The organism is Chromobacterium aquaticum (assembly GCF_021129195.1).
Lineage (GTDB): Bacteria > Pseudomonadota > Gammaproteobacteria > Burkholderiales > Chromobacteriaceae > Chromobacterium > Chromobacterium aquaticum.
On sequence record NZ_JAJOHW010000004.1, the window covers coordinates 1 to 57671 of the forward strand.

The window sequence follows — 57671 nt, forward strand, 5'->3', positions numbered from 1 at the left end:
CTGCTGCGGCTGGCGGTGATCACGCAACAACTGGCGCTGCGGCGCCGCGACGAAGGGCAGCGCGTGCCGCGCGCCAAGCTGATCGTGCGCTGGCTGCTGGACCGCGCGGCGGAAGCCTGCGGCGGCGGCCGGCTGTGACGGCCGTCCGCGCGCCCTCCGATTCATCCCGATAAGGACATCTCATCATGAATACCGAAACTTCCACGACCGTATTCGACGTCATCGTGATCGGCGGCAGTCACGCCGGACAATCCGCCGCCTTGCAGATCGCGCGCGCGCGCCGCCGGGTGCTGGTGATCGACGCCGGCGCGCGCCGCAATCGCTTCGCCGCCCAATCCCACGGCGTGATCGGCCTGGACGGACGCTCGCCCGACGCGATCGCCGCGGACGGCAAGGCGCAATTGCTGGCCTATCCCAACGCGCAATGGCGCGCGGACACCGTGGTCCGAGCCGAGAGCGGCGAGGCCGGCTACGCATTGCGCTGCGCCTCCGGCCAAAGCTACGCGGCGCGCCAGCTGGTGCTGGCCTTCGGCGTGGTGGACGAATTGCCTGAGCTGGAGGGCCTGCGCGAGCGCTGGGGCGAAAGCGTGTTCCACTGCCCTTACTGCCACGGCTACGAACTGAAGCAGGGCCGCATCGGCGTGCTCGGCGGCGGTCCCTTGTCCTATCTGTCGGCGATGCTGATGCCGGAATGGGGCCCGACCGTCTTCCTGAGCGACGGCGGCTTCGAGCCGGACGCGGCGCAGCGCGAGGCGCTGGCGCGGCGGGGCGTCGACATCGTGCGCGAACGGATAGAGCGCATCGTCGAGCGCGCCACCGTCGAGCTGGCCGATGGACGCCGGCTGGCCTTTGACGGGCTGTTCATGATGAACCGCTTCCGCCTGTCCAGCCCGGTGGCGGAGCAGCTGGGCTGCGTGATCGAGGAGGGGCCGCTGGGGCCTTATGTGCGGACCGACGACGCAATGGAGACATCGGCGCCGGGCGTATTCGCCTGCGGCGACATCACGCAGCGGGGCGGCACCGTGGCGCTGGCCATCGGCAACGGCGCGCTGGCGGGCATCGCCGCGCATCGCAAACTGGTGTTCGGATAAGACGCGCGCGACGGAAGACTTCTTTCTCCTCATTACTGGAAAGCGATTCATGAGTTGGCAAAACCTATGTTTCTCCTGGCTGTTGCGCAGAACGGCCAAATCCCTGACCCGCAAGCCCGGCCTGACCGCCCAGGAAATGCGCGAGCGCAGCGCGAAATGGGCGCGCGGCGAAATCAAGCCGCCGCGCGGCTGGCGGGTGCGCAAGCTGGACGCGGAGGCGCTGCGCGGCGAGTGGATAGAGCCTGAAGCCGCCGCGCGGCGCGAGGCGAGCGGGCGGGTGATCCTGTATTTGCACGGCGGCGGCTATTGCTTCTGCTCGCCGCTGACGCACCGCGGCGTGGCCGCCGCGCTGGCGCGGGAGGCGGACGCGCGCGCGTTCTCGCTGGCTTACCGGCTGGCGCCGGAACATCCGTTCCCGGCCGCCGTCGACGACGCGCTGGCGGCGTATCGGGAGCTGCTGGACGAGGGCGTGGCGCCTGAGCGCATCGTGGTCGCCGGCGATTCCTCCGGCGGCGGGCTGGCGCTGGCGCTGCTGCTGTCGCTGCGCGACGCGGGCGCGCCGATGCCGGCCGGCGCGGTCTTGTTCTCGCCGTGGACGGATCTGGCGGCGACCGGGGCCTCGCTGGAAGCGAACGACGCGTCCGACGTGATGCTGAGCGCGGTGGCGGTGAGGAATTTCTCGCGCTATTACCTTGGCGACGCCGCCGCCGATCATCCCATCGCCTCGCCGCTCTACGGCGAGTACGCGGGCCTGCCGGACCTGTTCATCCAGGCCAGCGACAGCGAGGTGCTGCTGGACGACGCCGCGCGCGTGGCCAGCAAGGCGAGCGCGGCCGGCGTCGGCGTGGATTTCAAAGTGTGGCGGCGGCTGCCGCACGCCTGGGCCACCTTGACGCCGATGCTGCCGGAAGCGAGGGCGGCGATCAAAGAAGCCGGCGGCTTCATCCGCAAGGTGGCGCCATGAACCGCGGCTGGGTGGATGCCGCGCCGGCCGGCCAAGCCGCGGCCTTGCGCCTGTTCTGCTTCCCTTACGCCGGCGGCAGCGCGACGGTGTTCCGCGGCTGGGCCGAGCGCTTGCCGGCCACGGTGGATTTCCGGCCCATGCACCCGCCGGGGCGGGGGCGGCGCTTTCACGATCCGCTGCGCTACCGGCTGGATCAACTGGCCGACGAGGCGACGGACGCGATCGCGCCGCTGCTGGACCGGCCTTATGCCTTGTTCGGGCACAGCATGGGCGCGAGCCTGGCCTTCGAGGTGGCCCAGCGCGCGCGGGCGCGCGGCTTGCCGGCGCCCTGCTGCCTGATCGTGTCCGGCCGCGCCGCGCCGCATCTGCCCGCCAGGCGGCGGCCGATACATGCATTGCCCGATGATGAGTTCATCGACGAAGTGCTGCGGATGAACGGCACGCCGCCTGAGGTGCTGCAACATCCCGAGCTCGTCAACATCGTCCTGCCGGTGCTGTATGCCGATTTCGAGGCGATAGAGACTTATCGTCCCGCGCCGCGTCCTCCTTTGAGCTGCCGCATCGTCGCCCTGGGCGGCAGCGAAGAAGAGGGCGGCGTCGAGGCGGCCGCTTCCTGGCAGGGCTATGCCACCGGCGGTTTTCGCAGCGAGATCCTGCCCGGCGATCACTTCTTCCTGAACGGGAGGCCGGAAAGCCTATTCGCGATACTGCGCGAAGAACTGGAGCGTGGCGCCGGGGCGGATTGAAGCCCCGGCAAACGGGTTGAACGCCGGAAACCGTATTGAGAGTCGCCGAGAACGTGTTTACGATCTCGCGAGCCAAGGTGAGCCAAGGCGAAAACGGGCGAAAAAGCGGAATGTACAGGCGGTAGATGAGCACTGAGCTTGGTTTCAACGCCGTATCGCCGACGCGCAGCAGATCGTAAACAGGTTCTAACAAAACCGCGCAGCGTGGCTGGGCCATCGGTTTCCGGGGCTTGATGCGGCTTGGCCAAGCGTTGTTGACCGGTTCCAGTACCGCTGCGCCTTGTTTGGCCGTGGCCTGCCCAGGGCCGGCCCGAGCGCTCCCCTTATGACTACGGGCTGGCCGGCTTAAAGGTCCGCCGTGGCCTGGCAAGCGCAGGCTTGCAAAAATACAACGTTGATGCTGATGCCAGGCAGGGCCGCCGGGGGGATTCAAGCGCCGCTTTAAGTCTTGTCCCCCGGTGGCAGAGTTGGCTATCTATAGAAGATCCCGATAGCCATGCACATGCCGGAGTGGATATTGTGCAAGACCGATTTGAAGCCAAGCTGCGAGCCGTCATTACCGCTGCCATGCTGTTTGTTGCAGTGTTGTCGCTTTCCATTTGGAAGGTAGTCGACAACGCCAGCCGGGCGGCGCACTCGTTGGCGAACAGCGTCATGGTGATGGACCAGTTGGCTCATGTCCGTGGCTTTACCACGCAAGTGGAAATGAGCACCCAGAACTATCGCCTGACAGGCGATGAAGCCAATTTGACAGAGCGTGACAAGGTTATCGAGGCGCGTGAACGGATGCTGGCGCAGCTTCGAACCCGCCTCAGCAGCAACCCCGCACAGCTCGAGCGTTTGCTGGCCTTGCACCAGGTTATCACCCAGCGGCTAGAGATCTCTCGTGAAGTGGAGAATAGGTATCGACAGCAAGGCGGAGCGGCGGCCAGCGCCTATGCCGCGCGCGCGCCGATACAGGCCACCCGCGTGTTGGTGTATCGCTTGCTGGACGAAATGGACCAGGACGAGCACCGCATGCTGGAGCGAAGGCAGGGCGATTATGAGCGTTCTCAGCAGTGGCAACTATGGTGGAACGGCCTGAGCGGCATCACCCTTTACCTGCTGCTGGGCGGCACGTATTTCATGGTGCGGCGGCAATGGCGGGCGCTCAGCGCCAGCCGGGAGGCATTGGCGTTCAGCGAGGAAAACCTGGCCGCCACCCTGCATTCGATTGGGGATGCGGTGATATCCGTCAATGCCGCGGGCCTGGTGACCCGTAGCAACCGGATCGCTGAATTCCTTACCGGTTGGCTTGCCGCCGAGGCTATCGGCCTGCCCTTGTTACAGGTATTGACCGTGCGGCGGGATGAAGACGATAGAGCCATAGATCTGTTTGCCTACGGCACCGGGATGCTGGCTCAGGCTCAGCACATGCCGGAATCCTGGCATGGGGAATTGGTGGCGCGCGATGGCCAGCAGCGCCCGATCAGCTACACCGTGGCGCCTATCATTGGCAGCGGAGGCCTGCTGAACGGAGTGGTGGTGGTATTCCGCGACACCACCGCCGAGCGGGATGTCCGACAGACCATTCTTGCGCAGAATGCCCTGCTGGCCGCGAGAGTGCAGGACCGATCCTTGCGCTTGCTGGAAAGCGAGGCGCATCGGCACGCCATCCTCTGCGCGGTGCCGGTGCTGATCGCCTATGTCAATGCGGAGCGCCTCTATGTGTATGTCAATGAACAGTATCGGCTACGCTTTGCGCCTGAGCGCGCGGACATCACCGGCTGCGCGGTGGAAGAGATTCTGGGCGCGGCGCGTTATGCCGTGGCCTGTCCAAACATTGACAAGGCACTGGCCGGCGAGCCGCTGAACTATGACTGGCAGCCTTTCCCGGGGGTTTGGCAGAACATCCGCTATGTGCCCAAGCGTAATGAACAGGAGGAGGTGATCGGTTATTACGTGCTGGGCATCGACGTCACCGAACGGAAGGCGGCGGAGGAGCATATCCAGGCGCTCAACGGCGAGCTGTCGCAGCAAGTGCGCGAGCTAGAGCATGTTTCGCGCGCCCTGCGTACGCTCAGCGCCGGAAATCGGGCCATGCTGCGGGCCAGGGATGAGCAGCAATTGCTGAACAGCAGCTGCCGGGCCATCGTCGAGGCCGGCGGCTATAGCACGGCGGTGATCTGGTATGGCGATGCCGATGCGCAAGAACTGCAGCCGATGGCTCAATGCGGTTTTGCCGGCGGGCTGACCGAACTGAAGGGCATTGTTTTGGGCAGGGCCGATGCCGCCGGCGGCATCAGCATCACGCCAACCGCGGTGCGTACCGGCAAGGTGCAGCTGGCGCGCGACATGCAGAGCGATAGCCGGTACGCGGTACTGCGGGCCTTGCTGTATGGGGCGGCATCCGGCCTGGCCTGCCCGTTGCAGGTGGATGGCCGCGTCATTGGCGCGCTGACCATTTACGACAGGCAGGCGGATACCTTCGATGACGACGAGATCGATTTGCTGATCGAAGCCAGCGCCGACCTGGCATTCGGCATCGGCTCCTTGCGGGCGCAGAAGGAACGTGAGCAGGCCCGCGTCGCCATGCAGCAAATGCTGCGCCATGATCAACTGACCGGCCTGCCCAATATGTTGCAGTTTGAAGAGGCATTGACGCTGGCGGTCGTGCACGCAAGCCAGGAGGGCCGCATGCTGGCCGTGCTGCAGTTCAATATCGAGCGCCTGGGGGAAATCAATGAGGTGCTCGGCTTTGCCCAGGGCGATCAGGTGTTGCGTGAATTTGGCGCGCGTCTGACGGAGTGCCTGCCGGCAGCCGCCCTGGCCGCGCGGGTGCGCGGTGACGAGTTCGCGGTCTTGCTTCCCGGCGCCGATGCACAGGAGGCATTGCTGCTGGTCACAGCGGTCGCCTGGACGATGGCCACGGCTTTCGAGGTGGCGGGGCTGACGCTGGATGTCACGGCAAGGGTAGGGATCGCGCTATTCCCACAGCACGGCGGCAATGTGCACGATTTGTTGCGCCACATGGGCAAGGCCGCGCAGCAGGCCAAGCAGCGCGGGATCGCTTATTACGTGTTTGAGCCGGGCAAGGGGGAGACGCAGGCCGAGCGGCTGATGCTGGCCAGAGAGCTGCGCCGTGCCATAGCGCAGGGCGAACTGCGGCTATACCTGCAGCCCAAGGTCAGCCTGGCCGATGGCCGGGTTTGTGGCGCCGAGGCCTTGGTGCGCTGGCAGCATCCGCAACATGGCTTGCTGGCGCCCAGTGCCTTCATTGATATCGCCGAGCGGTCCGGGCTAATCCATTCTTTGACCGAGTGGGTGATCACCGCTGCGCTGGAGCTATTGCAAGCCTGGCAGCGGCAGCAACTGATGCTGCCCATTGCTGTCAATCTGTCGGCACGTAATCTGCAGGATGAAACCTTGCCGGACAAGCTGCGGCTTTGGCAGGAGCAGCGTTCGATTCCCAGCGGCTTGCTGGAGCTGGAAATCACGGAAAGCTCGGTGATGTTGGACCCGGAGTTGGCGCTGGCCTTGCTGCACGAACTACGCCACGCCGGTGTCGCGCTGTATGTGGATGATTTTGGCACCGGCTATTCGTCGCTGAGCTATCTGCAAAAACTGCCGGTGGATTACATCAAGATTGATCAGTCCTTTGTGATGAATATGTCGCAGGACAAAGACTCCGCCATGATCGTGAAATCCACCATCGAGCTTGTCCACCACCTGGGGCGGCTGGTGGTCGCGGAGGGAGTGGAATCCGCTGCCGCCTGGCAGAGCCTGCGCGAACTGGGCTGCGACTATGCCCAGGGGTATTTCATTGCCGCGCCGATGCCGGCCGAGCAGTTCGCCGCCTGGAACACCGCTTTCGCGGCGCCATAGTGTCGGAAGGGCCGGGTACGGACAAAATGGCCTGGCTCCTGGAGGGAGGGTGGGCCAACTGCCGTATTGGGTCTGGCCATGTTGCGGCGCGCAATGCGGATTGCCTGAGAGCCTGTTCAAAGTCTCGCGAGCAAGGGCGAGACAAGGCGAAAACGAGCGAAAAAGCGGAATGTACTCGACATGAGCATTGCGCGGACGTTTTCAACGCCCTGGTCTAAAATCCTGCCACGCGCAGCAGATCGTAAACAGGTGCTGAGAACTTATAGGGGGAGGCATGCTGATCAGGCGTGGTTCAGTATTGCTATTGCTGCCGGCCTTGAGCCAGGCCGCCGAGGTGTTTGATGGATATGAGGCGTATTACCGCAGCTTGCCGAATCGCTTATTCCAGTCTCAAGGTGTCGAGCTGGAAGCTGTCAGCCTGAAGGGCGAGCAGGAGCCGCGATATGTTTGGCGGGGCGTGGCGGCGGGCCGTCGCCATCAGCTAGAGCTGAAAAGCGGCAAGATCACCCTGGATGGCCTGACATGGCAGGCCGGCTCTATCCAGGCCTTCCCTGGCGAAGCGCTCCACGCCGGGGATTTGGGCAGAGGCGCTGTGGCCTATTTCGCCGTCGGCTGGGCCTGCGTGGAGAATACGCCGGCATCGGCCTCTGGCACGGCGGTGAGGCATCAGTCGGTCTATCTGTTGCGCCTGGGCCTGTCCAAGACCCAGGGATGGAAACTACCCAGCCTGTTTGCGTCCTGTCAGGGCCTTAGCTTATTGAACGGCCAGGTGCGGTTCGACAAGCTTGAGTATCGCTATCAGCCTGGCAAGGCTGAACCGGACGGGGTGTTGTTCAATGAATATGCAATTGAGTCCGGCCGATTTGTGTCCTTGGCAGGAAAACGTTCTGCCTCCTTTGTGGAAGAGGGAAATGTGTATCGGTTTTTGTTTGATTGATCGCTGTGGATGAGCAAGCGCCAATCAGTCACGCGTCAGGTTTTCTATCACACCGATGCGCGCCGGCCCCAGCCAAGGCGCGCCTGGTCGCTCCAGTTGCATGATCTTCATTGCTAGTTCCAGCAAGCGCTGGCCATAGCGCAGGATTGGCCATGGGGGCTGCTGTGGTTTTGCCAAGCAATGACCCGCTAATAGCGGCCCGATCCTGCGTTGCGCCTCCTTGTCCTGCTACGGCTACTGTAGCTTCGCAGAAACTTCGTTTTAGCTGCGCTGATGGGAGAGGGAGGCTGTACGCACAATCGTCCGGGAGGGCGATATCACTTCCACGGTGCTTGGGTTTCGGTTTTAGCGTCCCGATGACCGCATTCTCTTCACAGATGGTTTCTCAGAAAATTGCATCTAATCTAGATGTTCTATATTCGTAATAAAATAATCAATAGAATTTGACTTGACATTGTCATGTCGAGTGCTAGGATTTTTGTATGGCGGAATTTGCTTTATTTCATGGCTGGAGATTTGCAGAATATTTCAGTCATGCAAATACAAATTTTGCTAGAAAACCAGTCTTTCATTCACGTGTTTTATTTGTACAGCAAGTCCCGTAAAGCTGGCACGGCTTATATTGATTTTATCGTCTTTTCGCTGCACCGCCCTTTATCAAAATGCATGATCATGCGAGGTGTGTATGCCTGAAAACAATGTGGTTCAAACGCCGGCTCCGCCCTATCCGGAATATTCGGATAAAGTACTGGAACAGCCGGCTGATTATGGTGTGCTGAAGCAGCTGGAAGGCACATGGGTTAACTACAATCCGGACAAGACGAATCTGGGCTGGGGCTTGCATACCACCTGTATGCCGTCGCCGGGGACGAATTCTGAAACCATTTTCGGCATATTCCACTTCCTCTGTGAAAACTATACCGAAGAACTCACGTTTTCCCTGGTTGATGGCGGGGTGCGGAATCGGGGCGGCACCAACGAGCAGTTCGCGGGCGCGGTGAAATACAATCAAAGCATACAACGGGTCAGTGACGGCGTGGGCATTCACGAAGAAGATGGCATGTATTTGTGGATGAATCCGATGTACAACCATGCGGCTACCGAGGAGTCCGTTATTTCAGATAACGGCTTCCCTGGGATTGCCATTGGCGCCGGCGCCAACGGGCCAAATTACGTGCCTCCATACTCCATTGCGCGTAGCGGGACCATACCCCATGGCAGCGCGATGATGATCACCGGCGGATTTCAGGCGGACATTCCCGGCAAACCGGAATATCCCACCGGCACCGACTGTTGGACTCAGCCTTTTACCAACTCGTGGCCAACGACTCCGCAGCCGCAAGACAATAATACGGTGCCGGCTGCCGTTGCTGCCAACCCCGTGCCCTTGGCTGGGTCTCCGCTCGCCATTTCACCCAGCATGGGTGCGGCCGCACTGCTGTCGGTTCAGGAGGGGACGCCGGCCGCGCCGCTTAATCTGGATGAACCCGCGCCGGCTTGGGCGTTTGACAAGTCATTGCCGGCCACCCAGCCGGACAGCAATCTGACTTATTTCCAACGGATTGTCGCTGACCCAAACTACCCGTATTCCGTGCGTCCGGATTTGCGGCTGCGTGATGTGATCAAAGACCAGCGCATCAAAAAATACACGTTGATTCAGCTCAGCAGCAAACACAATGGCGGGCCGCAAGGCGGGATTCTAAATACCCCCTTTGTGAGCACCTTTGCCAATGTTACCGAGATGAATCTGAACTTATGGATACAGACGGTGATAGACAGCGACGGCTGTGAGGTGTTGCAGCTTCAATATGAACAAGTGCTGTTTTTTGAGTTCATGTTCGGCTCCAACGGCCAGGTGACGCGTTGTCCGCATATCCAAGTCAATACTTTGAGAAAGAAGTCGACTGGTAGGTCGCATGTAAACTACTAGGACTCTTTTGACAAAAGCACCGCTTCACAGCGTTGAAGCGGTGTTTCTTATTGCGATGCGGGATTAGCGGCCTAACCGTCTATTCTCTCCGACAAGCGCAGCTGGCGGACGGTGGCCAGCTTGAGCAACTCCGTGTGGGTGAGCGGCGTCTTGCCGGGTGGAGCAATCAGCTCTGAGCCTGGAGACGCTGCTGTTCAAGCCACTCAGCGCTGCCGCGCGCCTGGCTTCTTGATGCGGCGGAACGCCTCGTCCAGCTCGCCTTGGCTAGTCACAATACCGGCTCCGCCTCATCCGCCAGCCACGCCCCAGCGGCTTGCCCGGCGCCTTCTGCAAATCCTTCAGCTCCAGCATCATGGCCGCAGCTACGGATGTCAGGCGGCTCTGGTAAAATGATCAGGCTTTAAGAGTTGTATAGGAAGCCCATGACAATGAAGAAGCATAAGAGCGCTGCGCGCTTGCCGAGCGGGCTCTATTTTTAGAACTTAATAGGATGACTGGAGATAAAATGCATTTTTGCCGTGTGTTTATTGTTACGCTTTTGGCTGGTATGGCTGGATGCGCGACCACGCCAAATTATAAAGGAATGAGCTTGGATAGCTTTGTCAATAAAATAGAGGGCAGGGAAGCATGGGCGCCAGGCATATTCTCGGCTTCTCGTGTGAAAAAGCAAACCAGCATCTCTCCCGACGCGGCGGCAAAGTCTTTCCTTGATTGGTGCGGCGCTAATGGCTTGCATGGCCAGGATGGTTTTGAGAAAGATATTCGGGTGTTGGGGAAAAAATCGATAAACGCTATGACTTGTGCTGGCATGGACGGGAAGCCTGTTGCCGGATTCGCCGCTTTTGAGGGTGGGACTTTGGCATTTTATATGCCTCGCGATATGTCGGAGCTGCACAAGCTTGCACAAGATCAACTCGGGAAGAGCAACTGATATTGTCGTGAGAGCGTGCAATTAATCTTTGCCTGATTAAAGCATGATGCCCGGAATATAAGGGGGAGCCTCCATGCCGATGCTCATCATCGCTCGATAGTCATCTGCGCTGCGAATTTCATGCATTGGATTGAGGCCGGTTTGAGACATGTGCTGCTGCAGCCAGCTCGGACTCGCTTCAAAACCCGCGGCGTCAATCAAGACCAGCGATGCGACGAGGTGGGGCATGGTGGCTGCCAAATGGGCGGCGATGGTCCCGCCCATGGAATTGCCTATCAGACGAACGCGCCTGACATTCAGCGTGGCAAACCACTCCTTGAGTCTTTCCGCCTGGGCCTGGATGCGGTAGTCCAAATTCAGGTCTCGCCATGCCCGGGCAGGTCTGGAATCAACAATGGAAATGGCTTGCCCAAATGCTTGGCAAAGCGCGCCCATGAACTTTTATCCGCGGCGGCGCCATGCAGCAGCACGGCATCTTCTGTGCCGCGGCCAGCTTGCTTGGTCAGATAGTGAATGCGGCCGAAAGAGAGCGGGGTCGATTCGCCAGCCAGTCCAGCGCGCCTGCACTCGGATGCGAGGCCTTTGCCTATTCACCTTGTCTCGCCCTGGCTCGCGAGACTTGGAACAGGCTCTTAAACCCGCTAACAAAACCCCTGATCCCGCGTTGCGCCTGCTTGTCGTACGACTGGTACTGCCTGCGTCGGCGCGCCTTGGCTCAGCTTCTCTGCGAGGTTTTGTTAGCGGCTCTTAGTGAAAGAGGCGCTGGTCCAGCACAATCCACGCCAGCTGGTTTGCCATCTAGGTGCGTGATATCCGGGTTCCACTGGCCCCCAAACCACGCCTACCGGTCCATGAGTGATTTCACCAATAAGTATAAATGCATATTCATTTGTCTTTTAATATCTCTTATATAAATTTAGATGATGACGGCATTTCGCCGCCGAACAAGCCACGGGCGTCAACCTAAGCGCGCATGCCGAGTGACGCGCCGGAAACCGCTTGACCATGCAAAGGAGTGTCGCAATGAAGCAAGTCCCCACGCGCGGCGACAAGTCGCTGATCTTGAGCGACAAGCAAGGCTTTGACCGGCGCTGGTTTGCGCCGGAGCTGCAAGCGGTTTACGTGCCGGCTCGCTATGAGCAGGTGGAAGAATATGTTGGCGCCGCGCTGAGCGAATTCGGCCGCAATGTGAAAATCGCTTCCGGCCGCCACTGTTACGAGAACTTTGTCTACAACGACAGCACCCGCGCCATCATCGACATGTCCGCGCTCAATCAGGTGGGTTTCGATGCGGAGCGCAATGCCTATTTTGTCGATGCCGGTTGCGAGAACTGGGGCGTGTACCGCGCCTTGCTCAATGGCTACGGCAAAACCCTGCCGGCCGGCTCCTGCTATTCGGTGGGGGCGGGCGGCCATATCACCGGCGGCGGTTATGGCCTGCTGTCGCGCCTGCATGGTTTGACGGTTGACCATCTCTCCGGCGTAGACATCGTCACCAGGGACGCGGCGCTGGGCCAGGTGAAACTGCGCCATGTTTCCGAACAAAGCAGCGATCAAGCGGAGCGCGATTTGTTCTGGGCCTTGCGCGGCGCCGGCTGCGGCAATTTCGGCGTGATCGTGCGTTATTATTTTGCCAAGCTGCCCAATGCGCCGGCCTATGCCACGCAATGGTCTTTTGCCTGGGACTGGAAGAATATCAATCAACAAGTCTTTGGCGATTTGCTGGATCTGTATGCGGAAATCTGCGAGAGCATGCCCAATACCGATTTCAGCCTGCTGAAACTCAATCATGTTTCCAATGGGCAGATCGGCCTGCTGGTGCAATTCGCGTCCTTGCCAAGCATGGACTTTCACCTGCATTGCCAGCAGGTGGAGACGCGGGTGCAGTATTGGCAAAATCGCTTAGTCGCCATCGCGCCAGCCGTCGTCGCGCCGCAGCCCATGGGCGGCCACCCGGGCTGGATGCAAACCACGCACAGCCACTTAAGCCCACAGCACTTAACCTATCTGGAGGCGCTGCAAACGGTAAACGGCTCCGGCCCCAACCAGTTTGGCAAATACAAATCAGCCTATATGAACAAGGCATTTCCGTCTTGCCAAAAGGATCAGATTTACAGCTGGCTGCACCAGCAGCCGGAAGGGCTGAGTGCCGATGCGTTGAAGCAAAGCCTGCTGCAGGTGGACAGTTACGGCGGCGTGATCAACGAATACGCCAGCACGGCCACGCCAGTGCCGCAGCGCGGCTCCACCATGAAGCTGCAGTATCAAACCTATTGGAACAACGACTCCCTGCCTGGGAAGCGCCATGGCGAAAATGGCGGGGAACAGGCCCAGGCGCACCTGGGCTGGATCAATGGCTTCTACCAGTCGGTGTATGCCGATTACGGCGGCACGCCCAACCCGAAAAACGACAAGGACGGCGTAGTGGACGGCTGCTATTACAACTACCCCGATTGCGATTTGGGCTCTCACGAAAACGGCAAGATCGATCAGGCCATGGAACTGTATTTCCAGGAAAACTACCGCCGCGCGCCGCGCAATCTGGTGCAGGTGAAGCAGCGGTGGGACCCGCAAAACTATTTCCATCATGCGCAATCTATACCCGTCAAATAAGGGGCGGTACTCGGCCGCTATTAAGCATATGAAGCCCATCGGGCGGCCGGGCGCCACGCCGATTTGCGTGTCGTCTTGGGGCGGCGCGGAGGGGCATAGGGTGCGCTACCCGGCATGAGCCATCCGGCGAAACCCAGCTCACCGCCGGGCATCGCACCGCCCAGCGATACCCGGCCAATCGACACTTCGCATGGGGCGGCGTGACGCGAGGCGGGCGGGACAGCGGGCGCGTCCGGGCTGCTGAGCGAGAGTAGCGCCTGAGGCCCGCCAGAGGCTCCATGAACTAGACCAGGCTGTTGATGCGGCTTAAGCCCTGACTCAGGCGCTGTTGCGCCGGCTCCAGCAGCGCTGCGGCTTCCTCGCTGTTCAACAGCAAGGGCTCGTCGCGGCGTTGCAGCAGGGTCAGGATGGCCTGCAGGCCGAGATGGGCGGCGCGGATGTCGATCAAGCCTTGCATCAGGCGGGCGTCCATCTCTTCGCATTGCCGGGCCAGTTGGCGGCCAAGCTGGGGCAATGCGGTTGGGTCCTGAGCGTTGCACAGTTTTTGGTTCAAGCGTCTTAATTGCTCCATGGCGGGCAAGTCAGTACTCATCGTGGCATTCCTTTGTTTTTACCCATTTGGAAAGCCCTGCAAGGGGCGTAGTTCTTTGGGTTCCACATTAGAAGTTGATGGCGGTTTTTAGGCCGACAACCCAAGCGTCGGAAGTTTGGGCAATGCCGCCGGGACGCCCCCAATACTGGATCAAGGGCTGCAACTCCAGCCATGGGGTTGCTTTGAAGCGGTAATACAATTCGGCATTCACGGAAGACTCCGGCAGCGGCGCATAACGTGGATCGCTATGGTCCTCGACGCCGCCTTGCTGATTCAGGAAGTTCTGGCTGCGGCGAAAATTGGCGCTGCCTTGCATTTTGGCGACGCCCAGCGCCAGCCAGTCGTTTGGCCGGGCGTCAAACAGGCCGCGATAGCGCAAGGCCAGCGAGGTGGAATAGCGCGACTTATTGCTGCGCTGGTCCGCCAAACCCAGGCTCCAGGCCAGGCTCAAACCCCGGTTGGCGTTATCGGCGTGGCGGTTCAGTTGCTGGTTGAAGCCGGTATATAGGAACCAAGTGTCGCGGTAGTGGCGATAACCCCCGGGGTCCAGCGCGCCGGGGCCGCCGGACTGGCCGAGATAGAGATCGGCTTGCTTGGCATTGGTGTACAGCAGGCCCAGGCTGTAAATGCCGGGCAGGCCGAAGCGGCGGGTGCGCCACTCGGCTTCCAATGGCAGCAGCAAGCCCCGGCTGCCGTCGGTGGACACGCTCCAGGCGTGGCCGCGCGTCGGCGCTTGCGAGTTTTGCTCCAGCACGCCGGCCAAGAGGGTCAGTTCCGGCGTGAGCCGATACTGCACGGTGCTGCCCCAGTAATGCACGTTCCAGTTATACCAAGTGCCGGAATCCGCCGACTTGCCGCCGCACAGGCTGAGCATCTGGAAGTCGCAGGGAATGATCTGATCGAAGTCCTGCACCTTGTTCATCAAGCCTATCCGCCACTGCAAGCGGCCGTCGAGCCAGCTGTTCCGGAAATTCAGCCAACCCAGCCGGGTAATGGACTGGCCGCCCCAGCTTTCCTGCGCCAGATCGTTGAAGCCGACGCGGAGGTCTTGCAGCCGCGAACTGGTCAGGTTGTTGTCATGGTTGCGGTTGACGATATTGCCCTCGATCGCGGCATTGGGCATGCCGGTCAGCGCCGCCAGGCTTTGGCTGAAAGTCAGCGAAAACTGGTCGATGTATTCGGCTTTCTTGTCCGTGTTGTAACCGCCTTTGGCGTTGTAGGCGGTTTGGATGACATGGGCCAGCTGGTATTCGAAGCCATGGGCTTGCAAGGCCTGGCGCAGCCCGAGGCGGCTGCTGAACAGATCGCCGGCCGGCGCTTCGAAACCCAGCACTGCGCCGTTCCAGCGGCTATTTTCCGCGAGGGCAGCGGTGTACAGCAAAGCGCCAAAGATCAGACTCAAAATCCGTGGCGAAGACCACATGGCAGTGAAAAAAGCGAAGCGCATGATTCTCTCCCAATGATTCCGGCGGCTGCCCAGGCGCGGGCAAGGCCCGCCCCTGGCCTATGGCAGCGCCCTTGGTGCTTCGGCCTGCCGTCGGCAGGCCGCGACTGTTCCCGTTTCTGCGATTAGCCGGCCGGCTTCAGCGTCTGTCCCCGGCTGCGGATCACGTCGCGGTACCAGTAAAAGCTGTCCTTGCGCCGCCGCTCCAGGCTGCCTTGGCCCTGATCATCGCGGTCGACATGGATGAAACCGTAGCGCTTGGACATCTCCGCCTTGGAAGCGCTGACCAGATCGATGGGCCCCCAACTGGTGTAGCCGAGGAGGGGCACGCCATCGTCCAGCGCTTCGGCTACCTGCAGCAGATGATCGTTGAGGTACTGGATGCGGTAGGGATCGTGGACGCGGCCGTCCGCCGTGACTTCGTCGCGCGCGCCCAGGCCGTTCTCCACGATGAACAGCGGTTTCTGGTAGCGGTCGTACAGCAGGTTGAGCAGATAGCGCAGGCCCTGCGGGTCGATCTGCCAGCCCCAGTCGGAACTGGGCAGGTGAGGATTGGGCACCATGCCCAGCACGCCGCCGGCCTGTGCCGCCAAGGCCGGGGCGGCCGAGGCGCAGCCGGACATGTAATAGCTGAAGGAAATGAAGTCCACCGTGGCGAGCAGGTCTTCATGGTCAGAGGCGCGGATGTCCAGCGCGATGCCCTCGTCGCGGAAGAAGCGCCGCATATAGGCCGGGTAAGCGCCGCGCGCCTGCACATCGCCAAAAAACAGCCAGCCGCGGTTTTGTTTCTGGCTGGCCAATTGGTCATCCGGCCGGCAACTGAGCGGATAAACGATGTCGCCCAGCAGCATATTGCCGATCCGGGCATCCGGCACCAGTTCATGGCAGGCTTTCACCGCGCGCGCGCTGGCCACCAATTGATGATGGATGGCTTGGTAAATGGCTTGCTTGCCGCTATCCGGCGGCAAGCCGACGCCGGTGAACGGCGCGTGCAGCGCCATATTGATTTCATTGAAGGTCAGCCAGTATTTGACCTGGTCGCGATAGCGGGCGAACACCGTGCGCGCGTAATGCTCGAAAAAGGCGATGGTCCGGCGGCTGCCCCAGCCGCCGTGGCGCTGGGTCAGCGCATAAGGCATTTCATAATGCGATAGCGTGACCAGCGGCTGAATGCCGTGCTTGGCCATCTCGCCGAACAGGCGATCATAAAACGCCAGCCCGGCCTCGTTGGGCGCGTGCTCATCGCCTTGGGGGAAGATGCGGCTCCAAGCGATGGATACCCGCAGGCAGCCAAAGCCCATCTCCGCGAACAGGGCGATATCCTCCGGATAGCGATGATAAAAGTCTATCGCCTGATCCTTGAGGCTGCTGTCGCCGGCAGCGCGCTTGACGATGGGGCCAAAAATCCCCTGCGGCTGCAGGTCCGATGTGGACAAGCCCTTGCCGTCGGCCAGATAAGCGCCTTCGGCCTGATTGGCGGCCAAGGCGCCGCCCCAAAGAAAATCAGCGGGAAACAAGGTCATCTCTACTCTCCTGATGCGATGGTTAAGGACTGACGGCCAGCAGCGGCGCCAACTCCGCCACCGTGTCCGAGGGAATGGGCCGCGCTTGGGCGCCGCCGGGATTGCAGATCAGCACAAGGCAGGTGGTATCGAAGCCGGCCCCGGCCATGGCGGCGTGGTCGAACTCCAGCAGCACATCGCCGGCCGCGATCAAGTCGCCGCTTTGCACCTGCGCGCGGAAGTGGCTGCCATCGAGCTTGGCGGTATGGATGCCGACATGGATCAGCATTTCAGTGCCATCGTCGGCGACGAGGACCAGGACGTGGCCAGAGGGGGACAGGGATTCGACCCGACCGGCGAACGGCGCCACCACCCGGCCGCTTAGCGGCAGAATGGCCACGCCCTGGCCCAAGATGCCGCTGGCGAAGGCCGGGTCCGCCACGCTGCCGAGCGGCCGCACCTGGCCGTGAATCGGGGACAGCACTTGATAGGGCGCTGTGTCCGCGGCGGCGGCCTCATCCGCTGCCGCGGCGGCAACGGCGGCTTTGGGCAGGCCAAACAGGAAGGTGAGCAGCGCGGCTAGGCCCGCCGCCAGCAGGCTGCCGGCAATCGCACCCCAGACGGAGAAATCGACACCAGTGGGAGGAATCACCTGGGAAAAGGTGAAAACGCTGGGCAGATTGGGCGAATAGACGCTGCTGCGCGCGTAACCCAGCATCAAGCCGCCCAAGGCGCCGCTGATGCAGCCAAACAGGAAGGGCCGCTTGGCCGGCAAGGTCACCCCGTAGATGGCGGGTTCGGTAATGCCGAACAGCCCCGAGGTGGCCGCCGAACCGGCCAAGGACTTCATGCGCGCATCGCGGGTGCGCAGGAAAACCCCCAGCGTAGCGCCCACTTGCCCCATCACCGCTGGCAGCAAGAGCGCGCCCATGGTGTCATAGCCCAGCAGGCTCAAGTTGTTGTACATCAGCGGCACCAGGCCCCAGTGCAGGCCAAAGATCACCAACACCTGCCACAAGCCGCCCAGCGCCGCGCCGGCCAACATCGGCGCCAGGCCGTAGAGGGTTTGAAACCCCTCCGCCAGCAAGCGGCCCAGCCAGGTGGCGACCGGGCCGATCAGCAGGAAAGTCATGGGCGCGATCAGGCACAAGCACAGCAGCGGGGTCAGGAAATTCTTGACCGCCGCGGGCAGGAGGCGGTTGCAGCGGCGCTCAAGATGGCTGCTGACCCAGGCGGCAAGAATGATGGGAATCACCGACGAACTGTAATTGATGAACACGATGGGAATGCCGATAAAATCCAGCGGCAAGGCGCCGGCCTGCTGCGCGGCATTGAACGCGCCGATGGACAGCGGATGAGTGAGCGCGCCGCCCAGGGCCATCGCGGTGAAAGGGTTGCCGCCAAATTTCTTGCCGGCGGTATAAGCCAAGGCCAAGGGGAAGAAAAAAAACAAGGCATCGCTGGCCACGAACAACAATAAATAAGTGCCGCTGGTTTCGCTGATCCATTCATTCACCAGCGCCAGCGACAGCAAGCCTTTCAGGATGCCGGAAGCGGCCAGGATGCCCAAGGTGGGCGTGAAAATGGCGGACACCACATCAATGAAACGGCTGAGCGCGCCTTCCTTCACCGCGGTGCCGGCCGGCGGAATCTCGTCATCCAGCCCGGTGACTTGGCAGATGGCTTGATAGACCTCGGCGACACGGTTGCCGATCACCACCTGGAATTGTCCGCCGCTTTCCTGAGCCATGAGCACATCGGGCAGGCGGTTCAGGGTTTTGGCGTCCACCCGCCCGGAATCGCGCAACTTGAAGCGCAGACGGGTGGCGCAATGCACCAGGCTCAGAATATTGTCCTTGCCGCCAACCCCGGTGACGATTTGCTTGGCGAGTGTGTCCATTGCTTCCCTCCATGTGGCGAGCGAACGCTCAAAAAAAAACCTGGCCGCGCCACCCGCAATGGGGAGGCGTGGCCAGGTTTTGCCTGTTCTAGACAGTAACAATCCTGATGATGCTTCGGCTGCTCAAGCCAGCCGGCGAGTAAAGCTCTGCTTTATAAACGGCTGATGTGGATGGCGAGGAACATCAGCTCGTCCGGTTCCAGCGCCCTCTGGTACTGCTCCCAAATAAAGCCGCCAACACACTCCGCGTTGAGCCATGCCCGCGGATAACTGGCTTTCACCGCCGCGTGCAGGCTGGGGTCTCCCGCTTGTAGCTGCTGTTGCGACAACACGCGCTGCGCAAAAAATTTCAGGTGGGCGATGAAGCGGTGGTAGTTCAGCGCCTGCTCGTCCAGCTCCAGCCCTTGCTGGTCTTTGACGATGCGCAGAATCTGCCGCATCAGCTGGTTAATGGCCTGCATTTCCGAAGCCTCGCTGTTCAATTGCGCATTCGCCAAATGCCAGGCGATGAAGCCCGCCTCATCCTCCGGCAGGCTCAGTCCCAGTTGTTGCTCGATCAGCGCCAGCGCTTGCAAGCCAAGGGCGAATTCCGTCGGGTAGAGCCTGCGCATCTCCCATTGCAGCGCATTGTGCAGGGCAATGCCCTGGCGCTGGCGTTCAATCGCGAAATGGCAATGATCCAGCAAGGCCAGGTAGACCTCGTCGGGCAATCGGCCCAATTGTTTCTTCGCCAGTTTGAGGATGTCGTTGCAGACCGCCATCTCCTCGGCGGGAATGCCGCTCAAGACCTCGCTCAAGCGAGACATCAGCTCGTGGTTTTGCAAGGCGAAGATTTTTTCGACCAGCGCCGGATCCAGCGCGTCTCCCGGCCGTTTTTGAAACCCCACGCCGCGGCCCATGGCCACCAGTTCCTGATGCTGTTCGGTCAATACGAGGGCCGCATTGTTATTCAAGATTTTGCTGATTTTCATATCGCGTATCCAGAAAGCAAAAAACCTGACGGCTGGGCTGAAGCCAAGTCATCAGGTTTTGCCTGCCTGCGCAGTAACAATCCTTGAGCACAAACATCTGGTTTGACGACGCGGGAGTCAAGCCGCGGCGTTGACCCAGGGAGCCGTCAACGCATAAAAGCACAGGGCGATGAAAAAAACAACTTAATTTATTAAAAATAAGACGTTTCGATGCCGGCGGATACGGCGGCCAAGCAGGGTGGGCAGCCGGGCGATTTTGCTGCAGTGGCGAAAGCGTGGTGAAGCGTCATCCGGCGTTGGAAATCTGTTTGGCGAGGCGCGGGCAGGCGGGTGACAAGGTGGCAAGACCGGAGACCTTTCTGATGCGGCCGCTGGTGAAGGCTCCCTGCCACGGCCTGTCCAGGAGTGGAGGCATGTGTGGCTCCAGAGGGCCGCGATTTTTTGGACTTGAGCTATCTGGGGAATGGCTTGCCAATCTTGCGCGGCATATTAGGCATAGCGCGAGGCACAGAGGGCTGAGATGGGGGCGAGACGCCAAGAAGGGGGCTTTCTGATGGAAGCGCTTGGCTAGATGGCCATGGATTTGATATTAGTCGTGTGACATTGCTAGTTGAATGGCATATGATTTTGGTTTGATATGTTTTTGCAAAACTGCCGAGGACTCCATGCACCAGGATTTCAGGTCTTACTTCCATTTCTCAGGTCGTTCACTGCTAGACAAGTCGATCAACTGTCTGGACTGCCCACGCTTCTGTAGGCAATCGTGCCCGATGATTTGAGCATAGGAGGATGTCTATGAGCACACAGCGTTTCACGCCTGAATTCAAAGAAGAAACTGTCAAACAGGTAACTGAGCGTGATTACTCTGTTGCTGAAGTTTCCGTCTGATTTGGGGTTTCCAGCCACAGCCTGCCTTGTGCAGGCGAAGATTGGAAGAGTCTAAAAAGCTAAGCGGAATATTGCCATGGGGTTCGGGGATTTATCTGTGTACATTACTCACTCATAAAACGCACGTGGTAGTTCGCGCGGCTACGGCACAATTTTAATATTATTAAAAGCGTGGGTACACGTTATAGCAATAATGTTCCGCTGTGGTGTTGGCTAACAAGGAGGTATGCCTAGTCTGGGTGCTGAGAAGTGAGAGATGGATTTCGAATCTGATTAGATTGTGAGTAGGCAAAGGTTGCTGCAATCTGTACATTCAGACTGGCTAGGACCTCGGCGGCGAAATGATTAACGTTTTCCCCGTCATCATTATGGTGCGGCATGAAGCAGTGATGGTAGACCAGCCGAATCGTGGAAGTAATGTCTTTAGTAGAGCCATCCACGATATCTATGTAATTTAATAAATGGATGTTATGTGATGAATGGATTTGATTGGGTGCCATTTTTCAAAGAGATGGCCAAGAAATTACTTTCCTATGAAAATAATCAGGGTTATCTTGTCAGTATTTTAGAAGGTGCTGGAGTTGAAGGTTTGCGCGACAAGATTAGAAAAGAGGACAAAAAAGGGACGCGACTAAAGGAAATTGACCCATTTACATTTACGTCATTGATTGTAAAGCACGGTAATGAAAGGCGTCGGGAGATATTGTCAGAGGTTAAGGGGAAGTTAAATATTTCAGCGGGGGTGCCAAAAGACTTCTCAGGGGTGCCAAATGTGATTCCATTGAAGGCATGGTTGTTTTCTTATAAATATTCTCGTGGACGTAATGATATTGCATTGCTATGGGATTTTTATAAGCAGATATTGTCTGGAAAAGAAATTGAGGATAGTCTTTATCAAAGGGTTTTGAATATAAAAAATGTTGGCGAGGCAAAAATTACGCAAGCTATGTTTCGCGCAAGTCCTACCAGATATTTTCCGGTAGACAGACAAACGAGAAAATATTTGGCTGACCTGAAGCTGTCTAGTGAATTTTCAGATTTCAATGAATATTTAGTAATGTGCAAAAGTGTTCTGAGTCTAATTGGTCTCCCTTTGTATGAGCAGTCTCATTTGGCATGGGTTGCAAATCACGAGTTTGACAATGACGACTCTTATCAGAAAAAATCATTTGAATTGGCTTCTGATGGTGATGTGGCAGATTTTGAGGAGCCAGATGGTGCTATGCCTGTTCCAGGTATGATGTTAAAACAATTGTCTCGTTGTTATCGGCGAGATGCCAAGGTTGCGGCAAAAGCGTTGAAAAAATCAAAATTCAAATGTGAAATTGATCCGGGGCACATCACGTTTACATCTGGTAAAAGTAAGCAGCCATATGTTGAAGCACACCATATTGTTCCATTTGGAAAGCAGGGTCAGTTCAGTATTTCACTTGATGTCACAGCCAACGTAGTTGCATTATGTCCAAGCTGTCATAAGTTTCTTCATCATGGGGTTTTTGATGAGAAAAAACCATTCTTGAGAAAATTGCTTACAGAAAGAGCATCCTTGTTGAAGGAAAAGGGGATTCTTGTTACTCAGAGCGAGCTGTTTGACTTTTACACTGGGGAATTGCTGGATGATGTCGACTAAACGTTTGTTAATGTAATGGATACCCCTTCTGCGGACATATAGTTGAATTCAGCAAAAACTGGTTGGCCAAGGAATGTTGAGGCGATTCAGATTTAATGAAATTTCCCAGGCGGATCTTGCTGCCTTGGATAGTCATTTCGGTAAGGTGTCTGAAATTGCACGTCTTCGTAAACTAGTCGAACCAACTTAGAATCATACAATGGTTTGTTGCTAGGGCCAGTGCCAACCATGGAGGCATAGAGTGAAGATTGATTAGAAATGGTGCACGACCTACGACGAAGCGAAGGACGATTCACTAGCCGCCGGTGCTATCGTGGTTGTTGCTTTGCAACTGGGCCGCAAGGCTGTTTATCGAGTGGGGCAAAGCTAGACCCCCCTCGTTTCCTGGCCCGCATTAGCCGTACATCAAGGGAACCAAATAATTCAGGGATGATTTATGTCTACCAATAAGCATGCTGCCCATCTACCGAGTGCGAGCGATCAGGATGCAGTCCTGGCGACTTTGCCGCCGATGGCCAACTTGATTGTTGATCGTGCTATAGAAAACATGACCCGCAAGCTGGTGGCAGGTTATCGCAATAAGCGCAATGCTAAACCCAATGCCAATCAAGTCGATTTTGGCGCCGAGGCTAAAGAAGCATTAAAGGCCAGCTCGGCCCAGTCCGCCATGCAGGTTGCAAATCGAGGTCAAGCATGGAAGGAGATGATCCAAAAGAGTTTAACGCATGGCATTTCATCTCTGGCAACCATTAGTTTTGACGGTCAGTTTACGATACGAGACGGTCAACGACCGGATGACTTCAAGGACAAGATGCCCAATACCCCTGGCGTCTATGTCGTGTTCGATCACAACGATAAGCCCGTGTATGTGGGCGATAGCGACAACATGCAGGCACGTTGGAACGCCGGCCACTTCAACGAATACAAGCAGGGGCAGCGGCCTGACGCTGAGCGTTACAAACTGGCTGATGAGATGGAGGTTGGCTGCACCGTCAAATTCATCGTCATGGACTCCAAAGAGACGGCTGCCGCATTGGAAGCTCATCTGATCAAGGAAAACTTCGCTCAGTTCGAGGGGGTGCGTAAGACCGATAAGAATCTTTCCCCCGACGAAGCCGCCATGCGAGATCAAGCATTGGACGATGGCAAGCTTAAAAACAAAAAGGATGAGCTGGCAAAGGAGCAGGGTTCCCGTAGCAACCAAGAGGCCAAGAAGATGAAGGACGCTTCGGGTGCGACCTCCACTCTCGTGGCCGGTGCGGCCGGAGAGGCCTTCAAGAACGTTGGTTATGACATCTTCGAGCGACTGACCACCACGGCAATCAAGGCTATCAAGGATGAACTGGTGGACGCGCTGCGTGGCGGCGTTGACAGGATCAAGGTGCGCGTGGACCGCATGCTCAAGAAGATTTTCACCGTGTTGCGCAATGTGCTGGAAAACCCACTGCAACTGTTGCGCGGGATTGTTGAGTTCATCGTCAATGCGCTGTCTAAGACCATCAGCCAGATCTACAACCTGGCGCGCAATATCTTCGATCTAGCCAATAATGGCTGGCAGCTCTACAAAGGTGCGCAGACGATATCCCGTGAGGAGCTTGTCCGTAAAGTCAGTGAAACTGTCATTGTCAGCGGCTCATTAGTGATCTGGGATTCACTCGATTTGATATTGGAAAAGTGGCTGGTGGCGCAGACAGGAGGAGCCTTGGCGCCATTCTCGCCTTATATCTCGGCCGCAGTCACGGCCATTGGCTTTGGCATTTCCACTCACGCCCTGCAGGGCTTTGTCACTCGGATCATCGATGCGGTCATTGCTTTCAAATGCGGCTATGTGGAGCAGCTGGAGACCGAGCGGGCTGCATGCGAACAGCTCATCGTCGTGGCCGAAAACGAACTTACGATGATTGGCGATCTGGGCGAGTATATTGGGTCAGAGTTGAAAGTCTTCGCGCAAATGGAAGCCTATACCCGCTCGTTATCGATCCATGAGCCCATCCAGCCGATAGCCCCCATCTCCTTGCATATGGACCGCTCCTGATGCGAGAAAGCACTCTTATGAACATACATACCAAGCCAGACCATTCTCCAGTTTTATCGTCACGCGCGAGCGGCACTTTGACCGTGGTAAACCGCCAAGACATCATGGACTTCACGCGCGACCTAGAAGACGCCGTGCGAGACATAGGAATGGCAGCAAAGCAGAGCTCAGACGTCAAAGAAAAGGTTGGCGCACTGATGATTAGTTTGGAGGGCCGGAGCTGGTGGGGCCAAGTGACCTCGGGGTTGTCGGGGGGAACGGACAAGGAGTTGGCCATTCTGGTACAGGGATTGGGCGCTAGTCTCGCCATCACCCAGAAGGTGGTGCAGGTTGTGCTCAAGGTCATGACCCAGAAAAACCAAGTCCTTCATGCATTCAATGAAGCGCTGGTCAAAAAGATTGCAATGGTGACCGCAGACACCCGCACACTTGATAGTAATCAGAAAGTGGTGGTCAAAGACTTTCTTACCCAGCTGCAAAAGCAGGTGTTCGACCAGATCCAACAGCAAGAAATGGTTGATAGCCTTGAGCTGCGCATGATCGACTGCGAAGCATGGCGTGAGGAAAAGGAATGTAATGATCAGTTGGTGAGCACACAGTTGGCCATGCAGGGCGAGAGCCAGAAAGTGGCAACCGAGCGTATCCAGAAAATGGAAGGCTCCGCGAAAGCCCACGCTGATCGGACAGATCAGCTCGCGCAGCTTCAGACCTCTGACAGTAGGCGCATTACTGAGCTTGAGCGGGAGGCGCAGGTCGTGACAGATCGACTGGAAGCTTCTGACAACTACAATCGGGTGCTGGCTGGTCGCGTGGATGTATTGGAAGCTAAGTGCGCAGACTTAGCCGAACAGGTGCGGATGTTGACTGAGCGAGACAATGCGGTGAAGGCTGGACTGGAACAGCTCAGTGGACAGATCACCCAGTTGCAGCGAGTTGATGTTGAGCAGCGGGCATTGATTGGCGCGTTTGAGCAGCGCTTGTCGATACTCGAAAAGATTGGTGACGCCTCACGAACGATAACAGCGCGCATCTTGCATTATGCACCGGTAATGGCAGCTTCATTGCTGGGAGTGGTGGCGGTTTACTTATCGCTGGCAAGGTAAGCAAGCCCACATGAATCGTCACACATTCCTAGATACCTGGTAAGGCATGGAATGAAAACACCGCTTCGCAACACTGAAGCGGTGTTTCTTAGAACCTGTTTACGATCTCGCGAGCTAAGGCGAGACAAGGCGAAAATGGCTGAGAAAGCGGAATGTACAAGCGGTACATGAGCATTTCGAAGACGTTTTCAACGCCGTATCGCCGACGCGCAGCAGATCGTAAACAGGTTCTTATTACGCTGCGCGATTAGCCGCTCTAACTCTCTATGCGCTCCGCCAAACGCCGTTGGCAGGCGGTGGCCAGCTTGAGCAACTCCACGTTAGTGACAGGCATCTTGCCGGGCGGGGCGATCAGCTCCGCCAGGCCGCTGAGGGTGGAGACGCTGCTGTTCAAGCCGATCAACCTGCCGTGCGGCCAGCGCTGCTGGTTGTTGGGCGCGTAATCCAACGTCAGCACCCAGCGTGAATGCAGCCACGGGCCGGGGTCGCGCAGCACGGTATCCAACACCGCGCGGCTGACCTGCTGCGCCGCCTCCGCGGCGAGGGCGAGCGCCAGGTGCAGGGTTTCCGTCGTGCCAGCCGCGCCGGCCTGATGCAGCAAGGCCGGGCGGGTTTCCTCCAGCCACCATCGCCGTAGCCGCCGCGCGCCTGGCTTCTTGATGCGGCGGAACACCTCGTCCAGCTCGCTTTCGGACAGGCACAGCACCGGCTCCGCCTCATCCGCCAGGCAGAAGGATCGTCCCAGCGGCTCGCCCAAGGCTATCTGCAAATCCTTCACCTCCAGCTTCATGGACACAGCCACCTCCGCCGCGACAAACCAGAACCCCTCCGGTCGCCGCAGCACCCGCATCGCCAAGTCCTTGGCGAAATCCAGCCGTAGCGGGGTATTCACTTCCAGAGCGATAGCGGCATTCATGGCCGAGCCTCCCCAGCGAAGCGCGCAAACCGCGCGGCCAAAAACGCATGGCGATACGCAGCGGGCAGGCACAACAAGGCATGTGATAGGCGGTGGGGAGAACAAGTAAGGGGAGGGGGGATAGAGACGACAAATATAAGACGAGCATCCATGGTCATGGACTCCTAGCGGTTTTGTCTAAAGCGCCCCCTGTTGAGAGGGGCGGCCGGGCACTTCAACACCGCCGCTAGACGGCCCACAGATTTCCCCCGTTGCCGGGGTATTGTATGGCTGCACGCTACCCGGCCATAAGCTTTGGACGTGCCAGGATAGTGGCACGACAGGAAACCTATGGACGCAAAAAAGCCACGACTTACGGGCGCGGGCTAACCGCTAGCGGAGGGTGTGTTGAGCACCAGCGTGCAATTTAACAGTGTGGCAGCTTGGGGTCAATCCACTCAGGTAGAATGGAGAGTAACTTGGCTTTGGAGATGGTTATGTCAGTTTTATTTGCCGAATGTTTGCAAGCTTTGGGTGGTGATGCGAAGGTTATAAGTGCCTGCGAGGCTGAAGTTATTTTTTCTGATATTGGAAAAAAATTTCAATTTTCAGTATCTGGTAGTCTTCAAATCGGCGATGGGTGCCTGTCGAAGAGAGGGGAGGCCAGGAAGCTGTTGGATGAATTCAATAAGGAAAGTGGGGGGCTTTATATTTTTTGGGATGATGCTGCTGTTCCCGTTTTGGAAATTCCAGCTTCGTGTATTTCAAAAATTATAAGCTGTATTGATGATGTTCTTGCTGTTGGATTCAAAACTTACATCTATCAATCTGAGACAGTGACGATTATGGAAGTATCGTCATTTGGAACTGGACTTTTGGTTAGCCATGACTCTGCAGGAGAGGTGTGAGAGTGTTGTTAGTGCATGAGCGGGAGAGGTTAAAAGCGCAGCTTAATGGATTTCATGAAAATGCCTATGGAATGGGTGTTGCTGCTGTTTGGTGTCAGATTGAATCAACCCTAAGTATGGAAAAGAAAAGAGAAATATTTCTTTACATCTTACGCTTGTTTTTTGATTCAAACCTAGTTAAATGGGGCTGTCGATCTGAGATTGTTCAAGATTTTAATCTTGTTCTTAAGATGATGGAGAGCTGCTGGCCTGATGATGATGAGTTCGATGATGATCAATTTTTGACTGTACTGCTATACGACAGTGATGGAGTGTCAAAGACACATGCTTGGATAGAAGGTGATTTAGTCTGGGTTGATGATTGTGGGAAGTATTTATGGTCTACGGATGCTGAATTATAAGCTTAGAAGGACGATCTAACCAATTTGCCAGCAATCCCCTTGCCCGTCTGCCGGGCGGAACCAGCATGCCAAATATTATCCGCGAAGTGGATTCCAAAATATAACGGCTATTTCAATGGATTACCGCAATTTCACAGTAAATGTTAGGCTTTACAAGCTCAGCCTAATCTACCGTGCTGGCGTAAATGACAACCTGGCTTTTAGGTTTTAATTTATTTGCTAATAAGACCTTGGCAGGCTTCTTCAAATAGCTTTACTGTACCAGTCTTTGTATTTATTTCTTGGCATACTTTTATGTTTTCCTCAGTCGGAGGGATAGATGCCTTTGAGCATGCCGCATATTTTTGCGGATGCCTTGTCTCACTTAGTGATGCGGTTTGATCCAGCTCTGCGATGCAGACTTCCGACATCATTTTGTCTTGTGGTAGGTTGTAATTAAAAATGGGTGCGTAAAATTTTCCTGCTACTACTTTAAACGTTACATCATAGTATCCTTGGAAGTTTCTTATTGACATGTTGGTTAGGTTTGGCGCAATGATTGCGGGAATCACATTGTCAAAATCCTGAAATGTAATTCTTACGGTTTTCTCTCCAGGCAGCATCCCGATATAAGGTCCAAATGGATGACCGGGTGGAAAGTATGTCTTAATTATCTTACCGTCAATGTGAGTGGTCGTGATTGACGGACCATTAAAGTGTGCTCTGTTCAGCGGAGAGTAAATTGCAACTTCACTGTTGGGGCGAGTATTGCCACTGTACATGTTTGATATGTTGGTTGCACAGCCTGCTATGGATGTAACGGTTAATATTATTAGTATGGTTTTTAGCTTCATCATGGTCAAAATATTTATTGATTGGTTATGCTGTTGGGGTAAATAAAATAAGCCGATGGTAAATCTTCATTTTACGCAAGGTAGACGTTGACGTTCAAGAAGAATTAGGGTGGTTTGTTGGCTTTTTGAGAATTGAAACCGAACTAACTTATCAATTCCCTTTCGGGCAAGTCGGCTTTCGAATCAGACTCGGGGTTTTAAGCTGCCGGTTGTTCGACGCGTGGCGACGGTAGCGCCCCGCTAGTTCCGGCAGCTCCCCGAGGCTGATTTGAAAGACGGGGTTTCGCGGGGCGGCCTGGGGTTGTCTGCGTGTGAGGCCATACATGCCCCGTTCGCTCAGCGATAGGATTAGCCGTACAATCCCTTTCCCATCCGACGGGCGATCCGTGCTACCCCGATGCGTAACAAATGATTCCCGTGTGCGTGGTGTTAGATGTCGTAGGGCGAAAGCCTCACAGAGGCGTTCCGCCGCAATGCGTAATGAGCGATACCCGGTGTGCGCGGTTGCATATTCGGCATGCGCAATATGCGGCACCTACATTTTCGTATTAAGTACAGATTCGGCAATTGCTTTATCTAGAATATCACCAGCATTCTGAACTCGCTTCAGCCAGTAATTCATTTCATCATTAGATAGAGCTTTTGCTGCCCATATAATGGCTCTTCTATCCCACGGGGAGTTATTTAGCCATGTTTCTTTTTGCTCACGAACCCAATCATTATACCCCCGTTCTCTTGCAAGGAGTGCATAAGGACGCTGGCCAAGTTTGCTTTTGTACTTCTCACAAAGCTTTGCAATATCTCCCTCGAGCGGAGTAGACATTTTTTGTTGAAGAACCTCAAGCAACCAAATCTGAACAAAAGGTAGAAATTCATAGTCTGTAGATAAACAGCCTGATATAAATTTTCTACCAACTTCTGCGGCATGTCTTTGATTTGTCGTGGCGCTAATGTATTGGGCTGCCTCTCTCATTACGGGAGCTAGCTTGTCTATATTATTTAAAACCACATCCCTCAGAAGACCTGTTCTTAAAGTTGTCGCCCGCCTGAGTAAGTATTTTGCCGTGCCCAAGTGAATCGGTATAGAATTAAGGCATGCTTGAAACAATTCAACTAAGTTTTTTCTTATTACGGAATCGATGTCGGGCTCATCAACATCATCTGGGTCTTGATATTGGCCAAAAAATTCATGCAATGCCTCAAGCTTTTCTTCTTGAGACTTGTTTTCTAGTTCTTCTGGATCTATTAACTCTTTGTCAATAAAATCATTTACACTATAAAATTGCGTTTTGTGAGTTTGAAGAGCAAGGCGATGGGCCGTATATAAGTACTCTGTAAGGTCGTGCAGAACCTTTTGGGCCTGAACTTGGTCTTTACAGAATAATCTAAAATCGTCAACATAACGAGTATGAGTATATCCTTTTCTGAGGAGGAAGTTGTCTACATCACTGAGGCATGCTTCTGAAAAAATTGCAGAAGCGCTAGGCCCAATAGGAATGCCTCTGGATTGACCTCTTGTAAAATTCATAAGAAGGTTTTCAATATTCTTGGCTCTATTTTTTTCTACGCCAGCTAGCTCCAAGGCATTCCTTACTCTGTGATGCCCTATTTGATTAAAAAAATCTGCAATATCGGCGGTGACAATGAAACTATACTCCCCGCTTTGAGCCAACTCCTGAGACTTGGTGTGAAAATCATCCCAGCCATTATTCTTTCTAAACAACTCCCCCTTTGTGCCAATTTCAACTCTGTATGAGCATGCGACTTTACTTTCCAAGGGAATTCTAGATGCTTCTACCAATTCAGCCGCCTCATATGCCAGGGCGGTATACACAATTGTATCTATTGGATCTAGTTGAATTGCAACGCGATAGCCACCGCTTTGCTTCGGGACTAGCATTCTTTGAAATGGCCGTCCTTCATAAGTGGCTATATCAATTTTAGAAATGTCATCTTTTAGGCTTTGCCAACTATGCTTGATTGCCTCATACTCAAATGGGATTGGAAAAATGTCAGTGTCGCCATATTTTCGTATGTGTGTCACTGCCCATTCAATTGATTCTTGCTTGAGAGTATCCATCTCTTTGAATCCTTAATTTTAAATAAATTATTCTTCGTATTCGTGGTGTAATATCACCCAGTGCGTATTGATATTTTCAATTGAAGATAATAACTTTGACATGATAGAGACGGATGAAAAATATTTGGAAGGGATATCTTACTAATAATAAAGAGGCACACTCGAGAGTGTGCCTTTTGCATAAAAACCTGTCAATAATTTATGTCAAATCAATCCCAGCTCAAAGCCCCGCCAGTCTGATATTCCGTAACCCGCGTCTCAAAGAAGTTCTTCTCTTTCTTCAAGTCGATCATCTCGCTCATCCACGGGAAGGGGTTGTTCACGCCGGGGTAGAGCTGGTCCAGGCCAATCTGCTGCATGCGGCGGTTGGCGATGAAGCGCAGGTATTCCTTGAACATGCTGGCGTTCAGGCCCAGCACGCCGCGTGGCATGGTGTCTTCGGCGTAAGCGTATTCCAGTTCCACCGCGTGCTTGAACAGTTCGGTGATCTCGGCCTTGAAGCTTTCGGTCCAGATTTCCGGCTGTTCCAGCTTGATGGTGTTGATCAGGTCGATGCCAAAGTTGCAGTGCATGGACTCGTCGCGCAGGATGTATTGGTACTGTTCCGCGGCGCCGGTCATCTTGTTCTGGCGGCCCAGCGCCAGGATTTGCACAAAGCCGACGTAGAAGAACAGGCCTTCCATGATGCAGGCAAACACGATCAGGGATTTGAGCAGCTTCTGGTCGTTTTCCAGCGTGCCGGTCTTGAAGGCCGGGTCGCACAGTACGTCGATGAAGGGGATCAGGAATTCATCTTTGTCGCGGATGGATTTGATTTCGTTGTAGGCGTTGAAGACTTCGCCTTCGTCCAGGCCCAGGCTTTCCACGATGTATTGGTAGGCGTGGGTGTGGATGGCTTCGTCAAAAGCCTGGCGCAGCAGGAACTGGCGGCATTCCGGGCTGGTGATCTGGCGGTAGGTACCCAGCACGATGTTGTTGGCGGCCAGGGAGTCCGCGGTGACGAAGAAGCCGAGGTTGCGCTTGACGATGCGCATTTCGTCTTCGGTCAGTTGGCCGGTTTTCCACTGTTCGATGTCGCGCTGCATGTTCACTTCTTGCGGCATCCAGTGGTTGGCGCATTGGGCCAGGTATTTTTCCCATGCCCATTTGTGTTTGAAGGGCACGAGCTGGTTGACGTCGGTGGTGCCGTTGATCACTTTTTTGTCCACCACGTTGACGCGGCCGGCGGCGTTGGCGCCCGCGGAGGGGGCGGCCGGTTTGGTTTCGATGGTGTCGTCAAAGTTCAGCATTAAGGGCTCCTGTCTGGATTTATTCCGCGTCCGGCGCGGTGATTTGGGGCGGCAGCGGCTGCTTGTCGCCAGCCAAGCTGGGGCTGAGCGGCAGGCTGCTTTTGCGCAGTATTTGTATCTGGCGCGGCGCGGCGGCGATTGCCGGCACCGGGTCCAGGTCCACGTGCAGGCTGCCCAGTTTGCGGTAGCCTGCGTCTTTGCCATGTTCGCCATGGCGGGCGATACAGAATGCGGTGGCGCTCATGAGCGGCGTCCTTTCAGAAGCGCAGCTGTTGGCTGAGGCGGTGGATCAGCTGGCGTTCGCTGCTTTCCTCCTGCTCCACCTGGCTGCCGCGCGGCTGCCGCAGCTTCAGCAGCTGGCGGTATTGCCGGTTGGCTTGTTCTATGTCTTGCTTGAGCAGCTCTATTTGCTGCTGCAGTTCTTCCGGCTGGCAGTACACCACCAGCGCGTCCGCTTCCACCCAGGCTTTGCGCCACACTTTCTGGCGCGGCAGGCGGCGGGCTTCGTTGAACAGGTCCTTCCATTCGCAGGGCGGGGCCTGGTTTAGCGTCAGGTACATATTGAACAGCACAAACTGCTTGTCGGGGTTGTGGGTTCTTTGTTCGCAAAACCCGTTGATCCGGATGTTTTCAAACGTTTGCATCTGACCTCCTGCTGAAGCCTGGCTGGTGGCGGCGGGGCCGTGGGCCTCGTCTTCCTGGAAACCGCTCAACACCCGCCGCGCTTGCTTGCTTGGCCTTGAGCTATTTCCGTCCGCCCGCATCGCGGGCCGGCGGCGTTTCCATCCCGAAGCCGCCTGCGGGCAAGCGGCTTGAGGCTGGGTTGCCGTTTACTGCTGCGGCGCGTCCTGGTACTGCACCAGGCCGTAAATCTTCCATTTGCCGTCCACCCGTTTCAGGTGGTAGCCGGTGCAGTATTCCCAGGCCGGCTGGTCCTGGCGCTGCACGGTCCAGCGCACGCGGGCGCTGGCGGCGTCGGGGCCAAAGCTCAGCACGCTGTCCAGCTGGTGGCTGGCGCTGAGAAAGCCCTGGCTGCGGTACCACGCCAGCAAGGCGGTGGTGGTGTCGCGCAGCGATGCCATGTCTTCCCAACTGCTCAGGTCGCCCTGGTGGATGGCGGTGAAGGGCACGGTGAAGTGCGCGCTTACCCGGGCCACGTCCAACTGGCTGTAGCCTTTGGCGTAGCTGTTGAAAAACGCCTCTATCTCCATCCGCTTTCCCCTGGGTGTGGGCCACGCGGTTTGCCGCGCGGCGGGTCGCTGCCTGTGTTGCCTGGCCGCTTTGGGCGGCGGGGCAATGGTCGGCCGGATTGCGAGGCCATTTCACAGCCGGCTGCGGGCAGGGGGCTGTGAGATGGAGCCTGGCGCGAGCCAGGCTAGACCAGCCCCGAGGGGCCGGCCGTTCAAGCCAGGATGGCTGCTTCCGCCTTATTGGCAGCTCTCGCAATCTGGGTTGTCGATGCTGCAGAACTTGGCGTCGGTGGCCGGGGTGTTGTCCACCACGGCTTCCGGTGCCGCGGCCGCTTGGCCGTGGCTGTTGGACACCGCGTTCAGTTCGCCGCCGCGGCCGGTGGATTTCTCGGCGCTGGTGGCGGCCAGGGTGCGCAGGTAGTAGGTGGTTTTCAGGCCGCGCAACCAGGCGTGCTTGTACAGCTCGTCCAGTTTCTTGCCGGAAGCGCCCGCCATGTACAGGTTCAGGGACTGAGCCTGGTCGATCCACTTCTGGCGGCGGGAGGCCGCTTCCACCAGCCAGCGCGGGTCCAGCTCAAAGGCGGTGGCGTAGATGGCTTTCAGCTCGGCCGGCACGCGGTCGATCTGGCCCAGGCTGCCGTCAAAGTATTTGAGGTCGGCCACCATCACTTCGTCCCACAGGCCGGCGGCTTTCAGGTCGCGCACCAGGTATTCGTTGGTGACGGTGAATTCGCCGGACAGATTGGATTTGACGAACAGGTTCTGGTAGGTCGGCTCAATGCTTGCCGACACGCCGATGATGTTGGCGATGGTGGCGGTGGGCGCGATGGCCAGGCAGTTGCTGTTGCGCATGCCGTGGGTCTTCACGCGTTCACGCAGCGCGTTCCAGTCCATGCGTTCGCTGCGGTCCACTTCCAGGAAGCCGCCGCGTTCGGCCGCCAGCAGGTTGATGCTGTCGTGCGGCAGGATGCCGCGGTCCCACAGGCTGCCCTTGTAGGACGGGTAGCGGCCGCGTTCTTCCGCCAGTTCGGTGGAGGCCCAGTAAGCGTAGTAGGCCACCATTTCCATGGATTCGTCGGCAAACTCCACCGCGGCGTCGGAGCCGTAGGCCACGCGCTTCTGGTGCAGGCAGTCCTGGAAGCCCATGATGCCCATGCCCACCGGACGGTGTTTCAGGTTGGAGTTGCGCGCCTTCTTCACCGGGTAGAAGTTGATGTCGATCACGTTGTCCAGCATGCGCAGGGCGATGCGGATGGTGCGCTGCAGTTTTTCGGAGTCCAGGCTGCCGTCCGCCTTCAGGTGGGCGGACAGGTTGACGGAACCCAGGTTGCAGACCGCGATTTCGTCCTCATTGGTGTTGAGGGTGATCTCGGTGCAAAGGTTGGAGCTGTGCACCACGCCCATGTGCTGCTGCGGGCTACGGATATTGCACGGGTCCTTGAAGGTCATCCACGGGTGGCCGGTTTCAAACAGCATGGTCAGCATCTTGCGCCACAGGGACAGCGCCGGGATGCGCTTGTACACCTTGAGTTCGCCGCGCTCGCCCATGGCTTCGTATTCCTTGTAGCGCTTCTCGAAGGCCGCGCCGTACAGGTCGTGCAGGTCCGGGGCTTCGGACGGGGACAGCAGGCTCCAGTCCGCGCCTTCCATCACGCGCTTCATGAACAGGTCCGGAATCCAGTTGGCGGTGTTCATGTCGTGGGTGCGGCGGCGGTCGTCGCCGGTGTTCTTGCGCAGCTCCAGGAATTCTTCGATGTCCGCGTGCCAGGTTTCCAGGTAGGCGCAGACGGCGCCCTTGCGCTTGCCGCCCTGGTTCACCGCCACGGCGGTGTCGTTGACCACTTTCAGGAACGGCACCACGCCTTGGGATTTGCCGTTGGTGCCCTTGATGTGGGAGCCCATGGCGCGCACGGAGGTCCAGTCATTGCCCAGGCCGCCGGCAAACTTGGACAGCAGGGCGTTTTCCTTGATGCCTTCGTAGATGCCGTCCAGGTCGTCGGCAATGGTGGTCAGGTAGCAGCTGGACAGCTGGCTGCGACGGGTGCCGGAGTTGAACAGGGTGGGGGTGGACGACATGAAGTCGAAGCTGGACAGCACGTTGTAGAACTCGATGGCGCGCGCTTCGCGGTTCACTTCGTTCAGCGCCAGGCCCATGGCCACGCGCATGTAGAAGGCCTGCGGCATTTCGATGCGGTTGCCGTCCACGTGCAGGAAGTAGCGGTCAAACAGGGTTTGCAGGCCCAGGTAGCCAAACTTCAGGTCGCGGTTGGCGTCCAGCGCGGCGCCCAGTTTTTTCAGGTCGTATTCGGCCAGCTTTTCATCCAGCAGTTCGGCGTCGATGCCGTTCTTGATGAAGGTGGGGAAGTACAGCGCGTACTGCTTGGCCATTTCTTCCTGGCTGACGGCTTCGCCCAGGATTTCCAGGCGGATATTGTTCAGCAGCAGGCGGGCGGTCACGTAATCGTAAGCCGGGTCCTGCTCGATCATGGAGCGGGCGGCCAGGATGGCGGATTTGTTGACTTCGTCTTCGCTGACGCCGTCGTAGATGTTCTTCAGGGTTTCGCTGAGGATGGCGTCGATATCGATGCCGGCCAGGTTCTGGCTGGCGGATTCGATGGTGGCGCGCAGGCGAGCGATGTCCAGCGGCAGCTTGCGGCCGTCCTTGCGCACCACGTTGATTTGCACCTGGGTCAGCGCTTCGCCGCGGGCGGCGCGCTCTTGGGAGCGCTGTTCGCGGTACAGCACGTAGGCGCGGGCTACATCATGCTCGCCAAAGCGCATCAGCGACAGTTCCACTTGATCCTGGATGTCTTCGATGTGGATGGCGCCGCCTTCCGGCTTGCGGCGCATCAGGGCGCTGGCCACTTGCTCGCTCAGCTGGGCGACTTTTTCGCGCAGGCTGGCGGAGGTGGCGCCTTGATGGCCCATGACGGCCAGGAAGGCCTTGGTCATGGCGATGGAGATCTTGACGGGTTCGAACGGCACCACCGCACCGTTGCGACGGATGGTTTTGTACTGGCTGAAATCGGCCTTGGGCGCGGCTGCGCGGCCGAGTTCTGCGGCGGTCTGCCCTTCAAAGGTGGTCAATTGCATGTAGCCCTCGATAAGGTGGGTGGTTGCGTCCTTCCGTTACTGCGTTTCCCGAGGGGCAGGCCGGCTGTGGACAAATCTGTTGAAAAGCTGTGCGCGAGCTGTGGGTAAACACAATATGTATTGTTTGTAGCTCGAGACACACCCAAATTCTAGTGTTGAGTATGGGGCAGTACAAGTCTTGACAGCGGGAGATTTAACGGCAGATTTGCCTGGGATTTATGGCGAAAGCCCGTGGTTGCTGGCTTTGCGGGGCGTGAGATTTTTTTTTGTCCAGTGGACACATTTCACTGTGTAGTCAAAAAACCTTGTTAGAACAAGCCACAGCGGGGGCGGCATTGTCCATCACTAGATGTTGTGGATTTGCATCATAACGCAGCGGCTAGGCCGCGGCAGCATGGTTTGCCATGGCGTGTTGGATTTTTGGCTTGTCACGGCCTGGTAATGAAAACCCCCGCCGGAGCAGGGGTGGAGGGGGGGCGAGGCCGGGCGCGACGCTTATTCCAGCCAGATCAGACTGGCCATGCGTCCGGTCTGGCCGTCGCGGCGGTAGGAGAAGAAGCGCGCGCGGTCTATCACCGTGCATTCCTCGCCGCCGTAAATCTGTTCCACGCCGGCGGCGTTCAGGCGCTGGCGCGCCAGCGCGTAGATGTCGGCCAGGTATTTGCCGTCGCCGATATCGCTGAAGGCGGCCGCGGCGGCGGGGTCGCGTTCGATGAAGGCGGCGCGCACTTCCGCGCCCACTTCAAAGGCGTCCGGGCCGATGGCGGGGCCCAGCCAGGCCATCAGCCGCGCCGGGCGCTCGTCGCAGGCGGCCACGGCGGCTTCGATCACGCCTTCGCACAGCCCGCGCCAGCCGGCGTGGGCTGCGGCCACCACGCTGCCTTCGCTATTGCACAGCAAGAGCGGCAGGCAGTCCGCGGTCATGATGGCGCACACCGCGCCGCTTTGGCGGCTGAAGCTGGCGTCGGCGTCCGGCGGCGCGGCGGCCACGGTGGCCGCGTCCACCACCGTCACGCCGTGCACCTGGTTCAGCCAGGCCGGCTCCGCCGGCAGTTGTTGGCGCAGCAGCGCGCGGTTGGCGGCCACCGCGGCCGGGTCGTCGCCCACGTGCTGGCCCAGGTTCAGGCTGTGATAGGGCGCGGCGCTGACGCCGCCGTTGCGGGTGGTGATCAGTGTGCGCACATTGGGCGGCGCCGGCCAGTCGGCCTCCAGCCAGTCCGGCGCTTGCTCGGCAGGCCTGTCAGCGGACATAGATCACCTCCACGTCGCCGTCGTCTTCGTCGTCCTCATCGTCCCACTCTTCGTCTTCCGCCTCGTCCAGCAACTGCGGCAGCGGCGCGGCGTCGGCGGTGTCGCCGTCTCCGCGCAGCACGTCCAGCAGATGGCGCAGGTCTTCCGGCAGCGGCGCTTTCCAGTTGCGTTCCTCGCCGCTGGCCGGGTGCACCAGGGTCAGCGAGTAAGCGTGCAGCGCCTGGCGGCCCAGCGCCTTGACCACGGCGGCGATGTCCTCGTCCATCTTGTGGCGCAGATTGCCGTAGATGGGGTCGCCGGCCAGCGGGTGGTTGGCCTCGCGCATGTGCACGCGGATCTGGTGGGTGCGGCCGGTTTCCAGTTTGCATTCGATATAGGAGTGGCTGGCGAAGCGCTCCAGCACCCGTACATGGGTGATGGCCTGCTTGCCGCCGAATTTCAGCACCGCCATTTTCAGGCGGTTGTGCGGGTCGCGGCCCATCTGGGTTTCTATGGTGCCGTCAAACGGCACATTGCCGTCGGCGATGGCGCGATAGATGCGCTTGACGGTGCGCGCCTGCAACTGGCGCACCAGCTCGGTCTGCGCCGGCAGGGTCTTGGCCACCACCATCAGGCCGCTCGTGTCCTTGTCCAGGCGGTGCACGATGCCGGCGCGCGGCACTTGGGCCAGCGCCGGGCAGTGGTGCAGCAGGCCGTTGAGCAGGGTGCCGCTCCAGTTGCCGGAGGCCGGGTGGACCACCAGGCCGGCCGGCTTGTTGATCACCAGGATGTGGTCGTCTTCAAAAATGATGGGCAGGTCCATGGCTTCCGGCTGGAAGGCCATCTCCTCGTTGCTGCGCATCAGGGTGACGTCCAGTTTCTCGCCGCCCAGCACCTTGGTCTTGGGCGCGGCGGTCTTGCCGTCCAGCAGCACATGGCCGTCCTTGATCCATTGCGTCAGCCGGCTGCGCGAGTATTCCGGCATCAATTTCGCCAGCGCGGCGTCCAGCCGTTCGCCGCCCAGCGACAGCGGAACATTAAGTTGTTGTGTAGCGGATACCTCGTTTTCTGAGATATCGCTATAATCGTCCGGGTCAAAGTAAGGATCAGTCATGAAAAGATACGTTGTCGCTGCAATGTTGGTGATGGGGCTTGCCGGTTGTGCAACCACGGAAACCTACGATGAGACTCGCGGCTGGACCGTGGAAAAGCTGTATTCGGAAGCGCATGATGAGTTGAACAGCGGCAATTATACCCGCGCTGTCAAGCTCTACGAAACGTTGGAAGCGCGTTTCCCTTACGGGCGCTATGCCCAGCAGGCGCAGATGGATCTGGCGTATACCCATTACAAGGATAATGAGCCGGAGCAGGCCATCGCCTCCGCCGACCGCTTCATCAAGCTGCACCCGACCCACCCGAACCTGGACTACATCTATTATCTGAAAGGCCTGGTATTTTACAACGATGATTCCGGTCTGCTGGCCAAGTGGGCCGGTCAGGACATGAGCGAGCGCGATCCGCGCGCCGCGCGCGAGGCCTTCACCGCCTTCCGCGAGCTGGTGACGCGTTTCCCCAACAGCATCTACAAGGAAGACGCCTCCAAGAAAATGGACCGGCTGCTGGATGCGCTGGGCGGCAACGAGATGCATGTGGCGCGCTACTACATGAAGCGCGGCGCGTATCTGGCGGCGGCCAACCGCGCTCAGGGCGTGGTGAAGAGCTATGCCAACACCAAGTACCAGGAAGAAGCGCTGGGCATCATGATGGCGGCTTACGACAAGCTGGGCATGACGCAGCTGCGTGACGACGCCAAGCGCGTGCTGGCGCTGAACTACCCGAACAGCCCGTATCTGCGCGATGGCTGGTCCATCGAAGAGATGCCGTGGTGGAAGCTGTGGAAATAAGCCGGCTTTGAACCGCGTGAAAGCCCCCGGAATCCGGGGGCTTTTTGTTTGATGTCGGGCAGGCGCAGCGGGTGACTGGTTTGAGGGCGATGTCTTTGGGATGATAGTATTTCGTGTTTTAAGTCGATAATCATAATTAGTCATGTCCAAAACCTTCGCTTCCCTCTTGGTGCTGGCCGCTTTGTGCGCACCGGTTGCCGCCGCCACAAAACCTGATTTTGTCCTATTGAAAGCGCGTTACCCGGAAAAGCTATCCTATGACGGCTCGGCGCAGCTGCTGAGCGCTGGCGATGGTGAACTGAGCGATTCCGTGATGGGCTTGATCGACGCGCTCAAGCTGCGTTTTCCCTGGCATGAGCTGTGGGCGCTGCGTTCAAACAATGGCCTGACCTTGCGTCAGGGCCGAGCGGAGGCGGCCCTGCCTTTGCCCAAGGGCGGCTATTTCACCAGCAGCTATGTGGCGATGTCGCGAGACGGCCTGACTTTGGCTTTTGGAAGCGGCCGGGATGGCAAGCTGGAGGCGGTGCGTTGGCGGCGCGGCGGCGCGCTGGAGACGCTGGTGCCGGCGGGCCAGGCCTGGCTGTCCGGTGTCACCGACATCAGCGCCGACGGCCGCACGGTGATTGGCTGGCTGCTGAGCGACGAAAAGGCGATGCTGCGCGGCTTCCAATGGGTGGAGGGCAAGGGGTTCAGCTTGTTGCCGGAACCCATGAGCCTGCCGCTGGCGCTGAGCGCGGACGGGGGCGTAACGGCTGGTCTTGCCTTGCGCGGCAATCTGGACGTGCTGCGGCGGATGCGGTGGATGCAAGATTTCATGAACGAAAGCCCGCTGATGAGCGAGAGCGAGGTGACCAAGCTGCAAGTTGCCGGCGTCCATCCGGTGAGCGGGGATGTGGCCGGCTCCTTCAAGCATGCCGACACCGGCGTTTGGCACGGCTTTGTCTGGAACTTGGACGAGGGCAAGCCTAGCCGGCGCGAGCCCTTGCCGTGGCCTGCCGCGGCGGAAGGCAAGGCGGCTGACGCGCAGCGCGAGGCGCAAGTGCTGGCCTGGGCCGGCATGAGCCGCGAGGATGGCAATATCTTCATGGAGAGCGACGCCGTGCGTTGGCGTGCGGGCGAGGGCGTCAGCGTGATCCGCGCCAAGTCCGTGTTGGAGGGTTTGTCCGCGGATGGGCGCACGGTTTTTGTGTCCTTTAACCGGGAAAGCGACCATAGCCGCGCCTTCGTGCAAATCTCGCCGGAGGGCGAGGTGGACCTGGAGGCGGCGGTGCGCGCGGAAACCCACAAGGAGAGCCTGGGGATGCTCTTGCGCTCGGTCTCCGAGGATGGCCGCTCTTTATGGCTGAACTCGTTGACGGCAGACGGGATGTTCCCGCTGCGCTTGGAAAACGGCAAGCTGGCGCCGTTCCCGCCGGTGATCGACGATCTGACGCTGACCGCTTTTAGTCAGGACGGCCGCGTGGTGGCGGGCACCTCCACCCAGCCGGAGCGGGGCGGCTACGCCACTTTACGCTGGCATTTTGGCGCGCCGAAGACGCAGCGCCTGTTCTGCCCGGGTGAGGCGAGGAGCAGCAGCCATATCGTCATGTCCGGCGACGGCAAGGTGGTGGCGGCGGGCCAGGAGAAGCACGGCAAGGTGCATACTTGCCTGTTCGGGTCTTTGGATTAAGAAGCTGCTCAAAGGGCTGCTACGCTTCGGCGGCCCGCGCCGCCTTGACTCCCGGGCGCGTCATGTCACAATAGCCGCGCGCCGCAGCAATCGCGGCGCTCGGGACTGGCCTCCTGATTATGGAAACTTAGTGGACATGCTTCGTCGCATGTCCGCTTGCCATTGCCATGCCTGATCCGGGCGGGCCATGGCAGGGGGCGTCCGCTTGCTCGGGCGCGCCGGTTTTGAGTTTCCATCCGGTAGGCCAGCCTTGTCATGTGCCCGCCTTGCCGCTTTCGCGGCTTGGCGCTACTTGCTCAGGAGGCTGCAATGACGAAGTCTGCTCGCAATCAACCCTCTCTTTCCGCATCCCCCTCTGGCGTCCGCCGGATCATCGATGCTCCACAACAGCCGGCCATGCCGCGCTCGCTTTACCATTTCATCGCGCTGGAAACCAAGGAAACCCATCTGCCCTTTGTCCGCTATCTGCCGGGACGTACTTACCCGCATTACTGGCAGCCGGAAGAGGTAGCGGATTACGAGGCCGCCTGCGTGCTTGGCCGTCAGTACGCCGCGCACCTGGCGCAGTTGCTGAAAAGCAATCAGCTGCATATCGGGCGCGGCTTGTTGCATCGCATCGCGCGCGACATCGATTACAGCGACCGCAGCCACCGCCGCGGCCTGCGGCTGGGCTTTTTCAACTATCTGGAGGTGTTGCTGGGCCTGGCCGGGCGACGGGTGAGCCTGGTTCGGCACGTGGAAGCGATGCATCAGGTTCACCGTGGTCTGGATGCGCTGGCGCGGTTGGAGCGCAAGCGTAGGGGCTGATGCAAATGACGACGCCCCGCGGAGGCGGGGCGTTGGGATGAGTCGCGAGTTTATTTCTTTGATATGTTGATTGTTGTCAGCTTATGTTTTGTGAATATGCGGGTTTTTGAATGCGCAGGGCCATGGTTATGATTTCGTCTTGAGCACGCCAGGCGGGGCCGGCGCGCATTTGACGTCTATTAACCTGGTGTGGATGAAACATGAAACTGAAAGTGTTGGCGCTTGGCCTGGCATTGTGCGCTGCTGGCGCAGGCGCGGCGGAGTTTGAATGGCTGGACACGGGGCTGACGGATTGCTCGGGGCGGGATGTGGGCAGTACCAGCGGCAGCGTTCCGGATAATCATTATGCGGCAAGCGGCATGACCGCCGTGTGTTGGGACGGCAAGGTCTATTCAAATCGCAACAGCCCCGGCGTTGCGTTCTGCACCTACAAGAATGTCAGCCGCACTGCCTGCGTGGGCGGGATCAATACCGGCAAGGCGTACAGCGCGGCGCCGGTCAAGGAGTTCGCCTGGGAGGAGAAGGGCATTGGCGACTGCGCCGGCCGCGATGTGAACGCGAGTTATGGTTCCAGCTTGCCCTCCAAGGCGCTGGCCACGGCGGGGACGATAGCGGTGTGCTGGGATGGCAAGACTTACAACAACGTCAATAATCCGGGGCAGGCGTTCTGTACTTACAAATCGGCAACAGTGGAAAGCTGCACGGGCGGACGCAACCCCGGCTGGGTGTACGCGCCGGCCAAGGTTGCCGCGATGAAGTGGCAGGCTGGCGGCATTGGCGATTGCACGGGGCAGGATTATGCGCAAACCGATGGCAAGACGCCGCATCCCAATTATCTGATCGAAGGCACGACCGCGGTGTGCTGGGATGGGGTGGAGCACTCAAACCGTAATGCGCCGGGGAAGGCGTTTTGCACCTATAAGACGGTGAAGTTGGAGCAATGCGCCGGCGGCCGGAATCCCGGGTGGATGTATTCGCCGGTAAGGGCGATCAACTGAAGATGCGCTGAGAGACCAAGCGGCAGGCGGTTGGCCTGCCGCTTGCTCGTGGGCTTGGAACGTGTTTACGATCTCGCGGGCTAAGGCGAGGCAAGGCGTTGCGGCTGAGAAAGCGGAGTGTACGGTTGGGTTGGTACATGAGCATTTCGAAGCGGTTTTCAACGCCGTATCGCCGAAGCGCAGCAGGCTTTGAACAGGTTATTAGATCGCTTGCTCGTTGGTTTCGCCGGTGCGGATGCGCACCACTTGCTCCACCGGGGTGACGAAGATCTTGCCGTCGCCTATCTTGCCGGTGCGGGCGGTGGCGACGATGGTTTCGATCGCGCGGTCCACCAGGTCGTCCGGCAGGATCACTTCCACTTTCACCTTGGGTAAAAAGTCCACCACGTATTCGGCGCCGCGATAGAGCTCGGTATGGCCCTTCTGGCGGCCAAAGCCCTTGACCTCGGTGACGGTCAGGCCGTTGATGCCCAGCTCGGACAGGGCTTCGCGCACCTCGTCCAGTTTGAACGGCTTGATCACGGCTTCAACCTTTTTCATGCTGGAAGCTCCTTGCTGATGAGATGAAATGCTATCCAAATGCGGAATATTTTATTAAGCGGCGGCCTTGGGGGCAATTAGCCGCTTAAAACAAACAGTGAATTGCTGTATTATGACGCGCTTTCCTGATACTTGTCGCGGGTGTCTAATGTCTTACCTTACCAAGCTCCGTGGCGGCGTTGCGCTGTCGCCGTTCCGTCTTGAAAAACTGCTTGCCGCAGCCGCCGAAGCCGGGCTGCCGGATCTCAGCATCAGTGCCGAATTCTGGCATTTCGCCGAAAGCGAAACCGAACTGACGCTGGAAGAGCAGGCCACCCTGGGCAAGTTGCTGAGCTACGGCGAAGCGCCGCTGGCCGGCCAGCCTGATGGCGAATTGTTCCTGGTGACGCCGCGATTGGGCACTTTGTCGCCCTGGGCCTCCAAGGCCACCGATATCGCCCAGCACTGCGGGCTGGGAGGGATTCACCGCATCGAACGCGGCACCGCCTTCTGGGTTAAGTCCGCACAACAATCTTTAAATGAAGAGGCTCGTCATATTTTGACGGGCCTCTTGCACGATAGGATGACGGAAACGGTGCTGGCCTCGCTGGACGATGCCGCGCGTCTGTTTGTCCATCAAGACCCGCAGCCGATGAGCAGCGTGGACATCCTCGCCGGCGGCCGCGCGGCGCTGGAGGCGGCCAACGCCGATCTGGGCCTGGCCCTGTCCGAGGACGAGGTGGAATATCTGGTGGAGAACTTCACCAAGATGCGCCGCAATCCCACCGACGTGGAATTGATGATGTTCGCGCAGGCCAACTCCGAGCACTGCCGCCACAAGATCTTCAACGCCAAATTCATCATCGACGGCGAGGAGCAGGAAAAATCGCTGTTCCGCATGATCCGCGATACCCACGACGCCAATCCGCAAGGCACGCTGGTGGCGTACAAGGACAATGCCTCGGTGATCGAGGGCGCTTTCATCGAGCGCTTCTATCCGCAGCCGGGCAACCACGCTTACGCTTATCACAGCGAGCCCACCGATATCCTGATGAAGGTGGAAACCCATAACCACCCGACGGCGATTTCTCCGTTCGCCGGCGCGTCCACCGGCAACGGCGGCGAGATCCGCGACGAGGGCGCCACTGGCCGCGGCTCGCGTCCCAAGGCCGGCATGACCGGTTTCACCGTGTCCAACCTGAACATCCCCGGCTTCGTGCAGCCGTGGGAGCGTTACAGCGACGCGGCGGCGCAGTACGGCAAGCCGGAGCGCATCGCTTCCGCCTTGCAGATCATGCTGGAAGGCCCGATTGGCGGCGCGGCGTTCAATAATGAATTCGGCCGTCCCAATCTGACCGGTTATTTCCGCACCTTCGAGGAAGAGGTGGAAGGCGAGATGCGCGGCTATCACAAGCCGATCATGATCGCCGGCGGCTTGGGCAATATCCAGCAGCAGCAAATCCACAAGAACGAGATTCCGGAAGGCGCGCTGCTGATCCAGTTGGGCGGCCCCAGCCTGCTGATCGGCTTGGGCGGCGGCGCGGCTTCGTCGATGGACACCGGCGCCAACAGCGCGGACCTGGATTTCGATTCGGTGCAGCGCGGCAATCCGGAAATCGAGCGCCGCTGTCAGGAGGTGATAGACCGCTGCTGGCAGATGGGCGACGCCAACCCCATCGTGTCGATTCACGATGTGGGCGCCGGCGGCCTGTCCAATGCCTTCCCGGAACTGGTGAACGACGCCGGCCGCGGCGCCATCTTCCATCTGCGCAAGGTGCACCTGGAAGAAAAGGGCATGACGCCGATGCAGATCTGGTCCAATGAGTCGCAGGAGCGCTATGTGATGGCGGTGCTGCCGCAGGACCTGGAGCGCTTCAGCGCGCTGTGCGAGCGCGAGCGCTGCCCGTTCGCGGTGCTGGGCGTGGCCACCGACGACGGCCATCTGCAAGTGCGCGACGATCACTTCGACAACAAGCCGGTGGACATGCCGCTGGAAGTGCTGCTGGGCAAGCCGCCGCGGATGACGCGCGACGTGAGCACCCGCGAGCGCGAGCTGAACATTTTCGACGCTTCGCGTTTTGAGCTGAAGGAAACCGCGCTGCGCGTGTTGCGCAACCCGACGGTGGCCGACAAGTCCTTCCTGATCACCATCGGCGACCGCACCGTGGGCGGCATGACCGCGCGCGATCAGATGGTGGGCCGCTGGCAGGTGCCGGTGGCGGACGTGGCCGTCACCACCATGGGCTTCAACACCTATCGCGGCGAGGCGATGGCGATGGGCGAACGCACGCCCACCGCGCTGTTCGACGCGCCGGCTTCCGGCCGCATGGCGATAGGCGAGGCGCTGACCAATATCGCCGCGTCCTTCGTCGGCCATATCGGCAACGTCAAGCTGTCCGCCAACTGGATGGCCGCCGCCGGCCATCCGGGCGAGGAGGCGCGCTTGTACCGCACGGTGCAGGCGGTATCCCAGTTGAGCCAGGACCTGGGCATCAGCATCCCGGTGGGCAAGGATTCCCTGTCGATGAAGACGGTGTGGGAAGAGGCCGGCGAGAAAAAGGCGGTGACCGCGCCGCTGTCGCTGATCATTTCCGCTTTCTCCCCGGTGGAGGACGTGCGCAAGACGGTGACGCCGGAACTGAAGGACGAGAAGGACACCGACCTGATCCTGATCGATCTGGGCTACGGCCGCTGCCGCTTGGGCGGCTCCATCTACGGCCAGGTGTGGAAGGCGATGGAAGGCAAGGCGCCGGACGTGGAAAGCCCGCATCAGCTGGCGGCCTTCTTCAACACCGTGCAGACGCTGTTGCGCGACGATATGTTGCTGGCCTACCACGACCGCTCCGACGGCGGCCTGTTCGTGACCTTGTCGGAGATGATGTTCGCCGGCCATATCGGCGTCACCATCGATCTGCAGGAACTGGTGATCGAGCGCAAGAACACTCAGCGCATCATCGACGACTTCGTGCAGCCCACCCAGGAGGCCGCCACCCATGGCCGCCTGATGCGGGTCTTGTTCAACGAGGAACTGGGCGCGGTGCTGCAGGTGAAGAAGTCCGACACGCCGGAGGTGATCTCGCGCTTCATGAAGGCCGGTATCGGCCGCGAGCTGTTCGTGATCGGCCGCGTCAATAACAAGGACCGCCTGGTGATCAAGCACCGCGGCGCCGAGTTGTTCAACGAGAGCCGTTCCGATCTGCATCGCGAATGGTCGGAAACCAGCGCCCGCATGCAGCGCCTGCGCGACAACCCGGCCTGCGCCGACAGCGAGCACCTGCTGCGTTCCAGCCCGAAAGCGCCGGGTCTGAGCGCCAAGCTGAGCTTCGATGTGCACGCCGATCCGGCGGCGCCCTTCGTCGCCCGCGGCGCCCGGCCGCGCCTGGCGGTGCTGCGCGAGCAGGGCGTCAACGGCCAGATCGAGATGGCGGCGGCGTTCAATCGCGCCGGTTTCGATACCGTGGACGTGCATATGAGCGACATCATCAGCGGCCGTGTGTCGCTGGCGGACTTCAAGGGCCTGGCCGCCTGCGGCGGCTTCAGCTACGGCGATGTATTGGGCGCCGGCGAGGGCTGGGCCAAGAGCATTCTGTTCAATGCTCGCGCCCGCGATCAGTTCGAGGCCTTCTTCGGCCGCGGCGACACTTTCGCGCTGGGCGTGTGCAATGGCTGCCAGATGATGTCCAATCTGTCGTCCATCATCCCGGGCGCCGAGTATTGGCCCAAGTTCCACCGCAATGCGTCCGAGCAGTTCGAGGCGCGCTTCGCGATGGTGGAAGTGATGGCCTCGCCGTCCATCTTCCTGTCCGATATGGCCGGCAGCCAATTGCCGGTGGTGGTCAGCCATGGCGAGGGCCGCGCGGTGTTCGCGCCGGGCGCGCAGGAACAGGCGCTGACGGCGCTGCGCTATGTCGACTTCGACGGCCGCGCGACACAGACCTATCCGCTGAACCCGAACGGTTCGCCGGCCGGCATCACCGGGGTGACCACGGCCGACGGCCGCTTCACCATCATGATGCCGCATCCGGAACGGGTGTTCCGCACCGTGCAGAACAGCTGGCACCCTGCGGACTGGGGCGAGAACGGCGGCTGGTACCGGATGTTCGCCACCGCCCGCCGCTGGGTGGGTTGAGCGGCGGGACCATGGCGGGCCGGTGTTCCGGCCTCGCCTGATGCACTCTACGAACGGAAGCCTGGGCTTCCGTTTTTTCATGGCATCAGCGCGCGTTCAAGCCGTGGCCGGCATCGCGGGCCGCCGCGCGCACCGCTTCCAGCAGCAGCCGCGCCTTGCGCGGAATGCGGCGGCTGGCGAAGACCGCGTGCATCTGCGGATTGTCGCCATGGCTGGAAACGATGCGGTAATCCGGGCACAGCCGCAGCAGCTGGCCGGCGCGCACCAGCGGCTCGGCCAGCCAATCGCCCATGCGCGCGATGCCCAGGCCGGCCTGCACCGCGTGGAGCACGGCGCTGCCGGAGCTGACGCGGTGCCAGGGCGTCAGATTAAGGCTGACCTGGTGGCCGGCGGAGACGAAGTTCCAGGCTTTCAGCACCCGCGGCGCGGAATGGATCAGCACGCGGTGTTCCGGCAGTTGCTCCGGCGTTTGCGGCGCGCCGTGACGCTCGACATAGGCGGGGCTGGCGTAGAGGTGGCGCTGGTAGTCCCACAGCGGGTAGCCGATCAGCTCGCTGGAGGCGGGGAAGGCGCCGCGGATGCTGAAGTCCAGTTTCTCGCGTATCGGGTCCAGTATGGTGTCGCTATAGAGCACGTCGAAACGCAGTTCAGGATTGGCGTCGGCCATGTGCGCCAGCACTGGCGGCAATAGCGCGTGGCTCATCGCCTCCGGCGCGGAAAAGCGCAACAGGCCGCGCGGCGCCTCGCTCATGGCCGCCAGCTCGTCCTCGGCTTCTTCCTGCAGGTCCAGCATCTTGCGCGCCGAGGTGTAATAGCTTTCGCCGGCCAGGGTCAGGCTGAGCTGTTTTTGCGAGCGCGCCAGCAGGCTGTTGCCCAGCGCTTCTTCCAGCGCTTGCACCGCGCGGGTGGCGCTGCTGGGCGAGGTGCCCAGCTGGCGCGCGGCGGCGACAAAGCTTTTTCTTTCCACCACCGCGCAGAACACGCGCAATTCCCAAAGCGATTTCATCTCCGGCCTCATTCAGATCATTGCAATTTCCGCAATACGGTATTGCAAGCATGCGCGGCTGGCAAGGCATAGAATATTGTCCTGATCGCAAGCGGCGTCTAGCCAGGAGAAGTGAATGTTGTTGACCTTGAGTTTTCTGTGCGTGATTGCCTTTGCCGCCGGCCTGGTGGACGCCGCGGTGGGCGGCGGCGGCCTGATCCAGATTCCGGCGTTGTTCAGCGCCTTGCCCAATCTGGCACCGGCCACGGTGTTCGGTACCAATAAGCTGGCGGCGGCGATGGGCACGCTGTCCGCCGCGCGTTCCTATCTGAAGCGGGTCAAGGTGCCGTGGCGCTTGGTGTTGCCGGCGGCGGTGGCGGCCTTCTTCATGTCCATCGCCGGCGCGGCCACGGTCAGCTTGATCGATAAGGCGGTGTTGCGGCCCCTGGTGCTGGCGCTATTGGTGGTGATGGCGGTGTACACCTTGTGGAAGAAGGACTTCGGCTCCCTGCACAAGCCGGTGGCGATAGGGCGGCGCGAAATGGCGATAGGCATGGCCATAGGCGGCGCGATTGGTTTTTACGACGGCCTGTTCGGCCCCGGCACCGGCAGCTTCCTGATGTTCCTGTTCATCCGCTTCTTCGCTTTTGATTTTCTGCACGCCTCGGCCTCGGCCAAGGTGGTGAACCTGACCACCAATTGCGCGGCGCTGCTGTTCTTCATTCCGGCCGGCCATGTGCTGTTCCAGTACGCGCTGCCGATGGCGGTGTGCAATATGGCCGGCGCGACGGTGGGCACCTGGGTGGCGATGAAGAAGGGCACCGGCTTTGTACGGGTGTTGTTCCTGCTGCTGACCTCCACCTTGATCCTCAAGCTGGGCTGGGACATCTTCCACGGCTGAGAACCTGTTCAAGTCCGCCGCGCTTGGCTAGACCCGGCGCGGCGCGCGCTGTTTCGCCAAGCGCAGGCGCCGCGCTCCCTTCATTTCCTCCGCTGTTTTCCCTCTAGATCTCGCGCTGGCTGGCGGCATCGTCAAAGGCTTTTGGGCCCTGCCGGCTTTTGAACTCTGGCGCTGCGTCCTTTATGATGCGGGTTGTTGTCATCTGCGCCGAGAGTTTATGCATCCATCACGTTGCCCGCCGGCCGCGCTGGCGCGGCATTTGCGCGAGCTGCCCAATATCGGCCCCAGCCTGGCCGAGGACTTGCGCCTGCTCGGCATCGACGAGCCGCGCCAATTGCGTGGCGCCGACCCCTTGCGGCTGTACCATCGCTTGTGCGAGCTCACCGGAGCGCGCCAGGACCCGTGCGTGCTGGACACGCTGATGTCGGTGGTGCATTACATGGACAGCGACGAGGCGCGGCCGTGGTGGAGCTTCACCGCCGAGCGCAAGGCGAAAGGCGGCTATTGATGGCGCGGCCGGACCCCGAATTCAAATTGAGCGCCTGCCACGACTGCGATCTGCTGCTGCGGGTGCCGATCGTGGGCGAGGACCGGGTGTGCTGCCCGCGCTGCGGCGCCGTGGTGCACCGCTACGGCGCGCAGCGCCAGGACGCCGAGCTGGCGCTGCTGCTGACCGGGGTGATCGCCTTTCTGCTGGCCAATGTCTATCCGGTGGTGACGCTGGAGGCGGCCGGCGTCCGCAGCGCGGCCACCCTGTGGCAGACGGTGGTGGCGCTGGAGCGCCAGGGCATGCTGTCGGTGGCGATGCTGGTGATGTTCACCGGCATCGTGATGCCGTCGCTGGAGTTGGGCAGCATGCTCTATGTGCGGCTGCCGCTGGCCTTTGGTCACGTGCCGCGCGGCTTTCCCTGGCTGATGCGGTTGAAGATATTGACCCGGCCATGGTGCATGGTGGAGGTGTTTTTGCTGGGCATCCTGGTGTCGCTGGTCAAACTGGTCAGTCTGGCCACCGTGCATGTGGGCGTGGGCCTGATGGCCTTGTTCGCCTTGATCATGCTGATGGCGGCCACCGCCAGCCGTTTCAATCCGGAAGATTTGTGGGAGCGTTATCAGCAATGTCGGGCTTAGAAGTGAAAACCGCTGCCGACGCCAGCTTGTGTCTATGCCACGGCTGCGGCCTTCTGTGCCGGATCGGTGAGGGCGCGCAAGCCTGCCCGCGCTGCCACGCCGCGCTGCACTCGCGCAAGCCGCACAGCCTGCAGCGCAGCTGGGCCTTGCTGCTGGCTGCGATGGTGGCCTATCTGCCGGCCAATCTGCTGCCTATCATGGAAACCTCCACCATCATGGGCATGCAGAACGACACCATCATGAGCGGGGTGGTGTATTTGTGGAAGTCCGGTTCCTGGCCGCTGGCGCTGGTGGTGTTCACCGCCAGCGTGCTGGTGCCGCTGCTGAAGATTCTGGCCTTGCTCTTGCTGCTGGTGACGGTGCAGCTGGGCTCGGGCTGGGCGCCGCGGCAGCGCACGCGGCTGTATCGCATCGTCGAGGTGATAGGCCCGTGGTCGATGCTGGATATTTACGTGGTGGCCTTGATGGTGGCGCTGGTGCAATGGCAGTCGCTGGCGTCGATCAAGGCGGGACCGGGGGCGATCGCCTTCGGCACGGTGGTGGTGCTGACCATGGTGGCGGCAATGAGTTTCGATCCCAGGCTGATCTGGGATCCGGTAAAGGAAGATGATGAGCAGTGATAAACCCGAAACCCCGGCCGAGGCCGACGACGATCTGCCGCTGGCGGTGCCGGTGAAGCGGCGGCGCTGGTCGCCCTCGCTGGTGTGGCTGATTCCGGTGCTGGCGGCGGTGATAGGCGGCTGGCTGGCGGTGAACGCCGTGCTGTCGCGCGGACCCACCATCACCATCGCCTTCCAGAACGCGGAAGGCCTGGAGGCGGGCAAGACCCGCATCAAGTACAAGGATGTGGAAATCGGCGAGGTGAAGGCGGTGTCGGTGAGTCCGGATCGCCAGGCCATCCTGGTCACCGCCGAACTGAGCAAGAACGTGGATGACTACCTGGTGGCGGACAGCCGCTTCTGGGTGGTGCGGCCGCGCATCTCCGGCGGCAGCGTGTCCGGCCTGGGCACGGTGCTGGGCGGCTCCTACATCGGCATGGACGTGGGCAAGAGCAAGGAGCGCCGCACCGAGTTCAAGGGCCTGGAAGTGCCGCCCATCATCAATGCGGACCTGCCGGGCAAGATGTTCGTGCTGCGCTCCGACAACCTGGGCTCGCTCAATGCCGGCTCGCCGGTGTATTTCCGCCGCGTGCCGGTGGGGCAGGTGGTGGGCTATGAGCTGGACCCTGCCGGCAGCGCGGTGAAGCTGTCGGTGTTCGTCAACGCGCCCTACGACCACTTCGTCACCGTCAACAGCCGCTTCTGGCATGCTAGCGGCATCGACGTGGCCATCGGCGCCAATGGCCTGAGCGTCAATACCCAGTCCTTGGCGGCGATCGCGCTGGGCGGCATCGCTTTCGAAACCCCGTTGAGCGACGGCCCGGACAAGACACCGGACGCCAAATACCTGTTCCTGCTCAATGAAACCCGCGAGAAGGCGCTGCAAAACCGCGACCGCGAAACCCAGTCCTTCCGCTTGAAGTTCCGCCAGTCGGTGCGCGGCCTGACCGTGGGCGCGCCGGTGGATTTCCGCGGCATCACTTTCGGCGAGGTCACCGCCATCGGCATCGAATACGCGGCGGATCGCAAGGATTTTGACATGACGGTGGATATCCGCACCTATCCCAGCCGGCTCAACACCTTGTCCGGCGACCATCGGCTGTCGGCGAAGATTTCGGTGGAATCGCTGGTGCGCAACGGTCTGCGCGCCCAGCTGCGTTCCGGCAGCCTGATCACCGGCCAGCTCTACGTGGCGCTGGATTTCTTCCCCGAGGCCAAGCCCGCCAAGGTGGTGATGCGCAACGGCATGACCGAGCTGCCGACGCTGCCGGGCGATCTGGAGGAATTGCAGCGGGTGCTGCAGCGCATTGCGCGCCGTCTGGACAAAGTGCCGTTCGACAGCATAGGCGAGGAGCTGAATCAGTCGCTGAAATCGCTGCATCAGACGCTGGACGGCATGCGCAAGCTGTCGGAAAACATGGATGGCAAGGTATTGCCGCAGGCGGTGAAGACGCTGGAAGACTTGCAGAAAACCTTGGAAAGCACGCGTCAGACGATGCGGGCGGATTCGCCGCTGCAGCAGGACGTGCGCGCCGCGGCGCAGGAGGTGTCGGAAACCGCGCGCAGCTTCCGCGCCTTGGCCGACTATCTTGACCGGCATCCGGAGGCGCTGATCCGCGGCAAGGGAGATAAGAAATGAAGATCATCGCATTGAGCCTGACGGCGCTAGCGCTGCTGAGCGCCTGCGCGTCGTCGCCCACCACTTTTCACCAACTGCGCCCGGCGTTGCCGGCCGCCAGCCAGAACCCGGCGCAGGGCGTCAGCGTGATGGTGGGCCCGGCCACGCTGCCGGCCGGCCTGGAGCGGCCGCAGCTGGTGGTGGAGGGCGCCGGCGGCAATATCGAGCTGCTGGATCTGCAGCGCTGGGCCGGTCCGCTGGACCGCATGTTGAGCCAGACGGTGGCGACCGATGTGTCCCGCGCCTTGGGCTTGGTCAGCGTCTACGCCTATCCGCAGCCGGGCATGGGCGGCGGCGATGTGCGGCTGCTGCTGGATGTGCGCCAGCTGCGGCTGCGTCCGGGGCGCGACGCGACGCTGGAGGTGGCTTGGCAGGCTGTGCCGGGTCGCGGCGAGCGCCAGCCGCTGGCCAGCGGCTATTTCAACCGTAGCCAGCCGCTGGCCGCCACCGATGCCACGGCCGCCGCCGCGGCGCTGCAGGCGCTGGTGACGGAGCTGAGCCGGCAGTTGGCCGGCGACCTGGGGCCGGCGCTGGCGGCGTTCAAGCCTTAGAACCTGTTCAAAGTCTGCTGCGCGTCGGCGATACGGCGTTGAAACCAAGCTCAAAATGCTCATGTACCAGGTGTACATTCCGCTTTTTCGCTTGTTTTCGCCTTGTCTCGCCCTTGCTCGCGAGACTTTGAACAGGCTCTTAGAAGCTAAAGGGCTTCAAGGTCTTTTTCGGCCTGGCGCGCGAGCGTAAACCGGTTCTTAAGGCGCCGGCGGTCGCCGTTGCGCCCAAGGCTGGGCCTGTTCCAGCTGGCGCGCCAGCCGCAGCAGCGTTAGCTCGTCGCCGCAACGGGCGACGAATTGCACGCCTATCGGCAGGCCGGCGGCGTTCCAGTGCAGCGGCACGCTCATCGCCGGCTGTCCGCTCATATTGAATGGTATGGTCCAGCCCAGGTATTCCATCATCCGGCGCGAGGTTTCCGGGATCAGCTGGCCGAAGCGCAAGGTCCAGTCCCAGCCCAGCTTGCCCAGGACCCAGCGCGATAGCGTCGCTTCGGCCGGACTGGGTCCCAGGCTGCCGATCGGCGCCGGCGGCTGGTTCAGCGCGGGCGTGGCCAGCACGTCGTAGCCTTGATGGAAGGCGTCCATCGTCCGGGTTTGCGACCAGATGAAGCCGCGCGCCCACGCCAGTTCGCCGGCGCTGAGCCGCTCGCCGTAACGCGCCAGCGCCCAGCTGGCCGGTTCCAATTGCGAATAGCGCGCGGCGGTGCCGGTCTGGCGCTCGATGTCGCGCAGCAGGCCGGCCATCTCGGCGCAGATCAGCACCAGCATCGCGCGCTGATAGTCTTCCGGCGGCGCCAGCGGCAGCTGGACTTCCTCCACTTCATGGCCCAGGCCGGCCAGCAGCGCCAGCGCGCCGTCCAGTGCGGCGGCGCAATCCGCGTGCAGCGCGCCGCCGAGAATGGGGCGCTTGGTCCAGGCGATGCGCAGCTTGCCGGGCTCGCGTTGGTGCGCGCCGAGAAAGTCTTGCTCCGGCGCCGGCCAGTAATAGGCTTCGCCGCCGCTGGGCTTGCCGGCCAGCAGGTCCAGCATCGCCGCGCTGTCGCGCACGCTGCGCGTCAGCGCGTGCTGGCAGACCAGGCCTTGCCAGCCCTCGCTGTAATCCGGGCCGGCTGGGCTGCGGCCGCGGCTGGGCTTGAGGCCGAACACGCCGCAGTTGGAGGCGGGGATGCGGATGGAGCCGCCGCCATCGCCGCCATGGGCGATGGGCACGATGCCGGCTGCCACCGCCGCGGCAGAGCCGCCGCTGGAGCCGCCCGGCGTCAGCGCCAGATTCCAGGGATTGCGGCTGGCACCGTAGACTTCGGATTCGGTATAAGGGCAGAGACCCAGTTCCGGCGTGGTGGTCTTGCCGATGAAGATCAGGCCGCCCTGGCGGTAGCGTCGGATGATCTCGGCGTCGCGCGGCGCGACATAGCCGTCGAACAGACGGCTGCCGTTGCGGGTGGGCACGCCGGCGATATCGGCCAGCAAGTCCTTGATCAAGACCGGGCTGCCGGCGAGCGGGCCGCCGCCCTGCGGCTGCGCCAATTGCGCTTGGGCCTGTTCCGGCAGCGGCAGGCATACCGCGTTCAGCGCCGGATTCCATCGTTCCAGCCTGGCCTGGGCGGCCGCCGTCGCCTCGCTGGCCGCGATCTCGCCGCTGGCGATCAGCTGGGCCAGGCCGATGCCGTCGTAGTCTTCGTATTCTTTGAAACAGATCATGCCCGCTCCCTGTGATTTACATGGAATTTGCCGTCGTGTCGCTGCTCGCCATTGTAATGGATGGCTGTGTCTTGTTGTTCAAGTCGCAACAAAATAAAATCGCATGTGCTTGATTGTTGCTTGATGAAATGCATTTCAAATTTTTGGAGGTGGCGATGCGGAATGAGGGAAGGCATGCCTGCGCAGCGCTGGTGCTGGCGGCATTGGCGAGTGGAGCGTCGGCGGTTGAGACGCCGGGGCGTTTGCGCGCCCAGGGCAAGGAGTCGGTATACGCCTATGCCGAACTGGCCAAGGGGCGCGAGGTGTTCGACGCCTTCCGCGCGCTGGCACCGGGTGCCGAGCTGCGCTACCGCCTGTATCCGCATCCGCCGCGGCAGGGCGTGGGCCTGGCCTGGCGCGATGGCGGCGGCACCAAGGGCGCGTTGCGGCTGGCCGGCGACAACAGCTTCACCATGGCGCAACTGGCGGGGCTGGAGCGGCGCAATGCCTGGCTGGTGGCCAGCTTGCCGCCGGCGGAACTGAGCTGGCGGCCGGTGGTGCGCAGCAGCGGCCTGCCGGCCAATGTCCGGCGGCTGGGCGATTTGCGGTTGGAGTGCCTGGTGGGCGCGCAGAGCCGGGTCAGCCTGCGCGATGAGCGCAAAGTGGCCTGCCTGCCGCCGCCCAATGCCATGTGCCAGGATGATGTGGTGGCTTGCGCGCGGCGGGCCTCGGTGGCCTTGGGCGAGGTCATGCTCAAAGGGCTGACGCGCTTGCAGGGGGAGAAGAACCCCTATGAGCAAGGGCGCGCCCAGTATCTGTTCATCGCGGACAAGCCGGTGTTCAGCGCCACCTTGCAGGAGGGCGGCCGGCAGTTCACCCTGCCGGCGATCTGGCTGTATGGCCGCGCCGAGCCATTCACGCCGTTTTTCCAATGGCCGTACCCGCGCGAGTATTTGTACTCGGTGCCGCTGGAGGTGGGCGAGTGGTCCGATGACGCCTTGGTGGTGCTGGAGCCCATGGTGGCGGAGGGGGGCAAATGAGGCCGGGACGGATATTGGCGCTATGCTGCGCCTGCTGGCTGAGCGCGTGCGCCAGCAGCGGCAGCCAGCAATTGGAAGGCGTGGACGAGCCGGCGGTGAAACGCGTGTTGCAGCGCGGCGGTGGCCGGCAAGAAGTGCTGGCGGCTTTCGGCGAGCCGCAGGACAGGATCAAGTTCGCCAATGAGCGCGAGCTATGGGTCTACAGCTACATTCAGTACCGGGCGCAATTGCAGAATTTCACCGATCTGGCGCCCTTGATCGGCGCGCAGAACCGCTTCGACAAAGAGCTGGTGCTGCTGTTCGATCCCGGCGGCAAGGTGCTGCAATGGCGGCTGTCCACCCGCGAGGAAGTGCGCGGCACCGGGCTGCTGAACCAGCCGCTGCCTGACGAGCGCTGAGCGGCGACGAGGATGCCGCGTAGCCAGTTGCGGCGGCATCCCCTACAATAGGGGCAAAATGCAACAGCGGACTTGACGATGGCTTGCGGTTTGGCCTGCTTCTCGCCTTGAGTGCGAGGGCCGGCGCGAATGCCGCGGCGCGCGCAAGCCGCTTTTTTATTGGCGGAATGAAATGATGGAACCAGTGCGCTTGTCAAAACGCATGGCCGAGTTGGGGCTGTGCTCGCGCCGCGAGGCGGATAGCTATATCGAACAAGGGTGGGTGAAGGTGGACGGCGAAGTGGCCATCCTGGGGCAGAAGGTTTTGCCGCACAATCTCATCGAGGTGGACAAGAAAGCGCAGGACGCGCAGGCCTCGCGCGTGACCATCCTGCTGAACAAGCCCATGGGCTATGTGTCCGGCCAGGCCGAGGACGGCTACGAGCCGGCGGTGGTGCTGGTCAAGCCGGAAAATCAGTGGGCCGAGGACAAGAGCCGCCGCCGCTTCTCGCCGCAACATCTGAAGGGCCTGGCGCCGGCTGGCCGCTTGGACATCGATTCGGTGGGCCTGCTGATCCTGACCCAGGACGGTCGCGTGGCCAAGCAGGTCATCGGCGAGCATTCCAGCGTGGACAAGGAATATCTGGTGCGGGTGGAAGGCGAGCTTTCCGACGAAGGTTTGCGCCTGCTCAACCACGGCCTGGAGCTGGATGGTAAAAAATTGCTGCCGGCCACGGTGGCCTGGCAGAACGAGGACCAGCTGCGCTTTGTGCTGCGCGAGGGCAAGAAACGCCAGATCCGCCGCATGTGCGAACTGGTGGGGCTGCGCGTGGTGGGCTTGAAGCGCATTCGCATCGGCAAGGTCAAGCTGGGCAATCTGCCCACCGGGCAGTGGCGCTATCTGCGCGACGACGAGTCGTTCTAGGCGGCGTGGAATCGATGATTATTTAGCGGAGGACGGATGTTAGGGCGCTTGTTGCAACGATGGGGGTTGGATGCCGAGAGTCGGCGGCGCCAGCGTGAGCAGGAGCAGGCGATCGAGTTATTGGTCGACGCCACCGACAAGCGCCTGCGCTTGTCGTCCGGCTACCAGCAGGCCTTGGCGCCCGGCATGCGCATCACCCAGGCTTATCTGGCGGAACTGCCGAGCCGGATGCCGGAGCCCTTGTGTCTGTCCCTGCGCGGCTTTGCGCAAGATCCACGGCTGGGCCTGCTGTTTTCCGGTCCGGCCAGCCTGCTGTCCTGCCTGCGGCAGAGCGAGCCCTTGCGCAATTTCTTCCTGTCGGCAAGCCAGGGCGACGAGGCCTGGGCTCTGTTGTCGATGGCGCGCAGCGAGACCGGCCGTCTGGGGGTGGCGATGGAGGGCGGCGAACTGCGGCGCGAGGTGCCGCAGCAGGTGGTGAGCTTCGACGGCCATCGGCTGGCGATGCCCTGCGCGTCGCGCGAGCTGCTGCTAGAGAGCAGCGCGCGGCGCAGCCAGGAAATGCTGACCACGGTGATCGCCCGGCGCTTGAGCCTGCTGGAGCAGCTGCGCCAGACGCTGGACAATGAGATGTCGCGTTTGCAGCTGCGCATGAGCGTGCTGCGCTGCGAGGCCGGCACCGTGGTGGATGGCTCCTCGGACGGCGCGCCCTTGCCGGATACCT

The 57671-nt window shown here is 60.1% G+C and carries 46 protein-coding genes and 2 pseudogenes (1 of these 48 running past the window's edge); 29 read left to right on the forward strand and 19 right to left on the reverse strand.

What is annotated here, in order from left to right; all coding sequences use genetic code 11:
- Positions 1-185 precede the first annotated feature (185 nt).
- From LQT98_RS00125 to LQT98_RS00155, 7 genes are all read left to right on the forward strand, one after another.
- A complete protein-coding gene (locus LQT98_RS00125) occupies positions 186-1091 on the forward strand; it encodes an NAD(P)/FAD-dependent oxidoreductase (RefSeq protein ID WP_231460694.1) in 906 nt (301 codons plus the stop codon).
- Positions 1092-1140: 49 nt separating this feature from the next.
- Positions 1141-2055, forward strand: a complete 915-nt coding sequence (locus tag LQT98_RS00130) for an alpha/beta hydrolase (RefSeq protein ID WP_048410328.1) — start codon at positions 1141-1143, stop codon at positions 2053-2055.
- Positions 2052-2801: a thioesterase II family protein gene (locus LQT98_RS00135; RefSeq protein ID WP_231460695.1), complete on the forward strand. Its 750-nt coding sequence runs from the start codon at positions 2052-2054 to the stop codon at positions 2799-2801. The genes LQT98_RS00130 and LQT98_RS00135 overlap by 4 nt, the downstream gene beginning before the upstream one ends.
- Before the next feature lie 378 nt (positions 2802-3179).
- The gene (locus tag LQT98_RS00140; protein WP_231460696.1) at positions 3180-6665 is read left to right on the forward strand and encodes an EAL domain-containing protein; all 3486 of its coding nucleotides are present in this window, start codon (positions 3180-3182) and stop codon (positions 6663-6665) included.
- Between the two features lie 274 nt (positions 6666-6939).
- Positions 6940-7602: a hypothetical protein gene (locus tag LQT98_RS00145; protein ID WP_231460697.1), complete on the forward strand. Its 663-nt coding sequence runs from the start codon at positions 6940-6942 to the stop codon at positions 7600-7602.
- Between the two features lie 685 nt (positions 7603-8287).
- A complete protein-coding gene (locus LQT98_RS00150) occupies positions 8288-9532 on the forward strand; it encodes a peroxidase, FMP-type (RefSeq protein WP_231460698.1) in 1245 nt (414 codons plus the stop codon).
- 490 nt (positions 9533-10022) lie between these two features.
- Positions 10023-10463, forward strand: a complete 441-nt coding sequence (locus LQT98_RS00155; protein WP_231460699.1) for a hypothetical protein — start codon at positions 10023-10025, stop codon at positions 10461-10463.
- Positions 10464-10499: 36 nt separating this feature from the next.
- Here LQT98_RS00155 and LQT98_RS00160 read toward each other — a convergent pair.
- Positions 10500-10933 (reverse strand): annotated as a pseudogene (locus LQT98_RS00160) (alpha/beta fold hydrolase).
- 553 nt (positions 10934-11486) lie between these two features.
- On the opposite strand from LQT98_RS00160, the gene LQT98_RS00165 reads away from it, so the two are divergent.
- On the forward strand, positions 11487-13076 hold the full coding sequence (locus LQT98_RS00165) for an FAD-binding protein (RefSeq protein ID WP_231460701.1): 1590 nt from the start codon (positions 11487-11489) through the stop codon (positions 13074-13076).
- Between the two features lie 283 nt (positions 13077-13359).
- Here LQT98_RS00165 and LQT98_RS00170 read toward each other — a convergent pair whose 3' ends face one another.
- The 5 genes from LQT98_RS00170 to licT form a co-directional block, all read right to left on the reverse strand.
- The gene (locus tag LQT98_RS00170; RefSeq protein WP_231460702.1) at positions 13360-13668 is read right to left on the reverse strand and encodes a DUF1484 family protein; all 309 of its coding nucleotides are present in this window, start codon (positions 13666-13668) and stop codon (positions 13360-13362) included.
- A gap of 67 nt (positions 13669-13735) precedes the next feature.
- A complete protein-coding gene (locus tag LQT98_RS00175) occupies positions 13736-15001 on the reverse strand; it encodes a carbohydrate porin (protein ID WP_231460703.1) in 1266 nt (421 codons plus the stop codon).
- Positions 15002-15237: 236 nt separating this feature from the next.
- Positions 15238-16635 (reverse strand): glycoside hydrolase family 1 protein, encoded by a 1398-nt coding sequence (locus tag LQT98_RS00180; RefSeq protein WP_231460704.1) that lies wholly within the window; start codon positions 16633-16635, stop codon positions 15238-15240.
- Between the two features lie 22 nt (positions 16636-16657).
- On the reverse strand, positions 16658-18514 hold the full coding sequence (locus tag LQT98_RS00185) for a beta-glucoside-specific PTS transporter subunit IIABC (RefSeq protein ID WP_231460705.1): 1857 nt from the start codon (positions 18512-18514) through the stop codon (positions 16658-16660).
- 152 nt (positions 18515-18666) lie between these two features.
- Complete coding sequence (gene licT / locus LQT98_RS00190) at positions 18667-19485, reverse strand: BglG family transcription antiterminator LicT (RefSeq protein ID WP_231460706.1); 819 nt, start codon at positions 19483-19485, stop codon at positions 18667-18669.
- 795 nt (positions 19486-20280) lie between these two features.
- Here licT and LQT98_RS00195 point away from each other — a divergent pair.
- From LQT98_RS00195 to LQT98_RS00210, 4 genes and pseudogenes are all read left to right on the forward strand, one after another.
- Positions 20281-20370: pseudogene (locus tag LQT98_RS00195) on the forward strand (transposase); the annotation flags it as partial.
- Positions 20371-20848: 478 nt separating this feature from the next.
- A complete protein-coding gene (locus LQT98_RS00200; RefSeq protein ID WP_231460707.1) occupies positions 20849-22003 on the forward strand; it encodes an HNH endonuclease in 1155 nt (384 codons plus the stop codon).
- A 436-nt stretch (positions 22004-22439) separates the two neighbouring features.
- The gene (locus LQT98_RS00205) at positions 22440-24038 is read left to right on the forward strand and encodes a GIY-YIG nuclease family protein (RefSeq protein ID WP_231460708.1); all 1599 of its coding nucleotides are present in this window, start codon (positions 22440-22442) and stop codon (positions 24036-24038) included.
- Positions 24038-25141, forward strand: coding sequence for a hypothetical protein (locus tag LQT98_RS00210; protein ID WP_231460709.1), 1104 nt, complete (start codon positions 24038-24040; stop codon positions 25139-25141). The genes LQT98_RS00205 and LQT98_RS00210 overlap by 1 nt, the downstream gene beginning before the upstream one ends.
- Positions 25142-25397: 256 nt before the next feature.
- On the opposite strand, the gene LQT98_RS00215 is transcribed toward LQT98_RS00210, so the two are convergent.
- Positions 25398-26057 carry a hypothetical protein gene (locus tag LQT98_RS00215; protein ID WP_231460710.1) on the reverse strand — a complete coding sequence of 220 codons (660 nt, stop codon included), beginning with the start codon at positions 26055-26057 and terminating at the stop codon, positions 25398-25400.
- Between the two features lie 458 nt (positions 26058-26515).
- Between LQT98_RS00215 and LQT98_RS00220 the strand changes: the two genes are divergently transcribed.
- The gene (locus tag LQT98_RS00220) at positions 26516-26944 is read left to right on the forward strand and encodes a CDI toxin immunity protein (protein WP_231460711.1); all 429 of its coding nucleotides are present in this window, start codon (positions 26516-26518) and stop codon (positions 26942-26944) included.
- 2 nt (positions 26945-26946) lie between these two features.
- Positions 26947-27345 (forward strand): hypothetical protein, encoded by a 399-nt coding sequence (locus tag LQT98_RS00225; RefSeq protein ID WP_231460712.1) that lies wholly within the window; start codon positions 26947-26949, stop codon positions 27343-27345.
- A gap of 212 nt (positions 27346-27557) precedes the next feature.
- Here the strand turns inward: LQT98_RS00225 and LQT98_RS00230 are convergent, their stop codons facing one another.
- From LQT98_RS00230 to rluD, 9 genes are all read right to left on the reverse strand, one after another.
- Entirely contained in the window at positions 27558-28181 is a 624-nt protein-coding gene (locus LQT98_RS00230; protein ID WP_227103448.1) for a hypothetical protein, read from the reverse strand.
- A gap of 532 nt (positions 28182-28713) precedes the next feature.
- Positions 28714-30258 carry an RNA-directed DNA polymerase gene (locus tag LQT98_RS00235; RefSeq protein WP_231460713.1) on the reverse strand — a complete coding sequence of 515 codons (1545 nt, stop codon included), beginning with the start codon at positions 30256-30258 and terminating at the stop codon, positions 28714-28716.
- 209 nt (positions 30259-30467) lie between these two features.
- Entirely contained in the window at positions 30468-31547 is a 1080-nt protein-coding gene (locus LQT98_RS00240) for a ribonucleotide-diphosphate reductase subunit beta (protein ID WP_048410338.1), read from the reverse strand.
- 19 nt (positions 31548-31566) lie between these two features.
- Positions 31567-31791 carry a hypothetical protein gene (locus LQT98_RS00245; RefSeq protein WP_231460714.1) on the reverse strand — a complete coding sequence of 75 codons (225 nt, stop codon included), beginning with the start codon at positions 31789-31791 and terminating at the stop codon, positions 31567-31569.
- Positions 31792-31804: 13 nt separating this feature from the next.
- Positions 31805-32191, reverse strand: coding sequence for a hypothetical protein (locus LQT98_RS00250; protein ID WP_019102819.1), 387 nt, complete (start codon positions 32189-32191; stop codon positions 31805-31807).
- Between the two features lie 186 nt (positions 32192-32377).
- On the reverse strand, positions 32378-32758 hold the full coding sequence (locus LQT98_RS00255) for a nuclear transport factor 2 family protein (RefSeq protein ID WP_231460715.1): 381 nt from the start codon (positions 32756-32758) through the stop codon (positions 32378-32380).
- Between the two features lie 216 nt (positions 32759-32974).
- Positions 32975-35830, reverse strand: a complete 2856-nt coding sequence (locus LQT98_RS00260) for a ribonucleoside-diphosphate reductase subunit alpha (protein ID WP_048410340.1) — start codon at positions 35828-35830, stop codon at positions 32975-32977.
- A 495-nt stretch (positions 35831-36325) separates the two neighbouring features.
- Complete coding sequence (gene pgeF / locus LQT98_RS00265; protein WP_231460716.1) at positions 36326-37081, reverse strand: peptidoglycan editing factor PgeF; 756 nt, start codon at positions 37079-37081, stop codon at positions 36326-36328.
- Positions 37071-38174, reverse strand: a complete 1104-nt coding sequence (rluD, locus tag LQT98_RS00270) for a 23S rRNA pseudouridine(1911/1915/1917) synthase RluD (protein ID WP_231460717.1) — start codon at positions 38172-38174, stop codon at positions 37071-37073. The genes pgeF and rluD overlap by 11 nt, the downstream gene beginning before the upstream one ends.
- Here rluD and LQT98_RS00275 point away from each other — a divergent pair.
- From LQT98_RS00275 to LQT98_RS00290, 4 genes are all read left to right on the forward strand, one after another.
- Entirely contained in the window at positions 38173-38964 is a 792-nt protein-coding gene (locus LQT98_RS00275; RefSeq protein WP_048410343.1) for an outer membrane protein assembly factor BamD, read from the forward strand. The genes rluD and LQT98_RS00275 overlap by 2 nt on opposite strands.
- Positions 38965-39106: 142 nt before the next feature.
- Positions 39107-40633, forward strand: a complete 1527-nt coding sequence (locus tag LQT98_RS00280; RefSeq protein ID WP_231460718.1) for a hypothetical protein — start codon at positions 39107-39109, stop codon at positions 40631-40633.
- 396 nt (positions 40634-41029) lie between these two features.
- Positions 41030-41440: a hypothetical protein gene (locus LQT98_RS00285; protein ID WP_231460719.1), complete on the forward strand. Its 411-nt coding sequence runs from the start codon at positions 41030-41032 to the stop codon at positions 41438-41440.
- A gap of 200 nt (positions 41441-41640) precedes the next feature.
- Entirely contained in the window at positions 41641-42438 is a 798-nt protein-coding gene (locus LQT98_RS00290) for a hypothetical protein (protein ID WP_231460720.1), read from the forward strand.
- A 201-nt stretch (positions 42439-42639) separates the two neighbouring features.
- Here the strand turns inward: LQT98_RS00290 and LQT98_RS00295 are convergent, their stop codons facing one another.
- Entirely contained in the window at positions 42640-42978 is a 339-nt protein-coding gene (locus tag LQT98_RS00295; protein WP_048410347.1) for a P-II family nitrogen regulator, read from the reverse strand.
- A 148-nt stretch (positions 42979-43126) separates the two neighbouring features.
- On the opposite strand from LQT98_RS00295, the gene purL reads away from it, so the two are divergent.
- Entirely contained in the window at positions 43127-47086 is a 3960-nt protein-coding gene (purL, locus tag LQT98_RS00300; RefSeq protein ID WP_231460721.1) for a phosphoribosylformylglycinamidine synthase, read from the forward strand.
- 85 nt (positions 47087-47171) lie between these two features.
- On the opposite strand, the gene LQT98_RS00305 is transcribed toward purL, so the two are convergent.
- A complete protein-coding gene (locus LQT98_RS00305; protein ID WP_231460722.1) occupies positions 47172-48092 on the reverse strand; it encodes a LysR family transcriptional regulator in 921 nt (306 codons plus the stop codon).
- 115 nt (positions 48093-48207) lie between these two features.
- Here LQT98_RS00305 and LQT98_RS00310 point away from each other — a divergent pair, with 115 nt between their 5' ends.
- From LQT98_RS00310 to LQT98_RS00335, 6 genes are all read left to right on the forward strand, one after another.
- Positions 48208-48972 carry a sulfite exporter TauE/SafE family protein gene (locus LQT98_RS00310; RefSeq protein ID WP_197081470.1) on the forward strand — a complete coding sequence of 255 codons (765 nt, stop codon included), beginning with the start codon at positions 48208-48210 and terminating at the stop codon, positions 48970-48972.
- A gap of 217 nt (positions 48973-49189) precedes the next feature.
- On the forward strand, positions 49190-49480 hold the full coding sequence (locus LQT98_RS00315) for a helix-hairpin-helix domain-containing protein (protein WP_048410350.1): 291 nt from the start codon (positions 49190-49192) through the stop codon (positions 49478-49480).
- Positions 49480-50100, forward strand: coding sequence for a paraquat-inducible protein A (locus LQT98_RS00320; protein ID WP_231460723.1), 621 nt, complete (start codon positions 49480-49482; stop codon positions 50098-50100). Before LQT98_RS00315 ends, LQT98_RS00320 begins: the two co-directional genes overlap by 1 nt.
- Positions 50088-50720, forward strand: a complete 633-nt coding sequence (locus tag LQT98_RS00325) for a paraquat-inducible protein A (protein ID WP_048410352.1) — start codon at positions 50088-50090, stop codon at positions 50718-50720. Before LQT98_RS00320 ends, LQT98_RS00325 begins: the two co-directional genes overlap by 13 nt.
- Positions 50710-52338 (forward strand): PqiB family protein, encoded by a 1629-nt coding sequence (locus tag LQT98_RS00330; RefSeq protein WP_231460724.1) that lies wholly within the window; start codon positions 50710-50712, stop codon positions 52336-52338. The genes LQT98_RS00325 and LQT98_RS00330 overlap by 11 nt, the downstream gene beginning before the upstream one ends.
- Positions 52335-52928, forward strand: a complete 594-nt coding sequence (locus tag LQT98_RS00335) for a PqiC family protein (protein ID WP_231460725.1) — start codon at positions 52335-52337, stop codon at positions 52926-52928. Before LQT98_RS00330 ends, LQT98_RS00335 begins: the two co-directional genes overlap by 4 nt.
- A 198-nt stretch (positions 52929-53126) precedes the next feature.
- Here the strand turns inward: LQT98_RS00335 and LQT98_RS00340 are convergent, their stop codons facing one another.
- Positions 53127-54629 carry an amidase gene (locus LQT98_RS00340; protein WP_231460726.1) on the reverse strand — a complete coding sequence of 501 codons (1503 nt, stop codon included), beginning with the start codon at positions 54627-54629 and terminating at the stop codon, positions 53127-53129.
- Between the two features lie 155 nt (positions 54630-54784).
- On the opposite strand from LQT98_RS00340, the gene LQT98_RS00345 reads away from it, so the two are divergent.
- From LQT98_RS00345 to LQT98_RS00360, 4 genes are all read left to right on the forward strand, one after another.
- Positions 54785-55648 (forward strand): hypothetical protein, encoded by an 864-nt coding sequence (locus tag LQT98_RS00345; protein ID WP_231460727.1) that lies wholly within the window; start codon positions 54785-54787, stop codon positions 55646-55648.
- Positions 55645-56046, forward strand: a complete 402-nt coding sequence (locus LQT98_RS00350) for a hypothetical protein (protein WP_231460728.1) — start codon at positions 55645-55647, stop codon at positions 56044-56046. Before LQT98_RS00345 ends, LQT98_RS00350 begins: the two co-directional genes overlap by 4 nt.
- 175 nt (positions 56047-56221) lie before the next feature.
- On the forward strand, positions 56222-56950 hold the full coding sequence (locus LQT98_RS00355; RefSeq protein WP_231460731.1) for a pseudouridine synthase: 729 nt from the start codon (positions 56222-56224) through the stop codon (positions 56948-56950).
- 66 nt (positions 56951-57016) lie between these two features.
- Positions 57017-57671, forward strand: the 5' portion of a protein-coding gene (locus LQT98_RS00360; protein ID WP_231460729.1) for a hypothetical protein. The gene runs 317 nt beyond the window's last position; only the first 655 of its 972 coding nucleotides appear in the window; it begins with the start codon at positions 57017-57019; its stop codon lies off the right edge, out of view.

What these genes read in the sequence shown, in the direction of transcription:
- LQT98_RS00170 (WP_231460702.1), bottom strand. Translation starts at nt 13,668, where the DNA reads ATGAGTACTGACTTGCCCGCCATGGAGCAATTAAGACGCTTGAACCAA.
- licT (WP_231460706.1), bottom strand. Translation starts at nt 19,485, where the DNA reads ATGAAAATCAGCAAAATCTTGAATAACAATGCGGCCCTCGTATTGACC.
- LQT98_RS00185 (WP_231460705.1), bottom strand. Translation starts at nt 18,514, where the DNA reads ATGGACACACTCGCCAAGCAAATCGTCACCGGGGTTGGCGGCAAGGAC.
- LQT98_RS00200 (WP_231460707.1), top strand. Translation starts at nt 20,849, where the DNA reads ATGAATGGATTTGATTGGGTGCCATTTTTCAAAGAGATGGCCAAGAAA.
- LQT98_RS00210 (WP_231460709.1), top strand. Translation starts at nt 24,038, where the DNA reads ATGCGAGAAAGCACTCTTATGAACATACATACCAAGCCAGACCATTCT.
- rluD (WP_231460717.1), bottom strand. Translation starts at nt 38,174, where the DNA reads ATGACTGATCCTTACTTTGACCCGGACGATTATAGCGATATCTCAGAA.
- LQT98_RS00305 (WP_231460722.1), bottom strand. Translation starts at nt 48,092, where the DNA reads ATGAAATCGCTTTGGGAATTGCGCGTGTTCTGCGCGGTGGTGGAAAGA.
- LQT98_RS00125 (WP_231460694.1), top strand. Translation starts at nt 186, where the DNA reads ATGAATACCGAAACTTCCACGACCGTATTCGACGTCATCGTGATCGGC.
- LQT98_RS00180 (WP_231460704.1), bottom strand. Translation starts at nt 16,635, where the DNA reads ATGACCTTGTTTCCCGCTGATTTTCTTTGGGGCGGCGCCTTGGCCGCC.
- LQT98_RS00335 (WP_231460725.1), top strand. Translation starts at nt 52,335, where the DNA reads ATGAAGATCATCGCATTGAGCCTGACGGCGCTAGCGCTGCTGAGCGCC.
- LQT98_RS00235 (WP_231460713.1), bottom strand. Translation starts at nt 30,258, where the DNA reads ATGGATACTCTCAAGCAAGAATCAATTGAATGGGCAGTGACACACATA.
- LQT98_RS00215 (WP_231460710.1), bottom strand. Translation starts at nt 26,057, where the DNA reads ATGAATGCCGCTATCGCTCTGGAAGTGAATACCCCGCTACGGCTGGAT.
- LQT98_RS00205 (WP_231460708.1), top strand. Translation starts at nt 22,440, where the DNA reads ATGTCTACCAATAAGCATGCTGCCCATCTACCGAGTGCGAGCGATCAG.
- LQT98_RS00240 (WP_048410338.1), bottom strand. Translation starts at nt 31,547, where the DNA reads ATGCTGAACTTTGACGACACCATCGAAACCAAACCGGCCGCCCCCTCC.
- LQT98_RS00340 (WP_231460726.1), bottom strand. Translation starts at nt 54,629, where the DNA reads ATGATCTGTTTCAAAGAATACGAAGACTACGACGGCATCGGCCTGGCC.
- LQT98_RS00245 (WP_231460714.1), bottom strand. Translation starts at nt 31,791, where the DNA reads ATGAGCGCCACCGCATTCTGTATCGCCCGCCATGGCGAACATGGCAAA.
- LQT98_RS00260 (WP_048410340.1), bottom strand. Translation starts at nt 35,830, where the DNA reads ATGCAATTGACCACCTTTGAAGGGCAGACCGCCGCAGAACTCGGCCGC.
- LQT98_RS00285 (WP_231460719.1), top strand. Translation starts at nt 41,030, where the DNA reads ATGCCGCGCTCGCTTTACCATTTCATCGCGCTGGAAACCAAGGAAACC.
- LQT98_RS00230 (WP_227103448.1), bottom strand. Translation starts at nt 28,181, where the DNA reads ATGATGAAGCTAAAAACCATACTAATAATATTAACCGTTACATCCATA.
- LQT98_RS00310 (WP_197081470.1), top strand. Translation starts at nt 48,208, where the DNA reads ATGTTGTTGACCTTGAGTTTTCTGTGCGTGATTGCCTTTGCCGCCGGC.
- LQT98_RS00320 (WP_231460723.1), top strand. Translation starts at nt 49,480, where the DNA reads ATGGCGCGGCCGGACCCCGAATTCAAATTGAGCGCCTGCCACGACTGC.
- LQT98_RS00145 (WP_231460697.1), top strand. Translation starts at nt 6,940, where the DNA reads ATGCTGATCAGGCGTGGTTCAGTATTGCTATTGCTGCCGGCCTTGAGC.
- LQT98_RS00330 (WP_231460724.1), top strand. Translation starts at nt 50,710, where the DNA reads ATGAGCAGTGATAAACCCGAAACCCCGGCCGAGGCCGACGACGATCTG.
- LQT98_RS00355 (WP_231460731.1), top strand. Translation starts at nt 56,222, where the DNA reads ATGGAACCAGTGCGCTTGTCAAAACGCATGGCCGAGTTGGGGCTGTGC.
- LQT98_RS00345 (WP_231460727.1), top strand. Translation starts at nt 54,785, where the DNA reads ATGCGGAATGAGGGAAGGCATGCCTGCGCAGCGCTGGTGCTGGCGGCA.
- purL (WP_231460721.1), top strand. Translation starts at nt 43,127, where the DNA reads ATGTCTTACCTTACCAAGCTCCGTGGCGGCGTTGCGCTGTCGCCGTTC.
- LQT98_RS00315 (WP_048410350.1), top strand. Translation starts at nt 49,190, where the DNA reads ATGCATCCATCACGTTGCCCGCCGGCCGCGCTGGCGCGGCATTTGCGC.
- LQT98_RS00130 (WP_048410328.1), top strand. Translation starts at nt 1,141, where the DNA reads ATGAGTTGGCAAAACCTATGTTTCTCCTGGCTGTTGCGCAGAACGGCC.
- LQT98_RS00150 (WP_231460698.1), top strand. Translation starts at nt 8,288, where the DNA reads ATGCCTGAAAACAATGTGGTTCAAACGCCGGCTCCGCCCTATCCGGAA.
- LQT98_RS00280 (WP_231460718.1), top strand. Translation starts at nt 39,107, where the DNA reads ATGTCCAAAACCTTCGCTTCCCTCTTGGTGCTGGCCGCTTTGTGCGCA.
- LQT98_RS00295 (WP_048410347.1), bottom strand. Translation starts at nt 42,978, where the DNA reads ATGAAAAAGGTTGAAGCCGTGATCAAGCCGTTCAAACTGGACGAGGTG.
- pgeF (WP_231460716.1), bottom strand. Translation starts at nt 37,081, where the DNA reads ATGTCCGCTGACAGGCCTGCCGAGCAAGCGCCGGACTGGCTGGAGGCC.
- LQT98_RS00290 (WP_231460720.1), top strand. Translation starts at nt 41,641, where the DNA reads ATGAAACTGAAAGTGTTGGCGCTTGGCCTGGCATTGTGCGCTGCTGGC.
- LQT98_RS00165 (WP_231460701.1), top strand. Translation starts at nt 11,487, where the DNA reads ATGAAGCAAGTCCCCACGCGCGGCGACAAGTCGCTGATCTTGAGCGAC.
- LQT98_RS00155 (WP_231460699.1), top strand. Translation starts at nt 10,023, where the DNA reads ATGACTGGAGATAAAATGCATTTTTGCCGTGTGTTTATTGTTACGCTT.
- LQT98_RS00325 (WP_048410352.1), top strand. Translation starts at nt 50,088, where the DNA reads ATGTCGGGCTTAGAAGTGAAAACCGCTGCCGACGCCAGCTTGTGTCTA.
- LQT98_RS00250 (WP_019102819.1), bottom strand. Translation starts at nt 32,191, where the DNA reads ATGCAAACGTTTGAAAACATCCGGATCAACGGGTTTTGCGAACAAAGA.
- LQT98_RS00135 (WP_231460695.1), top strand. Translation starts at nt 2,052, where the DNA reads ATGAACCGCGGCTGGGTGGATGCCGCGCCGGCCGGCCAAGCCGCGGCC.
- LQT98_RS00255 (WP_231460715.1), bottom strand. Translation starts at nt 32,758, where the DNA reads ATGGAGATAGAGGCGTTTTTCAACAGCTACGCCAAAGGCTACAGCCAG.
- LQT98_RS00350 (WP_231460728.1), top strand. Translation starts at nt 55,645, where the DNA reads ATGAGGCCGGGACGGATATTGGCGCTATGCTGCGCCTGCTGGCTGAGC.
- LQT98_RS00275 (WP_048410343.1), top strand. Translation starts at nt 38,173, where the DNA reads ATGAAAAGATACGTTGTCGCTGCAATGTTGGTGATGGGGCTTGCCGGT.